General features: G+C 69.9%; 44 protein-coding genes and 1 pseudogene (1 of these 45 running past the window's edge). 20 read left to right on the plus strand and 25 right to left on the minus strand.

The window, feature by feature from the left end; genetic code table 11:
- Nucleotides 1-925 precede the first annotated feature (925 nt).
- Together ACPYN4_RS13435 and ACPYN4_RS13440 are read right to left on the minus strand one after the other, a co-directional pair.
- Nucleotides 926-7,318, minus strand: coding sequence for an RHS repeat-associated core domain-containing protein (locus ACPYN4_RS13435; protein ID WP_424446668.1), 6,393 nt, complete (start codon nt 7,316-7,318; stop codon nt 926-928).
- Nucleotides 7,318-10,086 (minus strand): LamG domain-containing protein, encoded by a 2,769-nt coding sequence (locus ACPYN4_RS13440; protein WP_239282366.1) that lies wholly within the window; start codon nt 10,084-10,086, stop codon nt 7,318-7,320. Before ACPYN4_RS13440 ends, ACPYN4_RS13435 begins: the two co-directional genes overlap by 1 nt.
- 188 nt (nt 10,087-10,274) lie before the next feature.
- Here ACPYN4_RS13440 and ACPYN4_RS13445 point away from each other — a divergent pair, with 188 nt between their 5' ends.
- The gene (locus ACPYN4_RS13445) at nt 10,275-10,949 is read left to right on the plus strand and encodes a helix-turn-helix transcriptional regulator (RefSeq protein ID WP_239282364.1); all 675 of its coding nucleotides are present in this window, start codon (nt 10,275-10,277) and stop codon (nt 10,947-10,949) included.
- Between the two features lie 37 nt (nt 10,950-10,986).
- Here the strand turns inward: ACPYN4_RS13445 and ACPYN4_RS13450 are convergent, their stop codons facing one another.
- Complete coding sequence (locus tag ACPYN4_RS13450) at nt 10,987-11,613, minus strand: TetR/AcrR family transcriptional regulator (protein WP_239282362.1); 627 nt, start codon at nt 11,611-11,613, stop codon at nt 10,987-10,989.
- Nucleotides 11,614-11,750: 137 nt separating this feature from the next.
- Between ACPYN4_RS13450 and ACPYN4_RS13455 the strand changes: the two genes are divergently transcribed.
- A complete protein-coding gene (locus ACPYN4_RS13455; protein ID WP_239282360.1) occupies nt 11,751-12,812 on the plus strand; it encodes an agmatine deiminase family protein in 1,062 nt (353 codons plus the stop codon).
- Between the two features lies 1 nt (nt 12,813).
- The gene (locus ACPYN4_RS13460) at nt 12,814-14,508 is read left to right on the plus strand and encodes an amidase (protein WP_239282358.1); all 1,695 of its coding nucleotides are present in this window, start codon (nt 12,814-12,816) and stop codon (nt 14,506-14,508) included.
- 99 nt (nt 14,509-14,607) lie between these two features.
- Here the strand turns inward: ACPYN4_RS13460 and ACPYN4_RS13465 are convergent, their stop codons facing one another.
- Complete coding sequence (locus tag ACPYN4_RS13465) at nt 14,608-15,105, minus strand: hypothetical protein (protein WP_239282356.1); 498 nt, start codon at nt 15,103-15,105, stop codon at nt 14,608-14,610.
- Nucleotides 15,106-15,264: 159 nt separating this feature from the next.
- On the opposite strand from ACPYN4_RS13465, the gene ACPYN4_RS13470 reads away from it, so the two are divergent.
- The 6 genes from ACPYN4_RS13470 to ACPYN4_RS13495 all read left to right on the plus strand — a co-directional run bounded on the left by ACPYN4_RS13470 (nt 15,265) and on the right by ACPYN4_RS13495 (nt 25,554).
- A complete protein-coding gene (locus tag ACPYN4_RS13470) occupies nt 15,265-15,645 on the plus strand; it encodes an ArsR/SmtB family transcription factor (protein ID WP_239282354.1) in 381 nt (126 codons plus the stop codon).
- Nucleotides 15,646-15,686: 41 nt separating this feature from the next.
- The gene (locus tag ACPYN4_RS13475) at nt 15,687-17,309 is read left to right on the plus strand and encodes a SulP family inorganic anion transporter (RefSeq protein WP_239282370.1); all 1,623 of its coding nucleotides are present in this window, start codon (nt 15,687-15,689) and stop codon (nt 17,307-17,309) included.
- Between the two features lie 50 nt (nt 17,310-17,359).
- Nucleotides 17,360-22,138, plus strand: coding sequence for an Lhr family ATP-dependent helicase (locus tag ACPYN4_RS13480; protein ID WP_239282352.1), 4,779 nt, complete (start codon nt 17,360-17,362; stop codon nt 22,136-22,138).
- 5 nt (nt 22,139-22,143) lie between these two features.
- The gene (locus tag ACPYN4_RS13485; protein WP_239282350.1) at nt 22,144-22,947 is read left to right on the plus strand and encodes a DNA-formamidopyrimidine glycosylase family protein; all 804 of its coding nucleotides are present in this window, start codon (nt 22,144-22,146) and stop codon (nt 22,945-22,947) included.
- Nucleotides 22,948-23,770: 823 nt separating this feature from the next.
- Nucleotides 23,771-25,201 carry an FAD-dependent oxidoreductase gene (locus ACPYN4_RS13490; RefSeq protein WP_315552998.1) on the plus strand — a complete coding sequence of 477 codons (1,431 nt, stop codon included), beginning with the start codon at nt 23,771-23,773 and terminating at the stop codon, nt 25,199-25,201.
- Nucleotides 25,198-25,554: a cupin domain-containing protein gene (locus ACPYN4_RS13495; RefSeq protein ID WP_239282746.1), complete on the plus strand. Its 357-nt coding sequence runs from the start codon at nt 25,198-25,200 to the stop codon at nt 25,552-25,554. The genes ACPYN4_RS13490 and ACPYN4_RS13495 overlap by 4 nt, the downstream gene beginning before the upstream one ends.
- Nucleotides 25,555-25,622: 68 nt before the next feature.
- Here ACPYN4_RS13495 and ACPYN4_RS13500 read toward each other — a convergent pair whose 3' ends face one another.
- Complete coding sequence (locus ACPYN4_RS13500; RefSeq protein WP_239282748.1) at nt 25,623-27,263, minus strand: PucR family transcriptional regulator; 1,641 nt, start codon at nt 27,261-27,263, stop codon at nt 25,623-25,625.
- 86 nt (nt 27,264-27,349) lie between these two features.
- On the opposite strand from ACPYN4_RS13500, the gene ACPYN4_RS13505 reads away from it, so the two are divergent.
- From ACPYN4_RS13505 to ACPYN4_RS13515, 3 genes are read left to right on the plus strand one after another with little or no spacing between them, the layout of a single operon-like run.
- The gene (locus ACPYN4_RS13505) at nt 27,350-28,864 is read left to right on the plus strand and encodes a CoA-acylating methylmalonate-semialdehyde dehydrogenase (RefSeq protein ID WP_239282750.1); all 1,515 of its coding nucleotides are present in this window, start codon (nt 27,350-27,352) and stop codon (nt 28,862-28,864) included.
- 11 nt (nt 28,865-28,875) lie between these two features.
- A complete protein-coding gene (locus ACPYN4_RS13510) occupies nt 28,876-30,282 on the plus strand; it encodes an aspartate aminotransferase family protein (RefSeq protein WP_239282753.1) in 1,407 nt (468 codons plus the stop codon).
- Nucleotides 30,283-30,293: 11 nt separating this feature from the next.
- On the plus strand, nt 30,294-30,809 hold the full coding sequence (locus ACPYN4_RS13515) for a transferase (RefSeq protein WP_239282755.1): 516 nt from the start codon (nt 30,294-30,296) through the stop codon (nt 30,807-30,809).
- Here ACPYN4_RS13515 and ACPYN4_RS13520 read toward each other — a convergent pair whose 3' ends face one another.
- Nucleotides 30,810-31,190: a DUF1304 domain-containing protein gene (locus ACPYN4_RS13520; protein WP_239282756.1), complete on the minus strand. Its 381-nt coding sequence runs from the start codon at nt 31,188-31,190 to the stop codon at nt 30,810-30,812. It abuts the gene before it with no gap.
- A 49-nt stretch (nt 31,191-31,239) separates the two neighbouring features.
- Here ACPYN4_RS13520 and ACPYN4_RS13525 point away from each other — a divergent pair, with 49 nt between their 5' ends.
- Entirely contained in the window at nt 31,240-31,977 is a 738-nt protein-coding gene (locus ACPYN4_RS13525) for a LysR family substrate-binding domain-containing protein (protein WP_239282758.1), read from the plus strand.
- A 472-nt stretch (nt 31,978-32,449) separates the two neighbouring features.
- Here the strand turns inward: ACPYN4_RS13525 and ACPYN4_RS13530 are convergent, their stop codons facing one another.
- Genes ACPYN4_RS13530 through ACPYN4_RS13550 form a run of 5 tightly spaced genes read right to left on the minus strand, consistent with a single transcriptional unit; the run spans nt 32,450 to nt 37,729 of the window.
- Nucleotides 32,450-34,360 carry a CHAT domain-containing protein gene (locus ACPYN4_RS13530; protein ID WP_424446673.1) on the minus strand — a complete coding sequence of 637 codons (1,911 nt, stop codon included), beginning with the start codon at nt 34,358-34,360 and terminating at the stop codon, nt 32,450-32,452.
- Nucleotides 34,267-34,902: a hypothetical protein gene (locus ACPYN4_RS13535; RefSeq protein ID WP_424446670.1), complete on the minus strand. Its 636-nt coding sequence runs from the start codon at nt 34,900-34,902 to the stop codon at nt 34,267-34,269. The genes ACPYN4_RS13530 and ACPYN4_RS13535 overlap by 94 nt, the downstream gene beginning before the upstream one ends.
- Nucleotides 34,903-34,950: 48 nt before the next feature.
- Nucleotides 34,951-36,576 carry a S8 family peptidase gene (locus ACPYN4_RS13540; protein ID WP_239282168.1) on the minus strand — a complete coding sequence of 542 codons (1,626 nt, stop codon included), beginning with the start codon at nt 36,574-36,576 and terminating at the stop codon, nt 34,951-34,953.
- A gap of 11 nt (nt 36,577-36,587) precedes the next feature.
- Nucleotides 36,588-37,076 carry a hypothetical protein gene (locus ACPYN4_RS13545; protein ID WP_239282169.1) on the minus strand — a complete coding sequence of 163 codons (489 nt, stop codon included), beginning with the start codon at nt 37,074-37,076 and terminating at the stop codon, nt 36,588-36,590.
- On the minus strand, nt 37,073-37,729 hold the full coding sequence (locus tag ACPYN4_RS13550) for an RNA polymerase sigma factor (RefSeq protein WP_239282170.1): 657 nt from the start codon (nt 37,727-37,729) through the stop codon (nt 37,073-37,075). Before ACPYN4_RS13550 ends, ACPYN4_RS13545 begins: the two co-directional genes overlap by 4 nt.
- A gap of 111 nt (nt 37,730-37,840) precedes the next feature.
- Here ACPYN4_RS13550 and ACPYN4_RS13555 point away from each other — a divergent pair, with 111 nt between their 5' ends.
- Nucleotides 37,841-38,563, plus strand: coding sequence for a glutamine amidotransferase-related protein (locus tag ACPYN4_RS13555; protein ID WP_239282171.1), 723 nt, complete (start codon nt 37,841-37,843; stop codon nt 38,561-38,563).
- A 27-nt stretch (nt 38,564-38,590) separates the two neighbouring features.
- On the opposite strand, the gene ACPYN4_RS13560 is transcribed toward ACPYN4_RS13555, so the two are convergent.
- The 10 genes and pseudogenes from ACPYN4_RS13560 to fabG form a co-directional block, all read right to left on the minus strand.
- On the minus strand, nt 38,591-38,887 hold the full coding sequence (locus tag ACPYN4_RS13560; protein ID WP_424446674.1) for a hypothetical protein: 297 nt from the start codon (nt 38,885-38,887) through the stop codon (nt 38,591-38,593).
- 160 nt (nt 38,888-39,047) lie between these two features.
- Nucleotides 39,048-39,251 (minus strand): annotated as a pseudogene (locus ACPYN4_RS13565) (TetR/AcrR family transcriptional regulator); the annotation flags it as partial.
- A gap of 167 nt (nt 39,252-39,418) precedes the next feature.
- The gene (locus tag ACPYN4_RS13570; RefSeq protein WP_239282173.1) at nt 39,419-40,510 is read right to left on the minus strand and encodes a Zn-dependent alcohol dehydrogenase; all 1,092 of its coding nucleotides are present in this window, start codon (nt 40,508-40,510) and stop codon (nt 39,419-39,421) included.
- A 103-nt stretch (nt 40,511-40,613) separates the two neighbouring features.
- Complete coding sequence (locus tag ACPYN4_RS13575; protein WP_239282174.1) at nt 40,614-40,757, minus strand: hypothetical protein; 144 nt, start codon at nt 40,755-40,757, stop codon at nt 40,614-40,616.
- 28 nt (nt 40,758-40,785) lie between these two features.
- On the minus strand, nt 40,786-42,024 hold the full coding sequence (locus ACPYN4_RS13580; RefSeq protein WP_239282175.1) for an NAD(P)/FAD-dependent oxidoreductase: 1,239 nt from the start codon (nt 42,022-42,024) through the stop codon (nt 40,786-40,788).
- 66 nt (nt 42,025-42,090) lie between these two features.
- Entirely contained in the window at nt 42,091-43,461 is a 1,371-nt protein-coding gene (locus ACPYN4_RS13585) for a cytochrome P450 (protein ID WP_239282176.1), read from the minus strand.
- Nucleotides 43,462-43,533: 72 nt separating this feature from the next.
- Nucleotides 43,534-43,848, minus strand: a complete 315-nt coding sequence (locus ACPYN4_RS13590; RefSeq protein WP_239282177.1) for a 2Fe-2S iron-sulfur cluster-binding protein — start codon at nt 43,846-43,848, stop codon at nt 43,534-43,536.
- Nucleotides 43,849-43,969: 121 nt separating this feature from the next.
- The gene (locus ACPYN4_RS13595; protein ID WP_239282178.1) at nt 43,970-46,117 is read right to left on the minus strand and encodes an acetate--CoA ligase family protein; all 2,148 of its coding nucleotides are present in this window, start codon (nt 46,115-46,117) and stop codon (nt 43,970-43,972) included.
- A 43-nt stretch (nt 46,118-46,160) separates the two neighbouring features.
- Nucleotides 46,161-47,333, minus strand: a complete 1,173-nt coding sequence (locus ACPYN4_RS13600) for an acyl-CoA dehydrogenase family protein (RefSeq protein ID WP_239282179.1) — start codon at nt 47,331-47,333, stop codon at nt 46,161-46,163.
- Between the two features lie 198 nt (nt 47,334-47,531).
- Nucleotides 47,532-48,293, minus strand: coding sequence for a 3-oxoacyl-ACP reductase FabG (gene fabG / locus ACPYN4_RS13605; RefSeq protein ID WP_396653483.1), 762 nt, complete (start codon nt 48,291-48,293; stop codon nt 47,532-47,534).
- Between the two features lie 278 nt (nt 48,294-48,571).
- On the opposite strand from fabG, the gene ACPYN4_RS13610 reads away from it, so the two are divergent.
- From ACPYN4_RS13610 to ACPYN4_RS13630, 5 genes are all read left to right on the plus strand, one after another.
- Nucleotides 48,572-49,480 (plus strand): MBL fold metallo-hydrolase, encoded by a 909-nt coding sequence (locus tag ACPYN4_RS13610; protein WP_239282180.1) that lies wholly within the window; start codon nt 48,572-48,574, stop codon nt 49,478-49,480.
- Nucleotides 49,481-49,549: 69 nt separating this feature from the next.
- On the plus strand, nt 49,550-49,960 hold the full coding sequence (locus ACPYN4_RS13615) for a Zn-ribbon domain-containing OB-fold protein (RefSeq protein ID WP_239282181.1): 411 nt from the start codon (nt 49,550-49,552) through the stop codon (nt 49,958-49,960).
- 1 nt (nt 49,961) lies between these two features.
- The gene (locus ACPYN4_RS13620) at nt 49,962-51,125 is read left to right on the plus strand and encodes a thiolase C-terminal domain-containing protein (RefSeq protein WP_239282182.1); all 1,164 of its coding nucleotides are present in this window, start codon (nt 49,962-49,964) and stop codon (nt 51,123-51,125) included.
- Nucleotides 51,126-51,153: 28 nt separating this feature from the next.
- A complete protein-coding gene (locus tag ACPYN4_RS13625) occupies nt 51,154-52,008 on the plus strand; it encodes a MaoC family dehydratase (protein WP_239282183.1) in 855 nt (284 codons plus the stop codon).
- A 38-nt stretch (nt 52,009-52,046) separates the two neighbouring features.
- On the plus strand, nt 52,047-53,444 hold the full coding sequence (locus tag ACPYN4_RS13630) for an aldehyde dehydrogenase family protein (RefSeq protein ID WP_239282184.1): 1,398 nt from the start codon (nt 52,047-52,049) through the stop codon (nt 53,442-53,444).
- A 147-nt stretch (nt 53,445-53,591) separates the two neighbouring features.
- Here the strand turns inward: ACPYN4_RS13630 and ACPYN4_RS13635 are convergent, their stop codons facing one another.
- From ACPYN4_RS13635 to ACPYN4_RS13650, 4 genes are all read right to left on the minus strand, one after another.
- Complete coding sequence (locus ACPYN4_RS13635; protein ID WP_242085773.1) at nt 53,592-54,965, minus strand: cytochrome b/b6 domain-containing protein; 1,374 nt, start codon at nt 54,963-54,965, stop codon at nt 53,592-53,594.
- Between the two features lie 4 nt (nt 54,966-54,969).
- Entirely contained in the window at nt 54,970-55,950 is a 981-nt protein-coding gene (locus ACPYN4_RS13640) for an electron transfer flavoprotein subunit alpha/FixB family protein (protein WP_239282186.1), read from the minus strand.
- 10 nt (nt 55,951-55,960) lie between these two features.
- Nucleotides 55,961-56,737, minus strand: coding sequence for an electron transfer flavoprotein subunit beta/FixA family protein (locus ACPYN4_RS13645; protein ID WP_239282187.1), 777 nt, complete (start codon nt 56,735-56,737; stop codon nt 55,961-55,963).
- Between the two features lie 258 nt (nt 56,738-56,995).
- Nucleotides 56,996-57,622 (minus strand): GntR family transcriptional regulator, encoded by a 627-nt coding sequence (locus ACPYN4_RS13650; protein ID WP_424446671.1) that lies wholly within the window; start codon nt 57,620-57,622, stop codon nt 56,996-56,998.
- 47 nt (nt 57,623-57,669) lie between these two features.
- Between ACPYN4_RS13650 and ACPYN4_RS13655 the strand changes: the two genes are divergently transcribed.
- Nucleotides 57,670-57,671, plus strand: partial view of a TetR/AcrR family transcriptional regulator gene (locus ACPYN4_RS13655; protein WP_239282189.1) — a 2-nt sliver only. Its footprint extends 574 nt past the window's final position; just 2 of its 576 coding nucleotides fall inside the window; the start codon is cut by the window's right edge — 2 of its three bases fall inside, at nt 57,670-57,671; its stop codon lies beyond the right edge, outside the window.

A 57,671-nucleotide genomic window follows, 5' to 3' on the forward strand; every position in this document is an offset into this window, starting at 1 on the left:
ACACCCGGAACCCCGGAAAATCAACGATCACAAGGCCCCGAACGACTCCCCAGACCAAAAGTGGCACGAGTCAGGCCAGGCTTCGCCCCAGCTCTTGGCGTCATCGTAGTACGAGTGCGTCGGGGAGATACTGTTGATCTTGTTCTCGAAGCCTGGATTCCCCGCCATCAGAGCTTGTTCGATCGACCGCGCTTGACCGCGGGTGGCCCAGATCAGTCTTCGTAGCCAAGTTGTTTGCGTCGATCTGCGAGCGAGATTGCATCCCCAGGCCTGACGGGAGCAGCGCTCGTGACAAGGATGCTGGGCCCACGGTAGAACTCAAGAGCGAATGCGTCCAAGCCCAATGCTCGGGCATACGACTCAAGCATGCTCCCCGTAAACCGGTCCAGCACGCGACGCCGCTTGTAGGCGTCAAGATCCTCACACGGCAGAGGCTCGCCGCTCAAGTCGAAGTGCCATCTGGAGCCGTCCTGTACGAGACCAATATGTCGGATGCTGCTGCGGGGCCCAGATCCGCCTGGACCGAAAACCTCGAGCTTCCGTGACCCCCAAGGTCGGGCGTCGTTGGTCGTGATCATCGGTCTCGCAGTCACCGCTAGTCCTCGAACGCCCGCCCTGCGCGACATCACTGCAACCGAACTGTACGGATCTGTGCCGCCGTATAGACAATCGAAGTATGCAGTCCACTCGGGGTTCGAAGTTTGCACCAGCAATTCCCGTGGACGGTTCCCCATCGTCAAGGGATCCAGCCTCGTGACATTGTCAACGAGACCACCGTCGAATACATCTGTAGTCGCACGACCGTAGAGCTCCCGACGCCACCCCCCGAGTACAGCGGCGGCGTCATGGAGGCCAAGGTTTAGGAAACCGATCGCGGAAGTAATTGGCGCGAACAGTTCGTCCGCGAGAGCAATGCTGTCATCGTTCATGGCACCGTGAAGAGGTTGACGATCCCATTCGGGTCGTTGGCGATGAGCCTCTCGGCGTGCGCCGGGCCCCGGTTCGATGATGGCACATCGAACTCCTCGTAGTACCTCTGATTGTTAAGTGTGTACTGCAGGTCGGGTCGGTTGATTCCCACCCGCTGACCTGCCTCGTTGACCTGCTGTTGATTCACTCGCATTCCGGTTGCGCCCATCTGGTCAAGCTGCTCGATGCGAGCCTGGACGAACGCATTCTGCTGAATGCTGCTGCTTACGGGGCGTTCCAGCCCTCGCACGTCAGGTGCGTTCGGGGACACTGCAGCATCCCGACTGAGCCGTGCTGGCACGCCACCCAGGGTCGACGCTGTGACGATATTGTCGGGCTCGACAAGAATCCCAGCGCCCACTGGGAGCGGCGCGAGATCTTCTCCCTCGCCGCCGCCGCCGCCGAGCCAAGTCGTCTCTGCTTCCTCACATGCAGTCATTGCGCAACTGAGTTCCCCGTTCAGCATGGATCGGCTGGCGCCGAGGAACGCCGACATCTGCCCTGCCATGTAGCCGAACTGGATTGCCCCCACGACTGCCTGCTGGTAGGTGGCGTGCATCTGACGGATGAGGGTTGGCGTTGCCCACGAGAAGGGCTTCGCGATGTAGTCGGCTCGAGACGTCATCGCCGCAGCGACAGCCGTGTGTTTGTTGACCGTGTCTGCGTCGGCTTTGTTGGCTCCGTGCCCGCCGGCGCAGTTGGCGTTCATCGTCATCACGCCGGTGGCGTAGTTCGCGCACAGGCCCGTCGCGTCCGTGTTCGTGATCGGGCTGTTGCCCGCGTACCCGTACCCGTTGACCTGCAACGGATCCGCCTTCTCCAGCAGCGGGTCGACACTGACGAATCGGCCGATCGCCGGATCGTAGAACCGCGCCCCGAGCGACGTCAGCCCGGTACCGGTCGAAGCAGGATGGTTGAGGAACCCATTGCCGTCTCCCCAGACCCCGGCACCGGCGAGCGGGTTGCCGAACGGATCCCGATACGAGTCCTTCGTCGTGCCCGCCGTCGCGTCGGTCTGCACGTCGACGCTGCCGTCGACATCGGTGAACAGCCACGTCATCGACACCGCCCCGCCGGTGACCGCGGACCGTTCCACAACCGGGGTTCCCGACTGGGTCGAGTAGGTGCGGACCGCGCCCACCGGGTCGGTGCCCTTCTGATGCAGGACCGTGTCTCCGAGGAACAGCGACGCTCCCTGCACCGGGTCGGTCTGCAGCAGCAGCGTCCCCGAGGCGGCATAGACGTTCATCAGCGTCCCACCCGACGCGGTGTCGGAGGCGAGGCGCCCCTGCTCGTCGAACGTGAGCGTCTGACCCGGCGCAGACGTCGTGTTACCCGCCGGGTCGTACCCGTACGAGCCCGCCCCCGGCGCACCCGCGCCCGTCACGGCGGTGACCGCGTGAGGCTGCGCCGCACCGGCATCCGGGTACGAGTACGTGGCGGTGGCATCCGTGCCGGACGTGGTCGTCGCGTGCACGGTCGCGCCGGTGCGGTCACCGGTCTTCGTGTCGTACGTGTACGAGTCCCACACCGGCGCCGGGCCGCCCAGCACCGATGTCGACGGGGTCGTCGCGCAGGTCGACCCGGTACCCGGGGTGAACACCTGGGTGAGCTCACCGTACCCGTCGTACGAGTAGCAGTTCACCTGCGTGACCGTCGAGGGATAGTTCGCGGTCGTCGTCGACTGGGTGATGTCGCCCACGTTGTCACGCGTATACGTGCGCTGCGCCACCCAATGCCCGGCACCGCTGAAGGTGGCGTTGTCCTGGATGCTCAAGAGCGCCCCGGTGCCCTGGTCGTATCCGTACGCGGAGTACGCCGTGTACTGCGGTGACTGGAACGGTGGCGGCGGCACCGATCGCGTGACCGTTCCGAGCTGCCGGATCGGGGTGTAGACAGCCGCGATCGACAGGCCCGTCGCCGTCGTCAACGACACCCGACCATCCGCGGTGTACGCGGTGCCGATCGTCTCGGCAGCGAGCCCTCCCACGGCCGGCTCCGACTGAGCCGTCACCGCCTCATCCGCACCGCGCGTGTAGCTCACCGTGTACGACGTGCCACCGAACGCAGGAGCACCAGCCGGGATGGAGATCGTGGTCGAAGTCGGCTGATCGGCGGCGTCATACCCACCGACCGTCGTCGTGTACGCAGCGCCCGGAGTCCCGGCGGTCGAGCCCGTGTAGCTGGACGACGAGGTCAAATCCCCCTTCGCCAGCGTGTCGTACGTCCACGAATCGAGCAGACTCCCGGACGCGGTGCCGGAGTATTCCGCGGTCTTGCGATTCAGCGCGTCGTACGTGTAGGTGAGCTGCTGGCCGCGGGCGTCCGTGGTGGACAGCAGGTTGCCGGCGTCATCGTACGTGGACGCGGTGGTGCCCGTGTCGGGGTCTTTCGCCGTGGTCTGGTGACCGAGCAGATCGAAGCCCCACGACCACGCGTTGCCGGCGGGGTCGGTCATCGTGGTCATCCGCCCAGCCGCGTCGTACCCGTACGCAGTCGCCTGACCAGTGCCGGTGATGCTGGAGCCCGCATACTGGACGAGCTTCGTCTTGCTTCCGGCGCTGTTCGTGAAAACGCTCGACGCGGTGCCCCCGGCCGGCGGGGTGGTGTCGACCTCGTCGCTGCCCTTGTAGGCGGTGTCGGTCTCGAAACGTTCCGTCCCGGTCGCCCAGGTCGCGACCGCGGTCGGGCGGCCTGCGCCGTCGAAGGTGGTGCGCTGCTGGGAGGGAATAGTGGTCTCACTGGTCGGGACGGCGAGCACCGCAGAGGGGTTCACCGAGGTGGTCCAGTACGCGTTGTCGTGCCAGTTCACCCGGCCGGCGGTGTCGTACCCGGTGGTGGCGACGATCGTGCCGCCCCCGTCCGCGACAGCCTGCGTCTGCGTGGGCTGCCCGAGGCCATCGAACAGCTGATAGCTGACGTCATTGCCGCCCGAGCCGAGCGTCGTCGTCGCGACCGCATTCGCCGCGGCCTGCGAGAGGGTGTACGCGTACGACATCGACGGGGAGGACGGGTTCGCGGCCTGGGTGTGCTGCGGCAGCCACACCTGCGTGCGCCTGCCGAGCCCGTCATACACGGCCGTGGTCACGTGACTGTTCTGGTCCGTGTAGGAGGTCTCCGCACCCCAGGCCGGGTTGAACGCGGTGGTGGTCTTCCAGCCGAGAGTGTTGGTCACCGATTCACTCGTCAACGGGCCCGACGAGTCGGCCGGCGTGTACGCGTTTGTGGTGGTGTGCCCGAGGACGTCCTTCGCGACCAGCACCCGGCCGAGGGCGTCATAGGTGCTTGTGGACGCGGTGACCCAGTTCGGGGTGGTGCCGGAGTACGAGTCGACCTCGCTGGTGCTGGTCACATCGCCCTTGGCCCCGACGGTGCCGAGGGCGGCGTTGTCGTAGTAGGTGCGGGTGTCGCCGAGGAGGTCCTTCGGGAACTGCGCGGACCCGGCGTCCGCACACGCGAGGCCGATGGTCTGCACTTCCTTCGGCAACCCGATGATCCACGCCGACGTGTTCGCGCCCGTGTACGACGTGGTCGCACACGTGTCGGGCGCGTCCGAATGGATCGTGGACACCGTCAGCGGGTATCCGTACGTGCCATCGAAGGTGGTCTGCGTCTCGCTCGTCCGGTTGCCTCCTGCGGCAACCGGCTCGGTGGTGATGGTGTCGGCCACGTTGGTCATACGGGCTGTGTTCGTGCCGTCATCCGACGTGACCGCGGACGCCCACGGGGTGTTGATCGTGTCGGACAGGGTCGCGCCGCCGACGCCGAGCAGAGTCTTCTCCTCGTACACCTGCCCCGCGAACCAGAGCGAGTCCGGGATGGACGTGCCTGTGACGTTGACGGTCTTGGCGCCGCCGGACGTGCCTACCCGGTCGCCGTTCATGCCCTGGTAGTAGGTGTCGACCGTGACCTGCTGCTTCGCCGGAGCACTGTGGTCTCCGACCCGGGTCTGCACGGTGTCGACGCCGGCGTATTGGTTCCAGGTGCGCTGCTTGGTCGGAGTCAACGGCGAGTTGTCGTATCGCCAGCGTGGCGTCCCGTAGACGTAGTCGGTCTCCTGGGTGGCGTCCAGCGCGCCTCCGGTCTTCGGGTTCGCGATCACCGACGTGACCACGTACTTGTGGAACAGGTCTTCCTGCGGGGTCTGCGCGCCCAGCACGTCCGGGGTCCACCAGGCGGGGAAGCACCAGTTCGTGTTCGACCACGGCGATGCCTCGATGGTCGGCGCCGTCGTGGCGGTGCATTGCTGCGCCGAGTAGTTCACGCTGATCACCCCGCCCAGCGAGGTCGTGATCGACGAGATCCGCCACTTGTCGAGCGGGGCGAGGCCGTTCTTCACCCACACCCGGTTCTGCATCGTCACACCGGAGAACTTCGTCGCCGGCTCACTGATTGCCGACAGTCCGGCAGTGCCCTTGTGCACTACCTGCGTCAGCCACAACGCCGCATTCGTGCTGTCACCCGGCGCGGGGAAGGAGTGGCTTACGGTCCACGTGTCGACCGTCTGATATGCACCTGCCACGAGGGCTTGGGTGGTGACGGTGTCGAGCATCCCGTCGGTGAAGAACGACGGCGACTTCTGCGTGCACGTGGTCCCTGTGCACAGCTGGTCGAACGGGACATCCGGGTAATACGTCGGATGCGCCGGGGCCGTGGCGGCAGCGGTGATGGCTTCGCTCGTGCAGTTGGTGTGCGCGCTGTCGCTGCACCGGCCGTACGCGTCGTACCCGAACACGACCTTGTCGTCCGCCGCGTTCGTCCCGTACACCGTCGCTGACGTCAGCCCGTAGTCGATGTGGGCCAGCTGACCGCCGCGCGTGTACGTGACCACGGTGGAGCCGCCGCGGGAGTACTTGTTCGTCTCGGCGTCGTAGTAGAGCGCTTCGGCGTTTCCGTGCACATCGACGACGTAGTCGAGGTTCCACCGCCATGCCTGCACGCAGGACGACGCTGCGAACGTGGACGCGTGACACGGCTCCCCCGCATCGTTACCGAACACCGGCACGGTCCATGCCGAGTTCGTGGCCGCCTTCCCTGTCGCCCACCCTGGCAGTTCGTTCATTCCGAAGTAGTACTTCGTGCCGTCTCGGGTGGTCATCCGCCAGCAGTCGTCGTCATAGGTGCCGTTCGCGGCGCCACATCCCGCGGCGGCACCGACGAGGTGCTCGAACTTCGACCCGTCATCGGACTGCAGCTTCCACCCGCCCGAAGTCTTGTCCTTCACCAGCAGCCCGGAGTGTCCCGCCACCGAGATGGTGGCGTTGTCGGACTTCCAGCACATGTCCCCCGAGGTGGTCACCGGGGTGTCGTCCAGCGAGCAGGAGACATAGTTGCGTTCGATGAAGCCGCCTGCGGACAGGTTCCAGCCCTCGCCGATCGCGGACGGCTGGTTGTTCGTCGACCCGGTCTCACCGTCCACCGACTGCGAGTCGTAGTTCAACGCCAGCGACGGCTCGGGGCCCGCAGCGGCCGGTGGGGTGCGCATCGCGTACTGCCACGAGAAGTCACCCGTCTGCGGCGTCACATCCCAGCTCGACGCCGTGCTCAGCGGCGTCGCCGCGAAATTCCCGGTGCCATTCGCCGCCACAGGGGCCGCGGCAGCCGCCAGCAGCACGGCCGTCCCAGCCACCATCGGGGTCACCACGACGCTGTCCGAAGAGACGTCCGTCGTCTGGGCCACCGGCGTCGCCGGCGCGCTTTGCCGTGCGTTGTCCGGCCCGGCCGCTACGGCGGGTGTCTGCACCCACTGCGCGCGCGACGCGTAGTCCGCCCCGAATGTGCCGTCCAGCACCGACGCCGGGATCTTCACCGCGACCGGTGCCGCGGTCTTCTTGCCGTCGGTGCGTGCGATCGACACGGCCGGCCCCGACAGGTGCGCGTTCGCCCGCTCGGCCGTGCTCAACACCGTGACCAGCACACTGCCCGCCGGCGACTTCCCCGGCGCGGATGCGGCGGCCACCTCGAGGGCAGACCTGCCGGCCTTCTGCCAGGCGCCGTCCACACTCGCCGAGGCCGCTCCGCGGACTGCTTTCGTCGACAGATGACTGTGCGCGCCGCCGCTCGGAGTCGTCACCGACGAGGCGCCCGCGACCCAGTCGGTCGCGACAGCGGGCTCGGTGGTCGACGACGCCGCCGCCGCGGCTGCCGCCTTCGTCGCATGATGGGTCGTCACCGGTCTGCCGAACTTCGGTGCTGGTGTCGCGGACGCCGCCACAACCGACGCGAAGACGGGAGTCGACGGCATCGACATACCCACGACCAGGGCAGCCGTCGCTGTCACAGTCATGACAGCCTTCACCGCGCGGGCGGCGAACAGGGAACGCGTACGACGCGGCTCTCGAGTGCTCATCAGAATGCTCCGTACAACGTGTTCAGGGTCCCCATGTCCGAGACCTCCTGGATCGCGAATGGGTCGACGATCTCGCCATTCCAGGGATTCGCCAGTGCTGAGCTGACAAGCGCCGATCCGACGGTCAACGCGCCCGTTGCCGACGCGTCATTCGACGGCGGCACATGCGGTGCGACCACCTCCTGTCCATCGACGATGAGGCGCATCTCTTGGTTCACCGCGTCCCAGATGCCGGTCACCATCGTCCAGGTGCCGATCGGCGACACGCTCCCCCGCGTCACACAGTCCGTCGACGAGCCCGTCTGAGGCTGCATGCAGAATGTCATCTTGCCGGCGACATCTTCGAGGACGAATCCGGGGCGCGACGAACCCGACTCCGCAAGAATCGTCATCGTGCCCGTCGGTGATGCGGGCTTCACCCAGGCCGAGACCGTGAAGCTCGCCAGAGTGTCAATCGCCTGGCTCGTGGTGGCCACCGTGGTCGCCGCCGAAACAGTTCCATCGAACTCGAGCACGGGGATCGACCTCCCCGACTTCGCCGAGTCCGCGCCGATCATGCTCGCGCCGGCGTTCAAGCCCTTCCCTCCTGAGGTCCCTGTGACAGTCGACGTGTTCGCATCGGGAATCGAGGACGGCAACGGCGCGGTCATCGAACTGATCGGCCAATTGTGGAACGCCCAAATCTCGCCCGGAGCCGAATGCGCCAACACCGCAGGAGACCCGTCGTTGTTGTAGAGCGCCACCGCTGTGGGAGGCGACATGTTGCCCGCAGCGTCATACGACGCGACCCACAGAACCGACTCGTCGTCGATCGCAGCCGCAGAGATCGACGTCGTCGACACGCACACGAAGGTCGCACGGCCCTGGCGGCTGTTGCATGCGGGCAGCGCATCGGCTGGCGCCAGTGACACCGGCACCGATGCGGCCGTGTCTGTACCGCCCCGCTGGATCCAGTACTCGTGCCCCGCCACATCCGCAGATCCCGCAGTGAGCGGCACAGTGAGCGGCAGACCGATCTTCACGCCGGTGTATCCCAATTCGGGGCCCGCTGAAGGTGCGGCGGGCGCGTTGTTGTCCACCCGGAAGTAGCACCACGACGTCGACACCCCCGTGTACTTGTAGTCGGAGCCTTGCGCCTTCCACGCGTACATATGCGTGTTGGTCAACGCAGGGCCGTCGTACGTCCAGGAAATCGCACCCTGAGCTTGCAAGGCGGTCGTGTGCTTGATCATCTGCGTACCGAGCGTCACGTCGTTCACGTAGAAGTCGTCTGCGACGTTCCCCGGATCGGGGTCGGTCTGGTTCACACGGAACGTCAACTTCGCGCTCGAATTCAGAAAAGCCGCCGTCGCCACAGTCGTGCCGCACGATCGCACCGGGCTGACGAAGGTCGGACTCGACGGCTTGTTCGGCGGGGTGTCGTAGCTCACCGTGAGCTTCGCGGCGCGGCTGAAGTGGCGACGCGACTGTGCTGAGGACGCCGACTTCAACCCGAACTGGATGTCGGACTGCCCCGCCCGTGACGCCACAGCCGAGGTCACATCCCAGCCCACCGCCACGCTTGAACTCGGGCTGGAGCAGCTGCCCGGCGTCTTCGAACCGAGCGATCCGTGCCAGACCCCGGATTCACCGTTCCAGGTGAAGCCGGCGGTCTGCGGCCCATACATCTCGAGCACGATCGCGTTCGTCGGGCAGGCATCCAGCGACAGTTGGGTCATGTCCAGTGAGGCATCCAGCACCTCTTTGCCCGCCAGCGCCGTCATCGGAAACTGGAAGAACATGTGCGACTCGTACTGCGCGTAGATGCCCACACGCAAGACGTCCGACTCGGCCGCCGTCAGATACGACTGGGAGGGGTACGCCTTGTCCGTGTACCACGACGAAGTGATCCCCGACGACCAATCCGGGTCGACGAACACGGGATAGGTGGGGCTCGCGGCTGCGACGGTGTCCCCCACGTTCAACGTCATGCCCGTGGAGTCCGTGGTGTGCACGACCGGCCGGTCCGGCTCATTGCCGCCCGGCCCCTGACGGTCCCCGCCCTCGGACGAATCCCACCACAGCGGAGAACCCGCGGTCAGCGTCGAGCCGTCGCCGGTCGTCGCCACCATCGTGTCGGACGCCGCCGGCTGCACTGTGGCACCGTGCTCGCTCAGACGGAACGACGCAAGCCGCGGATCCGCCGCCGCATCCGGCGTCTTGACCACCAGCAGACTCGACATGCCCGCCGCGGTCGCGGTCAACTGCACATCGACACCCGGCAGAGCATCCTTGTAGGTCACCGTGTCGCCGGACACACTCGGGGTCGGCAGGTTGCCGAACGGCCACGTCTCCGAAATCCAGGCACCGTTCGGCGTCTGCACCTGGTCCAGCACATTCGAGCCACCAGCCGAGAACCGAACGGGAACCGATGCCACACGGGGCGCGAGCATGCCGCTGGCATCCGCGGCAAGAGTCTCGTCGAGGTCGACCCACGCGCCGTTGCGCCGGGTGCGCACCGGCAGAGCATCAGCCTCGTATTGCAGCGTGCCATCGGGCTCCGCCGAGACACTCGTGGACGACGTCGTCTCGGCATCCACACGGACTGCATGCCCCTCAGACTGTGCCAACGCAGCAGCGGTCGACTCATCCGGCGCCGACAGCGTCGCTGGGGCGGTCGCGGAGGCGTCCGCCTGCGCGGCACTGGAAGCCAGCGGCACGACCCCCAAGGTCACAGCGAGTGCGCAAGCCGCGGCGAAGGGGGCGAGAGTACGTCTGGGCAGAACCATGCGATGAGCATAAATTCCTCCCAGACTCGAGCGCATGAGAGAAAAACTCCCAACTTTCGGAGGAACCGCAGCAAGCGAGTTCCCCATCACGACCCGGCATTTTGTAAACGAGCGGCCGTCACGTACTCTTACCGCGCCGACTGCGGGAATTGAGGTCAGTGATGGAACACTCATCGGACAGTCTCGGCGTGGAAGTCGGCAACAGCTACGTGGCTGTGCTTGAGTGTCGCGGACACCCGCTCGCGGCGACCGACGACGCCCGTGCCGAGCGCCGTCGCAGCGCGGAGCTGATCGTGCACGATGTCGTCGCTGAACTCAACGGACGCCCCGTGTCCGCGCCCGAACCCAGCGACCTCCGCGCCGCGATCGTGCGATTCCTCAACTCGGGAACCGGGACCACCGCAGCGCTGGAAGCCAACCGGCTCCTGTTCGACTGCGCACTCCCCATCCTCGTCGAGCGGCTCGAATTCGACCCCGTCACCGTCGCCACATCGCTTCACCGACGGCTGGGCCGTGACATCCAGTCCGCAATGGATGAAGCACGGACCTCAGGCATGCTGCGGCCAACGACGATCCAGGCGCTGGATCACAGCAGGCTCCCCTCCAGCTTCACCAAACGCGAACTGCAGATCATCGCCGCCCTAGCGACGGGCGCCAGCCGCGCGGAGATCAGCACCCGCCTGTACATCTCGCCGAAGACTCTGCAAAACCACATCAGTCGCATCAGCGACAAGATCGATGGCCGTGGAGAACGCGGTATCCTTTCCCGCGCCCGCGCCGCCGGAGCTCTCATGGCGATCCCCGCCATGTTCATCAGCGTCACGCTCGGCGACGGCATCACCGCGCTGCAAGACGTCATGTGATCGCCACAACTCACCCGCGGCGAGCCTCCACGTCGGCCTAGCGCAACGACCCCGGCGCGAGTCCGAGTTCGTGCTCCATCGCGTGACGCACGAGACGGCCGCGTTCGGTTGCGGCGCCGTAGCCCACCAGGGCGTGCGAGTTGATCCCGTCGATCATGCCGATGTACTGCCACGCGACCGTGGGCACGTCGTCGGTGCGGAACTCCCCCGCCCGGATGCCGCGCTCGATGAGGGCGACCACGAACGCCTGCCACTGGTCCATGAGGTCGCGCACAGCGTCTTCGAGGGCCGGGCTGCGCCGGCCCAGCACGAAGGCCTCGGACCAGAGCGACGAGACCTCGTCGCGGCCGGTCTCGAGCAGCGTGTGCGTGAGCACGCGCAGCGCGTCGGTCGCCGTCGGCCGGGCATCCGTCAGTGCGCGCATCTCGACGAGCTCGTCTTCGGCGATCGCGCGGAAGGTGGCCGCGACCAGGGCTTCCATGTTCGGCTCGTAGTGCACGACGAGGGTGCGGGCGACCCCGACCCGCTCGGCCACCGAGCGCAGCGTGACCGCGACCAGGCCGTCGCGCCGGGCGATGTCCCGGGCGGCGGCGCGCACCTCGTCGGCGCGCTCGGCCGGCGATTTGCGGCCGGCGCGCGGGCGGGCGGGCGGCGATGCGGTCACGCATCCACCGTAGACGGCCGCCACCCGCACCTGTTATATTGACCTCTAAGTCAATATCTCGACCGGGCATGGTCGGGATCACCCGAAACGGATACGCTGACGGCACGCCCGTCTGTCTCGAAGAAGAGGAGCCGCTCATGGCTTGGAGGATGCCGCACGAAGGCGCCCCACACGATCGCACCTGGATGGCATTCCCCAATGTGGGGCAGACCACCGGAGAGGATGCCGCAGAGCAAGAGCGCTACTTCGAGGCCTGGAGCGCCGTCGCCAACGCGATCATCGACTTCGAGCCGGTAACCATGCTCGTCGACCCCGAGCAGGCATCCCGCGCGCGCGCCCTGCTCAGCTCCGAGATCGAGATCCTCGAGGCCCCCGTCGACGAGTTCTGGTTCCGCGACCACGGCCCGACGTTCGTCGTCGACGACGAGCGCCCCGGCGTCCTGGGCGCGGTCGACTGGACCTTCAACGGCTGGGGCGATCGCGGCTGGTCCGACTTCGCCAAATCGGCCGAGCATGCCCGTCTCGTGTCGGGCATCGTCGGCTCCGAGCTCGTCAGCTCACTGCTGGTCAACGAGGGCGGCGGCATCCACGTCGACGGCGAGGGCACGATCCTGCTCACCGAGACGGTGCAGCTCGACAAGCGCCGCAACCCCTACGCAGACAAGGCCCGCGTCGAGGCCGAGCTCGCCCGCACCCTCGGCATCACGAAGGCGATCTGGCTGCCCCGCGGCCTCACCCGCGACTACGACGACTTCGGCACCAACGGCCACGTCGACATCGTCGCCGCGTTCGGACGCCCCGGCACCGTCATGCTGCACAAGCAGAACAACCCCGAGCACCCCGACTTCGAGGTGTCGCGCGACCTGCGCGCGATCCTGGCCGGGCAGACGGATGCCATGGGTCGCGAACTCGAGATCATCGACCTGCCCGCGCCCGCCACGATCCGCGACGACGAGGGCTTCGTCGACTACTCGTACGTGAACCACCTCGTCGTCAACGGCGGCATCATCGCGTGCGGCTTCGGCGACGAGCAGGGCGACGCCCAGGCGCGCGAGATCCTCGAGGCCGCCTACCCGGGCAACCGCCGCGCGGTCACGGTGGATGCCCGTCAGATCTTCGCCGGCGGCGGCGGCATCCACTGCATCACTCAGCAGCAGCCGTCGCTCACGACCGCGCAGACCGACGAATCGGGAGCCTGACATGTTCGACGTCGTCGAAGCGTCCATCGCCGACCTGCGCGCAGCGCTCGAGTCGGGCGCGGTCACGAGCGTGCAGCTCGTCGAGGCCTACCAGGCCCGCATCGCCGCCTATGACGGTCCCGACACCGAGACGAGGCTCAACGCCGTCGTGGTGCCGAATCCGTCCGCGCTCGACGAAGCCGCCGCATCCGACGCCCGGCGCGCCGCCGGGCAGCTGCTCGGCCCGCTGGACGGCATCCCGTACACCGCGAAAGACAGCTACCTGCACAAGGGGCTGACCGCGGCATCCGGCTCTCCCGCCTTCAAAGACCTCGTGGCGCAGCGCGACGCGTTCACCATCGAGCGGCTGCGCGCCGGCGGCGCGATCTGCCTCGGGCTCACCAACATGCCGCCGATGGCCAACGGCGGGATGCAGCGCGGCGTGTACGGCCGTGCCGAGAGCCCGTACAACGCGGACTGGCTGACCTCTGCCTTCGGGTCCGGCTCGTCGAACGGGTCGGGAACCGCGACGGCGGCATCCTACGCGGCCTTCGGTCTCGGTGAGGAGACCTGGTCGAGCGGCCGCGCGCCGGCATCCCACAACGCGCTCGTCGCCTACTGCCCGAGCCGCGGCGTCATCTCGGTGCGCGGCAATTGGCCGCTCGTGCCGACCCAGGACGTCGTCGTGCCGCACGCGCGCACCGTGGCCGACCTGCTCGAGATCCTCGACGTCGTCGTCGCCGACGACACGAACACGCGCGGCGACTTCTGGCGCATGCAGCCGTGGGTCGCACTGCCCAAGGCGTCCGAGGTGCGGCCTTCGTCATACGTCGGGCTGGCCCCCGCCGACCTGCGCGGCAAGCGGTTCGGCATCCCGAGGATGTACATCAACGCGGACCCGGATGCCGGCACCGGCACCGGAATCGGCGGGCCCACCGGGCGCAAGGTCGAGACGCGCGAGTCCGTCATGGACCTGTGGCGCCAGGCCCGCGCCGACCTCGAAGCCGCCGGCGCCGAGGTCGTCGAGGTGGACTTTCCCGCCGTCACCAACTACGAGGGCGACCGCGCCGGTGCGCCGACCATCGCGACGCGCGGAATCGTTCCGGCGCAGTTCCTGCGCAGCGAGGTCATCGAACTGTGCGGCTGGAGCTGGAACGACTTCCTCGCCGCGAATGGCGACCCGGCGCTGAATTCGCTGACCCAGGTCGACGGAGCCGAGATCTTCCCCGCTCCCCCGGGCGCCCTGCCCGACCGCTACACCGGGTTCGACGACGACATCAACGAGCTGCCCGACCTGTTCCGCGCGAACCCGGTCACCGACCTCACGACCATCCCGCACATGGAGGCGGGTGTGCGCGGCCTCGAAGAGACCCGCCGGGTCGACCTCGAGCAGTGGATGGACTCCCTCGGACTCGACGCGGTGCTCTACCCGGCCATGGCCGACGTGGGCCCCGCCGACATGGACGTGAACGAGGCATCCGCCGACCAGGGCTGGCGCAACGGCGTCTGGGTGGCGAACGGCAACATCGTGCCGCGCCACCTCGGCATCCCGTCCGTGACCGTGCCGATGGGCACGATGGCCGACATCGGGATGCCGGTGGGCCTCACGATCTCGGGCCGCGCCTACGACGACACCGCGCTGCTGCAGCTCGCCGCCGCCTTCGAGGCGATCCACCCCCGCCGCACGGAGCCCGGCCGCACCCCGCGACTGGGCTGAGCCCCGGGCGGCCCGGCCCGCTCGTTCGTCACGATCGGCGTCGGCCTGCGCCCATCATGACGGGCGAATGGCCGACCCGTCCGCGCGGGGCTCGCAGCCTCACGGATTCGGGCTGGGACTCTTGCCCGGGTTCTTCGTGTGCCCCGGCGCCGACCCGCTCTTGCCCGGCGCCGTGGGCGACGGGGAGGCCGCGACCGTCGGAGCCGACGTGGCCGCAGGTGCGGACGACGATGCCCCGGCGGGGTTCTGCGGAGGGGCCGTCGTCGTGGCCACCGGCGCCTGCGTGCCTGCGCCGGGCGTCGGGGTCGCACTCGCACCGGTCGACCCGGACGGCGAGGGAGCCGGGGTCCAGATCGGCGACGACGCCGGCGCAGACGAAGACGACGACGTGGAGCCGTACGTCTGCGGCGGCTTCGCGAAAAGCATCGTGAGGACGGTGGGGACCCCCGACAGCGAGACCACGATCAGCACCACGGAGGCGGCGACGACCCCGACAGTGGCGAGCAGACCGATACGCGCGCGACGGCTGCGGCGTCGACGGCGGTCGACGACGTCGGACGGGACGCCGCGCGAGCGGTTGCGGAGATTCTGCGTCATAGGCGGGGATTCGTCGGGTCCGGGACCCGCGGGGACTCTCGGACCCGATGCTAGAGCACCACCCTGGATCCGGCTGGCCGACAACCGCTCCGTCACGGCATCCGTGCCGTCCCCGCACGATATGATGAATCCATCAATTCGCAATACCGGGGAGGTTTCGTGTTCTCCGATCCCAACCGTCCGCTGTACGAGGTGAAGGCGGGGCTCTTCAAAGGCCTCGCGCATCCGATCCGCATCCGCATCCTCGAGGTGCTCTCCACCGCGCCCGAGGTCGCGGTGTCGGATCTCATCGAAGCCACTTCACTCGAGGCATCCCACCTCTCGCAGCACCTCGCCGTGCTCCGACGCAACCGGCTCGTCGAGGCCGACCGCCGCGGCAGCCAGGTGTTCTACCGGCTCGCCTACCCGCAGGTCGCGGATCTGCTGCGGGTGGCCCGCACCCTGCTCGGCGAGATCCTCGCGACCACCCAGCAGCAGCTCATCGAACAAAGCGGCCTGCCGGCGATCCCCGACCACACCCCGTCGAGCGTGACGGCGTGACCTCGCCCACGACAGAGGCCGCCGCCAGGCGCGGCGCACGCATGCGTCGCCTGCTGCCCGCGGCGTCCGACTACCGCGACCTGCGTCGCACATGGCGGGGCGACCTGCTCGCGGGGCTCACGGTTGGCATCGTCGCCCTGCCCCTCGCTCTCGCCTTCGGGGTGAGCTCGGGCGCCGGCGCCGAGAGCGGGCTGATCACCGCGATCATCGCCGGAGTCGTCGCAGCGGTGTTCGGCGGCTCGAACGTGCAGGTCTCCGGCCCGACCGGTGCGATGGTCGTCGTCCTCGGGCCGATCATCGCCGCGCACGGGGTCGGCGTGCTCGCCGTCGTGTGCCTCCTTGCCGGGCTCATCGTGCTCGCTGCGGGGGTGCTGCGGCTCGGACGTGCGGTCACCTACATCCCCTGGCCGGTCATCGAGGGGTTCACCCTCGGGATCGCGGTCATCATCTTCCTGCAGCAGGTGCCCGCCGCGCTCGGCTCGAAACCGGGGCCGAGCTCGAACGCGTTCGTCGCGGCACTCGAGTCGCTCGGCGGCATCAGCTGGCCGCAGGTCGCCCTGACTCTGGGGATCGTCGCGGCGGTCGCACTGATCATGGTGCTGACCCCGCGCCTGCACCCGCAGTTCCCCGGGTCGATCGTCGCCATCGCGGTCGTCTCCCTGATCTGCTGGATGCTCCAGCTGCCGGTCGCGACGATCGGCGCACTGCCCGCGGGGCTTCCCGCGCCCGTGCTGCCGGGCACCGACTGGGCGACCCTGACCGGGCTCATCGGACCGGCCGTCGCCGTCGCGGCCCTCGCCGCGATCGAGTCCCTGCTGTCGGTGCGGGTGGCGGCATCCATCTCGGACACCGGCCCGTACGACGCCGATCGCGAGCTCGTCGGCCAGGGCCTCGCATCGATCGCCGCCGGCCTGTTCGGCGGGATGCCCGCCACCGGTGCGATCGCCCGCACCGCGGTGAACGTGCGCTCCGGTGGGCGCACCAGGCTCGCCGCCATCGTGCACGCGCTCGCGCTGCTGCTCATCGTGTCGGTCGGCGCGGCAGTCGTCGGGACGATCCCGCTCGCGGCCCTCGCGGGAGTGCTCATGGTGACCGCCTGCCGCATGATCTCGATCGCGACCGTGCGCAGCGTCCTCGGCTCCACGCGCACGGATGCCGTCGTGTTCGTCGTCACCGCGATCGTCACCGTCAGCGTCGACCTCATCTATGCGGTGCTCATCGGCATCGCCGTGGCCGGATTCTTCGCCCTGCGGGCCCTCGCGCGCTCCGCCGGCGTGCACCGCGAGGAGCTGCCCGGCCCGGCCCACCCCGGCGACGAGCGGATCGCGCTGTTCCGACTGGACGGAGCCCTGTTCTTCGGCGCCGCCGAACGGGTGCTGGACCGCGTCGCCGAGATCGGCGACGCCGAAGTCGTGATCCTGCGGATGTCTCAGCTGCAGGTGCTGGATGCCACCGGCGCCCAGGTGGTCGGCTCCCTGGTGACCACGCTGGAACGCCGCGGCGTGACGGTGCTGATCAAGGGCATCCAGACCCGGCACATGCGCCTGGCGGAGCGCGTCGGCGTGATCGCCGCGCTGCGGCACGAGAACCACCTCTTCGACGACCTCCCCGCCGCCGTGGAGCACGCCCGCAGCCACGTGCGCCGTGCCGCCCCGGGCGCGTAGGCGCCGAGGCATCCCGCCCCGATGTCGGCGGCCCTCGGCATGATGGTGGGGTGGGTGATGTGCTCGACATGTTCGGCCCCGCGACCAGGGAGTGGTTCCGGGGGGCGTTCACCGCGCCCACCGACGCCCAGCGCGGCGCGTGGACGGCGATCGCGGCCGGCAAGCACGCGCTCGTGGTCGCCCCGACCGGATCGGGCAAGACGCTGTCGGCGTTCCTCTGGGCGATCGACCGGGTCTTCCACGAGAAGGCCGCGAAAGAGCCGGTTCCGGATGCTGCGTCCGCGACCCGACGCGGGGCGCCGAAGGGCACCACGAGCATCCTCTACGTCTCTCCGCTGAAAGCCCTCGGCGTCGACGTCGAGCGCAACCTGCGCTCGCCCCTCGTGGGCATCGGGCAGCAGGCGCGGCGGCTCGGCATCCACCTGCCCGAGCTGAGCGTGGGCGTGCGCTCCGGCGACACGACGTCATCCGATCGCCGCAAGCTCGTCACCGCTCCGCCCGACATCCTGATCACGACGCCCGAATCGCTGTACCTGATGCTGACGAGCCGCGCGGGCGAGACGCTGCGCGACGTGCACACGGTGATCGTCGACGAGGTGCACGCCGTCGCGGCCACCAAGCGCGGGGCGCACCTCGCGGTGACCCTCGAACGGCTCGACGCGCTGCGGCGGTCGCTGGTTCCGGATGCCCCGCCCGCACAGCGAATCGGACTGTCGGCGACGGTGCGGCCGATCGACGAGGTGGCGTCGTTCCTCGGCGGATCCGCGCCGGTCGAGATCGTGGCCCCGCGGGCGACCAAGACGTTCGATCTGCGGGTCGTGGTGCCCATCGACGACCTGTCGAACCCGCCGCCGGCCCCGTCGGCGTACCGGTCGCCGCCGCCCGAATCGGCATCCGACGACGAGCAGGGCGAGGCGGACTGGTTCGATCAGCCCGAGACCACCGAGATGACGGGCTCGGTGTGGCCGCACGTCGAAGAGGCCATCGTCGACCGCGTGCTGCAGAACAGCTCGACGATCGTGTTCGCCAACTCTCGGCGGCTCGCCGAGCGGCTCACCGGCCGGCTCAACGAGATCTACGCCGAACGGCTCGGGATCGAACTTGCCGAGCAGACCGTGCCGGCCGAGATGATGGCACAGGCCGGCTCGACCGCGGGAGCGCCGCCGGTCCTCGCGAAGGCGCACCACGGCTCCGTCTCGAAAGAGCAGCGCGCCCAGGTCGAAGAAGAGCTGAAGTCCGGCATCCTGCGCTGCGTGGTGGCGACGTCCAGTCTCGAGCTCGGCATCGACATGGGCGCCGTCGACCTCGTCATCCAGGTCGAGGCTCCGCCGTCCGCAGCATCCGGCCTGCAGCGCATCGGCCGCGCGGGTCACCAGGTCGGCGAGATCAGCCGCGCCGCGCTGTTCCCGAAGCACCGCTCCGACGTGCTGCACACGGCCGTGGTCACCGAGCGGATGCTCGCCGGTCAGATCGAGGCGATCCGGGTGCCGCAGAACCCGCTCGACATCCTCGCGCAGCAGACCGTCGCGGCCGCGGCCATCGGTCCGGTCGACGTCGAAGGCTGGTTCGAGACGGTCAGGCGATCGGCGCCGTTCCGGTCGCTGCCGCGCTCGGCGTTCGAGGCGACACTCGACCTCATCGCGGGGCGATTCCCGTCCGACGAGTTCGCCGAGCTTCGTCCGCGCGTGGTGTGGGACAGAGATGCCGGCATCATCACCGGGCGTCCCGGCGCGCAGCGCATCGCCGTCACGAGCGGAGGCACCATCCCCGATCGCGGCCTCTTCGGTGTCTTCGCCGTGGGCGAAGGCCCGGGTGCGCGCGTCGGCGAGCTCGATGAGGAGATGGTCTACGAGTCGCGCGTCAACGACGTGTTCACCCTCGGCACGACGAGCTGGCGCATCGTCGAGATCACCCACGACCGCGTCAACGTGGTGCCCGCGTTCGGCCAGCCGGGCAAGGTGCCGTTCTGGCACGGCGACGGCATCGGACGGCCCGCCGAACTCGGCGAGGCGCTCGGAAGGTTCAGCCGGGAGGTGGCATCCGCCGACCCGCCGAAGGCGCGCGACCGCCTGGCCGCAGACGGACTCGACGAGTACGCCACAGGCAATCTGCTGGCGTATCTCGCCGAGCAGAAGGATGCCACCGGCACGCTCCCCACCGACCGCAGCCTCACCGTCGAACGAGGCCGCGACGAGGTCGGCGACTGGCGCGTCATCCTGCATTCGCCCTACGGCATGCCGGTGCACGCGCCGTGGGCCCTCGCTGTGAACGCGCGCATCCGCGAGCGGCTGGGTGTCGAAGGTTCCGCGGTGGCCAGCGACGACGGGATCATCGCCCGGATTCCGGATGCCGAGGCCGAGCCCCCCGGTGCGGAGCTGTTCGTCTTCGACGCCGACGAGCTCGAGCAGATCGTCACCGACGAAGTGGGCGGGTCGGCGCTGTTCGCCTCGAGGTTCCGGGAGTGCGCGGCTCGGGCGCTGCTGATGCCCCGGCTCAATCCGGGGCGCCGCTCGCCGCTGTGGCAGCAGCGGCAGCGCGCGGCGCAGCTGCTCGAGGTGGCTCGCAACCATCCGACGTTCCCGATCATCCTCGAGACCCTGCGCGAGGTGCTTCAAGACGTGTACGACGTTCCGGCCCTGCTGCGAATCACCCGGCAGATCGCCGACCGCCGCATCCGGCTCGTCGAGACGACGCCCGCGCAGCCGTCGCCATACGCCCGCGACCTGCTGTTCGGATACGTCGGCGCGTTCATGTACGAGGGCGATTCCCCGCTCGCCGAGCGGCGGGCGGCGGCCCTGTCGGTCGACCCGGCGCTGCTGTCGGAGCTGCTCGGCAAGGTCGAGATGCGCGAGCTCCTCGACCCCGACATCATCGCCCAGTTCGAAGCCGAAGCGCAGCGCCTGGCCCCCGATCGTGGTGCCCGCGGAATCGAGGGGGTCGCCGACCTGCTGCGGATGCTCGGCCCGCTGGATGCCGCCGAGATCGCCGACCGCCTCGAGCCCCCCGACGCCCGTCGTCGTGAGCGCGACTCCCTACGGTCCGAGCCCGACCGGCTGCGTTCGGAGCCCGACTCCGGTCGCCGTGAGCCCGACTCCGGTCGCCGTGAGCCCGATGAAGGGCAGGACCCCCCGCTGTCCGAGGCCGTCGCGCTGGCGGAGTCCCTCGTGGCATCCCGCCGCGCCATCACCGTCACGGTCGCCGGCATCCCGCGGTTCGCCGCGATCGAGGATGCCGCACGCCTGCGCGACGCGCTCGGAGTGGCGCTCCCGGTGGGTCTGCCGACGGCGTTCCTCGAGCCGGTGGCGGACCCGCTCGCCGATCTGTTCGCCCGGTATGCGCGCACGCACGGACCGTTCCGCGCGCGGGATGCCGCCTCCCGTTTCGGCGTAGGCGTGTCGGTCGCCCGGCTGACCCTGCAGCGGCTGGAGCAGCAGGGGCGTGTCACGAGCGGGTTCTTCCTGCCTGTCGAGGCGCCCACGGCCGACGAGCGCGAGTGGTGCGACACCGCCGCGCTCCGCCGCATCCGGCTGCGCTCGCTCGCCGCGATCCGCGGCAGCGTGGAGCCGGTCGAGCCGGCCGCGTTCGCCCGGTTCCTGCCGAGCTGGCAGCACCTGACGCGCCCGCTCGAGGGGATCGACGGGGTGGTGTCGGTCATCGAGCAGCTCGCCGGCGTCCCACTGCCCGCCAGCGCCTGGGAGTCGCTCATCCTCCCGAGTCGGGTCAAGAACTATGCGCCCACCATGCTCGACGAGCTGACGGCGACGGGCGAGGTGGTCTGGTCGGGCCACGGGTCGCTTCCCGGGCGCGACGGCTGGATCGCACTGCAGCCCGCGGATGCCGCCCCCCTCACGGTGCCGGCGCCCGAGGACGAACTCACGGCCGGCTCGCTGGAGGCGACCATCGTGCACCACCTTTCCGGCGGCGGCGCGTACTTCGCGAGCCAGCTGCAGCAGCTCACGGGCGCGGGCAGCGAACAAGACGTCATCGACGCGCTCTGGGCGCTGACCTGGGCCGGCCGGGTCACCAACGACACGCTGGCGCCGATCCGGACCCTGCTGGCCGGCGGATCGCAGGCGCACCGCACCGCGCGGCGCACCCCGCGCGCTCGGCTCTACCGCGGTGCCGCGCCGAGCCCCACCCGCAGCACTCCCCCGCGACCGCCCAGCCTGGGGGGTCGCTGGGCGCTGCTGCCCGACCCCGAACCCGACGTCGCGGTGCGGGCCACCGCCGCCGCCGGCATGCTGCTCGACCGATACGGCGTCGTGACGCGCGGCTCGGTGCAGGCCGAGGGGATGCCGGGCGGCTTCGCGCAGGCGTACCGCATCCTCGGCGGGTTCGAAGAGGCCGGGCACTGCCGGCGCGGGTACGTGATCGAGAAGCTGGGCGCGGCGCAGTTCGCGGCATCCAGCACGGTCGATCGCCTGCGCACGTACGCGAACCTCCCCGACCCGCCCCCGCACGAGGCGATCACCCTCGCCGCGACCGATCCCGCCAATCCGTACGGTGCCGCGCTGCCTTGGCCTGCGCAGGAGGGCGGGCACCGACCGGGCCGCAAGGCCGGCGGCTTGGTGACTCTCGTCGACGGCGCCCTGGTGCTGTACCTGGAGCGCGGTGGCAAGACGGCGCTCACCTTCACCGGTGACGAGCAGCTGCAGGCGGCGGCCGCGCACAGCCTGGCCGCAACCGCTCGCGCCCGGCGCCTCGAGACGATCACGATCGAGCAGGTCAGCGGCGAGCCGGTGTTCGGCACGGCGCTCGGGCGCGCGCTGCGGGATGCCGGATTCGTCGAATCCCCGCGCGGGTTCACGCTGCGCCGCGCGATGGGCTGAGGCCGATGCCCGAGGGAGACACCGTCTGGCGCGCCGCGCACCGGCTCGACCGTGCCCTGCGCGGCGGGGTGATCACCCGGTTCGAGCTGCGCGTGCCGCAGGCCGCGACCGCCGACCTCACCGGTGAGACCGTGCTGTCGTCGACCGCGCGCGGCAAGCATCTGCTGCTGCGCACGAGCGGGGGCAGCATCCTGCACACGCACCTCAAGATGGAGGGCGAGTGGCTGGTGCTGCACCCGGGCGCCCGCTGGCCGAAGCCGGCCTTCCGCGCACGGGCGGTCATCGCCACGGCGCGGGCCGAGGCGATCGGATTCGACCTGGGTCTCGTGGAGCTGCTGCCGGGAACCCCGGAGCATCCGGCCGACGACGTCGCCGCCGTGGGGTACCTCGGGCCGGATCCCCTGAACGACGACCCGTTCGACGCGGACGCGGCTGCCGAGGCCCTGCAGCGCGATCCGCGCGCGGTGCACGTCGCGATCCAGGACCAGCGCACCGTGGCGGGATTCGGCAACGAGTACGCCAACGAGCTGCTGTTCCTGCGGGGGCTGCATCCCGAGACCCCGGCAACCGAGGTGGATGCCGCGAAGCTCATCGCGCTGGGGGCGCGCACCATCCGCGCCAACCGCGACCGGCCGATCCGCTCGTTCACCGGCGACACCCGCCGCGGCCGGTCGGACTGGGTGTACGGCCGCGGCCGCCAGCCCTGCCGCCGCTGCGGCACCCTCATCGAGACCGGGATGCTGGGCGCCGACCCCACCCGGGAGCGCACGGTGTTCTGGTGCCCGCGCTGCCAGCCCGCACCCCGCTGACGCGCACCCCGCCCCGCCGGCCGAGCGCGGCCTCCCGCACTGCCCGCCATCGGGCCGCGCCCGCCCCAATCCCTCCGCCCCCGCGCACTCGGCCACGGAATCCCTCAACCACCCGCACACAGCTGCGGAGATGTACACGACAGCGGACCGCATCCCACACCTCCATCCGCAGATGTGCACAACTCCGCTGTCGTGTACGCCCCCGGCCCGAAGCTCCCCAGCTCGCCGCTCCGTTCGACACACCCAACCCCGCGAACACCTGTGCGGAGATGTGCACAACGGCGGATCAGATCCTCTTCATCCACCCGCAGGTGTGCACATCTCCGCTGTCGTGCACGGCCACACCCCCCGGTCCGAAACCGACCCCGCTCGCCGTTCCGTTCGACATACCCCCTCAACCACCCGCGCACAGCTGCGGAGATGTACACAACAGCGGACCAGATCCCCCACATCCGCCCGCAGATATGCACAACTCCGCTGCCGTGCACGCACACTCCCCCAGCCCGAGGCGGACCCAGCTCGCGCGCCCCTTCGGCATCCCCCAACCACCCGCACACAGCCGCGGAGATGTACACACCAGCGGACCGCATCCCCCATGTCCATCCGCAGGCGTGCACAACTCCGCTGTCGTGCACATCCGCTCCGCACACCACGCCGATCCCGACACCGGCCTGCGAACATCCCCGACACATCGCCGCATAACTGTACCGGCCGGACTCCTTGTCCGGCGGGGGTGCCGATCCGGGACACCGACCCCCTTCCGGCGACACCCGCCGGCACGCGAGGATGGAGGCACCCCAACCTGCATCGGAGCTGATTCCCCGTGGGCACCACCGTCTTCGAACGACGTCAACCTGCCGCATCCGTCATCGACCAGTCGCTGGCGACCACAGCGCACTCGGTCTTCTGGATCGACGACCTCCCCGCCGCCCTGCGTCCCGACCGCCCGTCGCTGGTGGGCGCGCACCGCGCCGACCTCGTCGTCATCGGCGCCGGCTACACCGGCCTGTGGACAGCGCTGCTGGAGAAGCAGCGCAATCCCGACGCGAAGGTCGTCGTCGTCGAGGCGCAGCGTGTCGGCTGGGCGGCATCCGGCCGCAACGGCGGATTCTGCGAGGCGAGCCTCACGCACGGCCACGAGAACGGCATGGCACGCTGGCCCAAGGAGATGGATCTGCTGACCCGCCTCGGGCAGCAGAACCTCGACGAGATCCAGGCGTCCGAGGCCGAGTTCGGCATGGACTTCCAGTTCGAGCGCACCGGCCAGCTGGCCCCCGCGGTCGAGGAGCACCAGGTCGAGTGGCTGAAGGAATGGGCCGCCGAGGGTGAAGAGGGTGTCGTGTACCTGGATCAGGATGCCGTTCAGGCATCCGTCCACTCGCCGACCTACCTCGCCGGCGTCTGGGAGAAGGACGCCTGCGGCATGGTGCACCCGGCCCGCCTGGCCGCCGAGCTCGCCCGCGTCATCGAGGAGCAGGGCGTCGAGATCTTCGAGCGCTCCCACGTGACCGGGCTGGACACGTCGGGCACCGGCGTGATCGTGCAGACGGATGCCGGAACCGTCGCCGCCGACCGTGCGGTGCTGGCCACGAACGTGTTCCCGTCGCTCATCAAGCGCAACCGGCTCATGACGGTGCCGGTGTACGACTACGTGCTGATGACGGAGCCGCTGACCGACGAGCAGCTGGCATCCATCGGCTGGGCCGACCGTCAGGGCATCGGCGACATGGCCAACCAGTTCCACTACTACCGGATCACCAAGGACAACCGCATCCTCTTCGGCGGGTACGACGCGATCTACCACTACGGCCGCAAGGTGAAGTCCGAGTACGAGAACCGCCCGGAGACGTGGCGCAAGCTCGCGAGCCACTTCTTCACGACGTTCCCGCAGCTCGAGGGCTTGAAGTTCACGCATCAGTGGGCGGGCGCGATCGATTCGTCCACGCAGTTCACGGCGTTCTTCGGCACGGCCCGCGACAACCGCATTGCCTACACGGCCGGCTTCACCGGTCTCGGCGTGGGCTCGACCCGCTTCGCCGGCAACGTGATGCTCGACCTGCTCGACGGAGTCGAGAACGAGCGCACCACCCTCGAGATGGTCCGCAAGCGTCCGATCCCGTTCCCGCCGGAGCCGGCCGCGGCCGCCGCGGTCAACGTGGTGCGGTGGTCGCTGGATCGCGCCGACCACAACGAGGGCAAGCGCAACGTCCTGCTGCGCACGCTGGATGCCCTCGGCCTGGGGTTCGACTCGTGAACGGCGCGCAGCTGGTCGCAGCCCTCGAGCTCGAGCTCGAGTACGAGCCGGTCCCGCCCGAGCAGATCGTCGCCGGGACGCCGTCCACGGGCTACGCCGCGATCGACCAGTCGGTGCCGCTCATCGGCCCGATGTCCGAGATCGGCGTCTGGGAGATGACCGTCGGCGCGATGCGCGACACCGAGGTCAGCGAGGTGTTCGTCGTGATCGCCGGTTCCGCGACCGTCGACTTCGTCGACCCCGTGCGGCCCTCGATCGAACTCGCCCCGGGTTCGGTCGTGAAGCTGGATGCCGGCATGCAGACCGTCTGGACGGTCCGCGAACCGCTGCGAAAGATCTTCATCGAGCGCTGACCCGCCAACGCCCCGGCTCCATCCCGGCATCGTCCCGGCGTCGTCGCAGACCCGGCGGATCGCGCCGCCTACCGCCCGGCAGAGCGGCGCACCAGCAGTGCGAGGTGCAGCGCCGTCTGGGTCTCGCCGTCGTCGAGGTCGACGCCGAGCAGGTCCTCGATGAGCGCGATGCGCTGGTAGAACACCGAGCGCGACAGGTGCGAGGCGGATGCCGCCGCGGTGCGGTTGGCCGGGTGCGCGAGCATGGCGCCGAGCACGTCGAGCAGGTCGCCTGAGCGCGTCAGGTCGTGCTCGATGAGGGGGGCCAGCATCCGCTCCCCGTGCTCGAGCAGCCGGTGGTCGTCGCGCATGGTGGTGACGAGGCGGATGAGCGGGCGGTCTTCGGCGCGGCGCAGCACCGGCCCGCGATCGCCGGCGCCGGCACGCCCGCGGGCGAGGTCGGTGGCCTCCTGCAGCGAGGAGAGGGCTTCGTCGATTCCGGATGCCGCAGACCCGACCGATACGACGGCGCGTTCGGCGGGGGCTGCCGCCGCGCGCACGAATGCGAGCGCGGTCTGGTCGTCGAACACGGCATGGGCGGGCAGGGAGAGCAGCAGCGCGGCCGCGGGTCCGGCGACGCCGCCGGGGGCCGAGCCGACGAGCACGCGGCCACCGGCGTGGTCGCGGCCTGCGGCATCCCGGCGTCCGATCTCCTTCGCGGCGGCCGACGCCTGCTCGGGCAGCACCTGGGCACGCGAGATCACCACGCCGTAGAGCTGACGCCCCTCGACGGGGAGTCCCGCGGCGGAGAGGCGCGCGGCCGCGCCGGCGGGCGTCGAGAAGCGTCCGGCCAGCAGTGCGTCCACGAGCCGTCGGCGCCCGATCCGCGACCACTCGTCGGCCGGGGCGGACAGGCGGCCGAACGCGAGGGCGATCGCGCCCTGCTCGAGCACGGCGAGGCGCCCCGCAGGATGCTCGGGTCCGGGCAGGGCGATGACGCTCCCCCACCGGATGCCGCGCGCCTCGACGGGCACGATGAGCCAGTCCCCGTCGGTTCCGCGGCGGTGCGCGGAGCGGGAGCGCAGCTCCCAGTCGGTGAAGAGGTCGACCTCCATGGCGGGGGGCACCTCGCCGGCGACGACCTCGTGGGCGAGGCTCTCGAGCACGACGGGCGCGCCGAGGGTCTGGGCGAGCTGGCGCACGATGTAGTCGGCGGGCGAGCCGCGCAGAGCGAGGCCCGTGAAGCGTTCGCGCACCTCGTCGCGGGCGCGCAGGGCGGCGGTCTGCCGGGCGATGATCTGCCGGTGCACGACCTCGGTCAGCTCGACGAACTTCACCTCGTGGCCGAGGGTCACCAGTGCCAGCCCGTGTTCGCGCGCAGTGTCGACGACGACGCGCGGCGCCCACCGGTAGTGGGTTCCGAGTTCGAGCACGAGCCCGGCCACCCCGGCGTCGACGAGGCCCACGATGAACTCGCGCAGCAGCTCGGGGTCTCCGGGCCAGCCGGATCCGGTCGACAGCAGCAGCTCGCCACCGGTCAGCAGACGCGCCACCCCGGCGCTGTCGGAGACGTGCACCCAGCGCACCGGGGCATCCAGGGCGCTGTCGCCGACGAGCACGTCGGGGTGCACCGAGGCGAGCTCGGGGAGGCGCAGGATGTTGCCGACCGTCAGCGGACCGCCACTCGGACGATCCGTCCGGTTGAGGTCATCTTCGTGACGATCGGCCATGCTCCGGTTCCTTCCAGCGGTGCAAAACTTATGAAAACCAGCCTAGATCATCACCACACGATCTGTCCGATCAGAGGAGGACGCCCATGAGCGAAGACACCACCCGGGTCATCCCGCATTGGATCGACGGCGCCGAGCGCGCGTCAACGAGCGGCCGCACCGCTCCCGTCTACAACCCGGCGACCGGTGCCGTCCAGGCCGAGGTCGCCCTCGCCGACGACACCGAGATCGCCGAGGCCATCGCCTCCGCCGAGCGCGGCTTCAAGCTGTGGTCGGGCTACTCGATCGCCAAGCGCCAGGCCGTCATCTTCAACTTCCGCGAGCTGCTCGTGGCCCGCAAGGGCGAGCTGGCCGCGATCGTCTCGTCCGAGCACGGCAAGGTGCTCTCCGATGCGATGGGCGAGATCGCCCGCGGCCAGGAGGTCGTCGAGCTCGCGTGCGGGTTCCCGAACCTCGTCAAGGGCGAGCACTCCGAGAACGTCTCGACCGGCATCGACGTGTACACGCTGAAGCAGCCGCTCGGCGTCGTGGGCATCATCAGCCCCTTCAACTTCCCGGTCATGGTGCCGATGTGGTTCTTCCCGATCGCGATCGCGGCGGGCAACGCCGTGGTGCTGAAGCCGTCCGAGAAGGACCCGTCGGCATCCCTGTGGATCGCGAAGCTGTGGAAGGAAGCCGGCCTCCCGGACGGCGTATTCACCGTGCTGCAGGGCGACAAGCAGGCCGTCGACGGCCTGCTGAACTCACCGGCTGTGCAGTCGATCTCGTTCGTCGGCTCCACCCCGATCGCGCAGTACATCTACGAGACCGCCGCCCGCAACGGCAAGCGCGTGCAGGCCCTCGGCGGTGCGAAGAACCACATGCTGGTGCTTCCGGATGCCGACCTCGACCTCGCCGCCGACATGGCCGTGAACGCCGGGTACGGCGCCGCAGGCGAACGCTGCATGGCGATCTCCGTCGTGCTGGCCGTCGAGCCGGTCGCCGACGAGCTGATCGAGAAGGTCAAGGAGCGCATCGCGAAGCTGCGCGTGGGCAACGGCCAGTCCACGCCCGAGCCCGACATGGGCCCGCTGATCACCGGCGTGCACCGCGACAAGGTGTCGGGCTATGTCGACATCGCCGAGAAGGACGGCGCCGAGATCGTCGTCGACGGCCGTGGGTTCACGGTCGACGGCGCCGAGGACGGCTTCTTCTTCGGCCCGACCCTGCTCGACAAGGTGCCGACCACGTCGGCCGCGTACCAGGAGGAGATCTTCGGCCCGGTGCTGTCGGTCGTCCGCGTCGACAGCTACGACGAGGGCCTCGCGCTGATCAACTCGGGTCAGTTCGGCAACGGCACCGCGATCTTCACCAACGACGGCGGCGCCGCACGCCGGTTCCAGAACGAGGTCGAGGTCGGCATGATCGGCATCAACGTGCCGATCCCGGTGCCGGTCGCGTACCACTCGTTCGGCGGCTGGAAGAAGTCCATGTTCGGCGACGCGAAGGCGTACGGCGTGCACGGCTTCGACTTCTTCACCCGCGAGAAGGCCATCACCAGCCGCTGGCTCGACCCGGCCAAGCACGGCGGCATCAACCTCGGCTTCCCCCAGAACCACTGAGGACACACATCATGACTGACACTCTCAACGCCACGGCGGTCTACACCGACCGTCACGGCCAGGTCCACACCCTGCCCGACGCCGAGGCCGAAGCGACCGTCCGCGCAGACGACCGCGGCCACGTCTTCCACTCGTGGAGCGCGCAGGCGCTCATCGACCCGATCCCGGTCGCTGCCGGCAAGGGCTCGACGTTCTGGGACTACCAGGGCAACGAGTTCCTCGACTTCTCGTCGCAACTGGTCTACCTGAACCTCGGGCACCAGCATCCGGATCTCGTCTCGGCCATCCAGACGCAGGCCGGTCGCCTCGCGACCATCCAGCCGTCCATGGCCAGCGACGTGCGCGGCGAGCTCGCCCGCCGCATCGCCGAGGTGGCCCCGGGCGACCTCGACAAGGTGTTCTTCACCAACGGCGGGGCGGATGCCAACGAGAACGCGATCCGCATGGCGCGCGCCTACACCGGCAAGCGCAAGGTGCTCGCGGCGTACCGCAGCTACCACGGCAACACGACCACCGCGATCACCGCGACCGGTGACCCGCGCCGCTGGACCAACGAGCCCGGCGACGGCTCGGTGCAGCACTTCTTCGGGCCGTACGCGTACCGTTCGCCGTTCCACTCCTCCAACCCGGTCGAAGAGGCCCAGCGTGCGCTGGAGCACCTCGAGCAGACCATCGTGCTCGAGGGCGCGTCGACGATCGCGGCGATCCTGCTCGAGACGATCGTCGGCACCAACGGCGTGCTCGTCCCGCCGCCCGGCTACCTGCAGGGCGTCCGCGACCTGTGCGACAAGTACGGCATCGTCTACATCGCCGACGAGGTCATGGTCGGCTTCGGCCGCATCGGCGAGTGGTTCGCGGTCAACCGCTTCGGCGTCACCCCCGACCTGATCACGTTCGCGAAGGGCGTGAACTCGGGCTACGTGCCGCTGGGCGGTGTCGTGATCTCGCAGAAGATCGCGTCGCACTTCGACACCGTGGCGTTCCAGGGCGGCCTGACCTACTCGGGTCACCCGCTCGCCTGCGCCGCCGGTGTGGCGACCTTCGAGGTGTACGAGCGCGACGGCATCCTGCAGCGCGTCCGCGACCTGGGCGAGCGCGTCGTCGCCCCCCGCATGAAGGAGCTCGCCGACAAGCACCCGTCGGTGGGCGATGTGCGCGGCGTCGGCCTGTTCTGGGCCCTGGAGCTCGTGCGCAACCGCGAGACCAAGGAGCAGCTGGTTCCGTTCAACGCGTCGGGTGCGGATGCCGCCCCCATGAACGCGGTGATCGCGGAGTGCAAGCGCAACGGGGTCTACCCGTTCACGCACTTCAACCGCCTGCAGTTCGCCCCGCCGCTGGTCGTCACCGAAGAGGAGCTGCACCGCGGCCTCGACGCGTACGACAAGGCGCTGGACGTCGCCGACACGTACGTGCGCTGACCATCCGGTCGATGACGGATGCCCCCGCCCACCCGGGCGGGGGCATCCGTATTTTCCACACCGAAGTCCGGGGAATAACCCCACCACGCCTCACGTTGTATCCCGTTACGGAGGAGATCGTGGGCAAGAACTACGTGGACATCGAGAACGACCAGGGCGAGGCGCTGCGGTACCGCAAGCACGTCAACGGCCGGGGTCTCGTCGCGCACGGAGCCAAGGTGCACGCAACCGCCCGCGTCGAGACCGGCGCCTACGTGGAGCCGGGAGCGCATGTGGGACCGGGTGCGCACATCGGCACCGGCGCATGGATCGAGGCGGATGCCGTGATCGGCCCGGAGGCCGACATCCAGGCGCATGCGCACATCGGCACGGGTGCCGCTGTGGGCGCCAAGGCGAAGATCGGGGTGCGCACGCACGTCGGCGAGCACGCGATCGTGCAGGCGGGGTCGCTGATCGGCGACGACGTCACGATCGCCGACGGCGAGCATGTCGCCACCGACCGCCGCGGCCTGTGGCTGGCCGCCTAGCTACACGAGAAGCAGCAGCACCAGCGCGATGAGCGGCAGGATGCCCTGCGTGATCGCCGCGCGCCGGTACTTGGCGCCGCGCGTGATCAGCACGACGGATGCCGCCAGCATCGACGCGAGGCCGAAGTAGACCAGCGCGCGTCCGGCCGCCGGGGCGGATGCCACCAGGACGATCCCGAAGCCCACCTCGATCGCGAGGAACAGGTTGTAGAACCCCTGGTTGAACGCCATCGGCTGCACGGCGTCGGCGGCATCCTGATCCTTCACGCCGAATCGCCTCCAGGTCTCCGGCTGGCGCCAGGTGATGCTCTCCATCACCCAGATGTAGACGTGCAGCAGGGCGGCGAGGGCCGCGACGATGAGGGCTGAGACCACGAGCATGGCGCCAGGCTAGCGGGTGCCGGCGCGACCCGGCGGATACCCTGTACGCATGGCTGGTGCGAAGCGGGGTCCGGGTCCGGGCAGGCGCTCACCCGGAGGTCCGGCGAAGGGCCGCAAACCCGCGGCCGGAAAGCCCGGCAAACCGGGCAGCGGCAAGCCGCGCCCGACGACGCCGAAGCCGGCACCGGTCGCGCCGCCCCCGGCCGAGACCTTCACGCTCGGCGCAGTGCCCGGCGCGACACCCGGCAAGTGGATCGACATCTGGAACGTGCGGATGCCGCACACCCGACTGGTGCTCGAGCCGATCGCGGTGGCCGACCAGCGCTCCGCGCTCGAGCGGGTGGATGCCGCCCTGGTGCGCCTGCCGATCGAGACGGCGGGCCTGCACGTCATCCGGCTGTACGACGAGGTGCCGGTCGTCGTGACCGCCGCCGATTCCCACCTGACCGCGGCCGACGAACTGGATGTCGCCGACCTCGCCGGCGAAGTGCTCATCGTTCCGCGCGACGACGTGCTGCGGCTGGACGTGCCGGGCACGGTGGCCCCGGTGTTCGACCCGCCGGACACCACCGAAGACGCGATCGCGACCGTGGCATCCGGAGTCGGGATCGTGATCGTGCCGATGTCGCTCGCGCGGCTGCACCATCGCAAGGATGCCGACTACCGTCCGCTGCGCGACGCCCACGTCTCGACGGTGGCACTCGCGTGGGATGCCGATCGCACCACCCCCGAGGTCGAGACGTTCGTCGGCATCGTCCGCGGCCGCACCTCGAACTCGAGCCGCTGACTCCCGTCCGTCGCCGCTCACCGCCGTCCGTCGCCGCTCACCGCCGTCCGTCGCCGCTCACCGCCGTCCGTCGCCGCGCTCACCGCCGTCGTTCGCCGCGGTCCCCCCGCGTGAGCCCCGCGGTCATCCCTGTTCCACTGCCAAAGGTTGCGCCCCGACGTCGAGATCTTTGGCAGTCGAAGCACCATACGGGACGGGACGGGACGGGACGCGACGGGACGGGCGGGCGGGACGCGACGGGACGGGACGGGACGGGACGCGGCGGGACGGGCGGGCGGGACGCGACGGGCGGGACGCGACGCGACGGGACGCGGCGCAGCGGGACGCGGAAGCACGGCAGAGACCGGGAACGGGATAGAGCCCTCGGACCGCGGCTCCCCAAGCCTCCCCCGGTCCGAGGGCTCCGGCGCTCCCCCAGAAGCGCTTCCCCCACTGACTCAGAGCAGGATCCCCGCGCCCTGATACAAACTCGTCAGAATCCGGATCCGTACACCTGGAACGGCGCCAGGATTCCCGTCTCGGTGCTCGCGCGCGCCAGCGCCTCCGACACTCCGAGCCCGGCGGCGAGTCCTGCGTGCATGGCGCCGAGCAGGTCGCATGCGGCGTCGTCGGCGACGATCACGGGGGCCGCGACCACGGCGCGCGTGCCGGCGTGCATCCACACCCGGGTCATCCCGACGGCCTCTTCACCCCAGCGCACCGACGACCGCCCCGCCTCGCACGAAGACAGCACGACGACCTCGGGAACCTCGGGCACCCGGTCGAGGTCGTAGCCGAACAGGGCACCGTCGGCCATCTCGAACCCGGAGAACAGCGGGTTGTCGACCGCGTGCCGCCCGTGTGCGGCGACGTGCAGGAGGTCGACGCGGCCGGCGAGCGCGGTGACGGCATCCACCGTCGCATCCGTCCCGCGCAGCTGCTCGGGGCTGTGCCCGGCCCACGCCGCGGCGACGGCATCCGCCTCCTCCTCTCCGCGCGCCACGCGGGGCCCGACGGCGATGCCGACGCGTCCGCCGACGGACACGTCCCGGTCGAACGCGGACCATCTCGTCGCCGACACGGCGACGGTGAAGGTGCGCCCGCGCAGCGCGGGGAGCATCGCCCAGGGGGTGCCTTCGAGGATGCCGGGCACCGTCAGCACGAATCGCTCCGCCCCCGGCACCCGCACCGCCTTGTCGAGCAGCGCCGACGACAGGGATGCCAGCCGGTCATCGAGCGAGCGGCGCACCACGTCGGCCATGGGTCCGGTGCGGATGGATGCCGCCATGTCCAGATCGGCGCGCAGGCCCGGCAGCAGCTTGGCCGCCGCCGCCCATCCCGGCAGCGGGACCACGCGGGCGCGCGCCCCGGTGACGACGATCACCGCGAGTTCGGTGCCGGTGTAAACGAACGAGAGCAGCGCGGTGCCGTCATCGAGGCGTGCCTGCACCTCGCGCAGGGTGGCACGCCGACGGATGCCGCCGCCCCGCGTCGCCGACCACTGGCGTTCGCGGGCGCGCTCCTCGAGCTCGGCGAAGTGCGGGTCGAGCCGCCACCGCCCCGTCTGATCGCCGCTCATCCGCTGGCGCAGCTCCGCGAGGTCGGCAGCCAGCTGCGGGTCTTCGGGGGGACGCACGGGCACCACCTGGTGGCTCAGGTGCCGGCCCCGCTCGGACCACTCGAACAGCACGTCGGCGCGACCCGACCGGGCGGCGGCGGTGAGGCCCGCGACCATGAGCCCGCCGGCGTGCATGCGCACCGACGTCTGCAGGTCGAGGCTGCCGAACGCCTGCTGCCACGCGGTCAGCTGATCCAGCCCGCTCGCGGACTGGCGGCGGGCCACCGCATCCCGGCCCGCGGCGGCCGCGCGCGCGGCCCGCGCCTCGTAGCCGAGCAGGCGCACGTCGATCGATGCGGTCGGCGGCACGCGCGTGACCGGCGCCGGATGCGGCATCCCCCGTCCCGACCGCCAGATGTCCAGCGACAGCCGCAGGGCGGTGGACTCGTTCGCGAAGCCGGAGTCTGCGAGGGCGGATGCCACTCGCTCGACTTCGGCCTGGTCCGCCGACCGGGGCGACCGACGCGAGAGGCGCGCGCGCAGACGGATGCCGTCGGCCCGGATCGCCCAGGTCTCCGCCCCGAGGGCGCGGAACCTCCGCGAAGCGGTCGCCGCCGTGCGCGCGGCCGTCACCGGGTCGTGCGTGAGCTGCGACCGCGCCAGCTGGAACTCCACCTCGGCGCGGGACTGCGGCATCCGGTGCCGTCCGAAGACCGGGGCGACGGATGCCAGCAGCCGCTCCGCCTCGCGCGTCATCCCCGCATCCCGCAGCGCCTCGGCGCGGTCGGTGTCGCAGACGGCGAGTGCGATCGGCGTCGTCCCGGCGAGGGGGCGGGCTTCGTACATCTCCTGCAGCGCTTCGGCGATGTTCCCGCGCAGGAGGTTGATGTATCCCAGGTTGTGCTGCGCCATCGCGGCTTCGGACGGCGCATCGTCGGCGAGGTAGATCTCATGCGCATCTGCGGGGCATCCGAAGCGGCATCGTCGAGACGCAGCCGCTGCATGTTCACGAGGGATCGGTTCATCAGGAGCCGCGCGCGCTCCACCGTGCTGCTGTCGAACGCGTCGATGCCCTTCTCCAGCCAGGCGGCGGCCTGCTCGAGGTCTCCGCGGCGCTGCGCGAACGCACCGAGCTGACCGGCGAGGACGCCCACGGTCGCCCCGCTGATCTCCGGCCGCTCCAGCTCGGCGCGGCACATCGCCTCGGCCACGTCGATCTGCCCGGTCTGGGCGAGCACGTAGGCGAGGGTTCCTTGGATCCGTGCCTGCGTGTCCGCATCCGGTCGGCGCGCAGCCGCGGTCGCCAGCGCCTGCCGGGCACGCACGTAGTCGCCGCGATTGACCATCGCGACGGCGCGCGCATGCATTCGCGCAGCAGACTGCACCATGCCTTCATCATCGCGCAGCGCGATGGCGATGTGGGCGAACGGCGCCGCTCAGCGGGCGGTCAGGGGTCCCGTCTTGGCCAGGCGGGCACTCACCTCGCTCTCCGCCTCGTGCAGCAGGTCGATCCGCTCCTCGAGCGACAACGTCCCTCCCATGATCCTGGGGGCGATGTGGGCGAGGATCTCCCCGGCGACGTACGGAGCCGCGAACGAGGTGCCGCTCCACAGCGCAAAGCCCCCGGCGTAGTCATCGGGGTCGATCGTCTCGCGTCGCGCTCCCCCGAGATCGTCGCGGACCGCGGGCTGGCTCCCGCCGCGGAACGGGGGCGAGCAGCTGAGCACCCCGGCCCCGGGCGCGAATGTCTTCACCCAGGTGCCGAGATTGCTGAACAGTGCCATCGTGCGGTTCGGGTTCAACGCCCCCACGGACACGTGGGGAGCCGCATCGTCCGGGTCGGCGACCGTCAGCGCCGAGCCGCCCCACATCCACAGCGCCGCCGGGAAGGACGGCCTGTTGGTCGCATCGTTGCCCGCGGAGCACACCACGGCGCAGCCATGGCGCCGAGCGGCCACGAGAAGGCTCTCGAGGGCGTCGTCGTAGAGTTCATCCTCGGGCGTCTCGTGGTAGTAGCCGAGAGAAAGATTCATGACGTCGATGTGCTCGCCGGCCTCGCACATCCACTTCACCAGCGCGCGCACCGCCAGCATGAACTCCGCCTCGAGCATCTGCCCCTGGCTGTCGCAGACGCGCACCGAGATGATGTCGGCTTCCGGGGCCCGCTGACGCACGACCCCTGAGACGAACGTTCCGTGCCCGGCGGCGGGGTCGAGGGCCCCGTCCAGCGGACCGGCGATGTCGCCCGTCACCTCGGGATCCGTCGCGTGATCGGCCATTCCGATGACCTTGCCGTCGTACTCCGGATAGGTTGTGACGACCTCCGGCGGAAGCCAGGGGTGGATGCCGCATCCCGTGTCCAGCACCGCGATGACCGGTCGGCGGCCGCCTTCTGCGGGTTCGCGGTGCCGCTCCGGCGCTCTGCCCACGAAGTTCACGACCTGGCGCCCGCCGCTGCCCGGCACCGCATACGAGATGGTGCCCGGTGCGTTCGAGACGCCGAACGGGTTCGAGACGCCGAACGGGTTGGAAACCCCGAACGGGTTGGAGACGCCGAACGGATTCGACACGCCGAACGGATTCGAGACTCCGAAGGGCCCGGCCGTCAGCACGTGGTCCAGCGCCACCCCGCGCAGATCCTTGCCGCGCAGCATCCGGGCCCGCTGCAGCAGCCGCCAGGCATCCACGGGCGGGTCGGGTGTCGCGGCGCCGTCGCGGTTCGGCACGGACGTGATCTTCACCCGGTGGATGGTGGGCACGTCGAACGCTTCGCGGTTGCGCGCCTCGCGGGCGACGGCATCCGGGATCTCGAGCGGCGAGCCGTCGATGTTCTGCAGCTCGATGCGCCAGGCGAACTGTGTGGCGGCCTCCTCCAGCACGCCGAACAGCTCATCGAGGTCGTCCGCGCGGGTGATCAGCAGGTGGTCGGGTGCGTACGAGGTCGGGTAGGCGGTGACGCCGGGAACCTCCTCGCTCCTCGGATCCAGCGGAACGCCGAGCGCGCGCACCGCGTCGTAGCGGGCGCGCCAATCGGGCAGGCCGTCGCCGGGGTATTCAGCCATCGGGGGTCTCCTCAGAGTTCGAACTGCGGGGTCTGCATGTCATGGAGCGCGCCCTGGTCGTCGCGCACGGTGAGGCGCAGGCGCACGAGCCCGGCGCCGATGCCGTCGATCTCGAACCGGCCGTGCTCGCCGAGGGAGGCATCCCGCACCTTTCCCTCGTCCGCGCCGTGCACGATCGCGACCGACACGGGCGGGGCATCCACCCAGCCGTCGATGCGGTGCGTGGACTGCTCGGTGCGGGTGATGTGCAGCAGCACGGTCACCGTGCCGTCGCTGAACTGCAGCGTGAGCACATCCCCGTCGCCGCGCACGGCGGCGAGGTCGGTCTCGACGAGGGTCAGCAGGGCGTATTCGCGGCTGAGGTCGTCGACCGCGATCGCGGCGACCATCCGGTCGATGAGGTCGGCCGGCATGGGATCCACCTGCGCCCACATGGCCCGCATCCGTGCGAACAGCACGGCATCCTGCGCGAACTCCGCGCTCGTGTCGTCGGCGCTCATGCCAGTTCCCTCTCGTATCCGTCGTCCTCGAGCAGCGCGCGCAGCTTCACCAGGCACCGCTGCCGGGTGGGTCCGATGGATCCCACCGGCATCGCCAGGTCCTGCGCGATGCGCGCGTAGTCGGGGCGCTCATCGAACGCGATCACCCGCAGCAGCCGCTGGCACCGCTCGTTCAGTCGCGCCACCGCGAGCCACAGGATCCGCTGCTCGTCGCCGAGCACGGCGGTCTGCTCCGCCGCCTGGGCGGTGGGCAGCTGCGGCTCCAGCTGCTCGGTCTCGGTCGGGTCGGCCCGGCGCTGCGCCTTGCTCACCCGCCACGCCTCGCGACGGGCGCACATCGTGAGCCAGCCCGACACGGCCCGCGGGTCGGCGATGGTCTCGTGCCGGCGCACCAGGGTCAGCCACGTCGTCTGCACGACGTCCTCGGCGAGCGCGCTCTCCAGGCCATAGGCCCGCACCACGTGCCACAGCACCGGCGTCATGAGCCGCACGAGGGCATCCATCGCCCTCGTCTCGCCGTCCTGCCAGCGCACGAACAGGCTCGAGGCCTGCTCCCACAGCGACATCTCCCCGGATTCGCCGGATCCGGATCCTCCCCCACCGGATGCCGCTGCCGCATCCGCGCCCTGATCCGACCGCTCAGCGTCGGTCATAGTGCCCATTGTGTCCACACTCATCAGAGCGCGAAAGGGGGCCGCTGATACATGTTTCCTCCGGCGACCCCGAACCGGCGCCGAAAGGTCGCCCGCCGTAGACTCGGAGGCATGACGGTGCTGTACATCTCGGCGCGCCCGCAGACAGTGGCCGCCGATGCCGAGTTCGAATCGTTCCGCACCGCAGCCCGCCTCGACGACGGCGACATCCGCCGGCACGACCTCGTCACCGATCCGCTCATGATCGAGCCCGACGTCACCGCGGTCATCATCGGCGGCAGCCCGTACAACGTCACGGACCCCGAGTCGAGCAAGACCGACGAGCAGCGTCGCGGCGAAGAGCACCTGGCCCGCCTCGCGGTCGCGTGCGCCGACGGCGTCGGCCCCGCCGTGCTGTTCACCTGCTACGGCATCGGTGTGGCCTCACGGGCGCTCGGCGGCGAGGTCACGCGCGCGTTCCCCGAAGACACCGGCACAGCGGTCGTCGAGCTGACGGATGCCGGCCAGGCCGACCCCGTCTTCGGCTCACTGGCATCCCGCTTCTCCGTGCTCACCACCCACAAGGAGGGGTGCGTCGCCCCGCCGCCGGGCGGCGTGCTGCTCGCGACGAACGCGGCCTGCCCGGTGCAGGCGTACCGCGTCGGCGAGCGCCTGTACGCGACGCAGTTCCACCCGGAGCCGACGGCGAAGGCGTTCGCCGAGCGCATGGACGTCTACCGCAACGACGGCTACTTCGACGCCGCCGACTACGACGCCCTCGCCGCCGAGGTGGTGCGGACGTCGGTGACCGAGCCGCTGCGCATCATCCGGGAGTTCGTCCGCCTGTTCGGGTGAGCCCGCGCCCTCAGTGCGCAGGATGCCTCAGGACGCGGATGCCTCGGCCGGCGTGTCCGCGACGGCGTCGCCGGTGTCACTCGCCCCGACCCGCTCGATCATCAGCAGGGTCGCATCCATGATCTCGTCCGCGTCGGCACGGCTGCCGCTCGTGACGACCTCCTGCGCTCCCTCGGCCACGATCGCCATCATGACCGACACCGTCAGCCGCCCGAGCGGATCGTCGGACGCATGCGTGAGGACGGTGACCTGCCGCAGCCACTCGTGGCGACCGTTGCGCAGCCGCAGCTCGAATCCGGGAGGACCGTCCTGAGCGAAGAACACCGACCCGCGCGACCGGTGGTTCCAGCATCCTTCGAGGTAGGCGCGCGCCCACCATGAACAGCGGAACGGTGCCGGCCTCACCACGGCTCTGCAGGTCTTCGATGGCCGTCGAGACGAGGTTCTCCTGGTCTTTGACCCACTCCTGCCAGAGCGCGAGGTAGAGCCCCGCCTTGTTGCCGAAGTGGTGGTAGAGGCTGCCGATGCTGAGATTCGAGCGCTGGACGATGTCCTCCACGCTCGTTCCGGCGTACCCGTTCTCGATGAACAGCTCGAGCGCGGCATCCAGAAGCGTCCTCTGGGTCTGGTTGGTGCGCTTCCAGTTCCAGCGCGAACGCTCCGCCGCGGGAACGACCGGATCCGACATTGCCTCCCCTTCCCGAGATCAGGCGACGACGCGCCCGACTCCCCCACCCCATGATAGGTAGTCGCCATCCGACTGCCCCTTCGGCGACCGCATGCGCGTCGCCGGAAGCACCCGGCCCGCCGACGGTCGTACCGTCGGCGGGCCGGGCATGCGTCGCGTCTCCCGGATCAGAAGACCACGACGCTGCGAGCGACGCCGCCCTCTTTCAGCTCCGCGTAGCCCTCGTTGATCCGCTCGATCGGGATCGTCTGGGAGAGCAGGTCGTCGAGGTTCAGCCGGCCCTGCAGGTAGTAGTCGGCGAACATCGGGATGTCCTGCTTGAAGTTCGTCGAGCCCATGTAGACGCCCTGCACGCTGCGCTGGGCCACGAGCAGGTCGCGCATCACGTCGATCTCGAGCACGCTGCCGGGCTTGTGCAGCCCGATGAGGTACGCGGATCCGCCGGTGTCGAGCATCCGGATCGCCTGCGCCGACGTCTGCGGGAGACCGATCACCTCGAACGACTTGTCGACGCCGCGTCCGCCGGTGAGCTCCTTCACCTGCTCGATCACGTCGCCGTCGGCGGGATTGACGACATCCGTCGCCCCGAAGCGCTTGGCGAGCTCCAGCTTGGCGGGCACCAGGTCGACGGCGATGATGCGCCGGGCCCCGGCGAGCGCCGCGCCCTGGATGGCGGACAGCCCGACGCCGCCGCAGCCGATGACCGCGACCGTGTCGCCGACACGCGTCTTCGCCGTGTTGATCACGGCGCCCGCGCCGGTGACGACGCCGCAGCCGAGCAGCGCCGCCTTCTCGAACGGGATCGACGGGTCGACCTTCACGATGTTGTTCTCGTGCACCAGCATCTGCGCGGCGAAGGCCCCGAGGTTCCAGAACTGGATCGCCGGGGCGCCCTCGACCGACAGCCGCGCACCCTCACCCGGCTGCCGCATCGTCTCGGCGGCGTTGCGGCACTGGTACGGGCGGCCGGTCGTGCAGCGCTCGCAGCGACCGCAGTGGCTGACGAGGCATCCCACCACGTGGTCGCCCACCTCGAACTCGGTCACGTCCGGACCCACCGCGACCACGACGCCGGATGCCTCGTGCCCGAGGACGGCCGCCGCCGGGAACCCGGCCGGGTTCTCGATCATGTGCAGGTCGCTGTGGCACAGGCCGGACGCCTTGATGTCGACGAGGACCTCGCGACCGATCGGTTCGGCGATGTCGATGTCGCGGACGACGAGTCCGGCACCGGGGCCTTCGAGCACTGCAGCTTTCATCGTGTTCTCTCCATTCCTCTCGTCACGGGTCGTCGTCGACCCGTGACCGCCCGCCCGCGCTCTGCGGTCGGGCATTGCGCCGCCTGCGTCGGCACCGCCGCGATCACTCGTCGGCGAAGAACAGGATCTGGTCCCGCGTGTACGCGCGACCGGGGTGTGCGGCCGTCAGGTGGGCCCGGGCCGCGTCGACGAGTTCGTCCTCGCCGGCGCCGGTGATCAGCTCTCCGCACGGGCAGTTCATCTGCATCGGGTGCTCCTCGGTCTGGTCGATCGGATCAGCGGGCGCCGACGGCGACGCGGCTGTCGGCCCACGCCCGGAAGTCGAAGTCCTCGGCTGCGGCCTCCTCGGGCGACAGCTCCGGCCGCTCGGCCAGCAGGCGGCGCGCGATCATGTGGTCGGCGGGTCCGTTGACGGTCTCGACCGCCACCAGCACGCCGTCCTTGATGCACAGCACCGTCTTCTGTCCGGCTTCCGCCGGGAGCTCGACGGTGTGGTCGTAGCCGTGCGCCACGCCGGCGATCTGCAGCTTCAGGTGGCCCTGGTCCGACCAGAACCACGGCAGCGTGCGGTAGTCGCCGCCGTCGCCGGTGAGGCGCGCGGCGACTGCCCGCGCCTGGTCCGACGCGTTCTGCACCGACTCGAGGCGCGTCATCGCACCGCCGAGCTGGGCGCACGGGAAGCTGACGACGTCGCCGACCGCCGAGATGTCCGGGTCGCTGGTGACCAGCCGCTCGTCGACCTCGATGCCGTTGGAGACGGCGAGACCGGCGGCCTCGGCGATCTCGGTGTTCGGGATGACGCCGATGCCGTACACGACGACGTCGGCGGGAAGCGTGCGGCCGTCGTCGGTCGTGACGCCCACGACGCGGCCGTCCTTGCCGTCGATGCTCGCGAGGCCGTGGTTGAAGTCGAACTCGACGCCCCACTCCTCGTGCGTCGCCCGGAAGAACTCGGCCGTCGTCGCCGACACGGCCCGCGCCATCGGGCGGTCCCCCAGCTCGAACACGTGCACGTCCGCGCCGCGCGCGGCGGCGACGGAGGCGAACTCGAGGCCGATGAACCCGGCCCCGACGACGATCGCCTTCGTGCCCTCGCGCAGGCGCGACGACAGGTCGTCGGCATCCGCCTTCACGCGCATCCCGGTCACGCCCTCGAGGTCGCTGCCCGGCACCGGCAGGGCGCGGTTGCGTGCGCCCGTCGCGATCACCAGGTGGTCGTACGGGATGCGCGCACCGCTCGCGAGTTCGACGGTGTGCCCCGCGCGGTCGATGGCGACCGCCGGGTCGTGGACGAGCCGGACGTCCTGGTCGGCGTACCACTTCTCCTGCCGGTGCAGGAGGCGACGCTCGTCGGACTCCCCCAGCAGATACGCCTTCGACAGCGGCGGCCGCTGGTACGGCAGGCCGTGCTCATCGGTGATGAGCGTGATCGACCCCGTGAAACGGTACTGCCGCAGCGACGCCGCGGTGAGGTAGCCTCCCTGGCCACCGCCGATGATGACTACAGCTGACATGATCACTCCCTGCTCGTACGGCCGACGGATGCCGACCGGTCCTGCTCGTCCACGTTCCGTCGCCGCTCAGTTGCGACGCGGGATGATGACCTGCATCGACTCGTAGCCCTTGACGAAGTTGCTGTAGCTGAAGACGGGCTCGCCGACGACCGTGATCTCCGGGAAGCGCTTGAGCATCTCCTCCCAGATGATCCGCAGCTGCAGCTCCGCGAGGCGGTTGCCGAGGCAGCGGTGGATGCCGAACCCGAACGACAGGTGCTGTCGGGGGTTGCGGCGGTCGATGATGTACTCGTTCGGATTCTCGACCTTGGCGTCGTCGCGGTTGCCCGACACGAACCACAGCACCACGCGGTCGCCCTCGTGGATCGTCTTGCCGCCGAGCTCGACATCCTTCGTCGCGACGCGCATCATGTGCGTGAGCGGCGTCTGCCAGCGCACAGTCTCGGACACCATCGACGGGATGAGCGCCGGGTTCTCGCGCAGCTTGTCGAACTGCTCGGGCCACTTGTTGAGCGCGTACACCGACCCGGTGATCGTGTTGCGGGTGGTGTCGTTGCCGCCGACGAGCAGCACGATGCCGTCGCCGATGAGCTCGCCGAGGGTGAACTCCCCCGCATGCGGGCTGTGCGCCAGCAGCGAGATGAAGTCGCCCTTGGGCTCCTTCGAGACGCGGTCCTGGAACAGGCTCACCAGCGTGTCGCGGAACTCGGCCATGATCTCGTCCTTCTCCTCGAAGGACTTCACCGGCTGGTCGGGACCGGGGATCATCGTCACGACATCCGACCACCAGGTCAGCTGCCGGCGCTTCTCCTGCGGGTAGTCGAAGAGGGTCGCGAGCGTCATCGCGGTGAGCTCCTTGGACACGAGGTCCACCCAGTCGAACTGCTCCCCGATCGGCAGGCCGTCGAGGATCGCCCCGGCGCGTTCGCGGATGATCGGCTCGAGCTCGCGCAGCGTCGACGGCGACACCCCGTCGGCGACGGCGCCGCGGTGGATGTCGTGGTCGGGCGGGTCCATGCTCAGCAGCGACGTGATCTCCGGCGCCGGTCCCCGGGGGGCGTCCTCGACGGCTGTGGCATCCGCCGTCACGGCCCGGCTGTTGAAGTTCGCACGCGCCACGGCCCGCGCCATCGCGCGCTGGTCGGGCAGGGCGATGCCGGCGTTCGCCGAGAAGGTGTCGTGGTCGGTGTCGGCCGCGACGATGTCCTCCCACTTGGTGAGCGACCAGTAGTTTCCGTGGTCGCTGTACTCCTCGGAGGTGAAGTGGACGGGGTCCTGCTCGCGCAGGCGCTCGAACTTCCACCACATCTCCTGCGTCTCGAACGAGCCCGGGTCACCCGGGTTGAGCTCGTCCAGTGGCATGTCGTAGATCTTCTGCCGGGCCGCCGCCTGCTCTTCCGTGAGGCCCCGGCTCGGGACGGGAGTTGAAATGGTCATGGTCTGATCCGTTCTCCTGCGGTTGTTCGGTGCCGGCGGGTGCGGCGACCATGCCGCACCCGCCTGTGGCGCCTAGTTGTCGACGACCTCGACCGAGAGGCCGTTGAGTTCTTCGGACACGATGATCTGGCACGCCAGTCGGCTGCAGTCCTTCACGTCGTAGGCGGCCTTGAGCATCGCCTCCTCGGCGGGGGTGCGCTCGCCGGTCGCCGCACGCCAGTCGGGACGCACGTGCACGTGGCAGGTCGCGCACTGGGCCTCGCCGCCGCAGTCGCCGTAGATTCCCGGGATGGACTCGTTGACGGCGACCTCCATGAGCTTCCAGCCCACCTCGGCCTCGACCGTGCGCTCCGTGCCGTCATGGAAGCCGAAAGTCACATCGACCATTTCTGCTCCCCTCCTTCTGTTTCGTCTGCGGCGGTCTCCATGCGAGATCCGCCTCGGGTGTGGATCGGGCCGTGCAGGGCGGCTGCGCCCCGGCCCGCGGAATGCGGGATGCCGGACACGGTCATGTCCAGGTGATGAGCGCGTCGAGTGCTTCGACGTGCGAGCCGCGCACCGACAGCGGGTTGACCTCGAGCGATTCGAGCCGGTCGCCGAGACGCTCGGCGAGCTGCGCGATGCGGGTGACGACGTCGGCGACGGCATCCAGGTCGGCGGGCTCGGTGCCGCGCGCGCCGGCGAAGATCTTCGCCGCACGCAGCGACAGCAGGCCCTGCTTGATGCGGTCGTGCGAGACGGGGAGCACATGGAGGGTGCTGTCCTTGAGCACCTCGACCCAGATCCCGCCGAGGCCGACCGCGAGCACCGGACCCCACTGCGGGTCGCGCACGACGCCGACGATGAGCTCGGTGCCGGGCGGGCGCATCGGCTGTACGAGGGCGGTCACGTCGGTGGCGCCCGCGGCGCGGCCGGCCGCGACGACGGCCTCGAACGCGTCTCGCACGGCGTCGGCATCCTGAAGCCCGAGCCTCACACCGCCGATGTCGCTCTTGTGCTCGATGGCATCCGACGCGAGCTTCACCACCACCGGGTAGCCGACCCGGTCGGCCGCGGCCGCCGCCTCGTCCGCGGTGGTCGTCTCGACGCTCGGCACCACCGGGATGCCGTGCTCGGCCAGCAGAGCCGCCGAGCGGCGCTCGCCGAACACCTCGCCCGGAGCGACCGCGAGCTCGATCGGCTCGAGGGTCTGCGGCTCATCGAAGACCTGCTCGTCCTGTGCGGCCCAGTACGCCTCCGACCAGTCCGCGGCGCGTCCGAGCGCCGTGAGGCCGTGGTGGATGCCGCCGATCGAACCCGGGAATCCGGTGTCCTCCATGATGCCGCGGCTGTAGTCGGTGATGTCTGTCATCGCCGTCGCGAGCGGGATCACGGGCTTGGAGATGCGGGCGAACAGCTCCGCCTGCGTGCGGAAGCGCTCCAGGTGGATGCTGCGGTCGACGCCGTTCGGCTCGGCCGGAGGCTCGGTCATGACGACGATCTGGTCGATGCTCGGGTCGTCTTCGACGGCGACGAGCGCGTTCATGAGCAGCTGGCCGTCGACGAGGATGTACCCGGTGACATCGAGCGGGTTGTGCACGCTCGCGAAGTCGGGCATCACCGCGCGCAGGCGGGCCTCGGTCTCGGGCGCGAACGCCGGGATGTCGATGCCCTCGTCCTCGGCGCGGTCCGCGATGACCTCGCAGGCGCCGCCCGACGGGGTGACGAACGCGAAGCGGCGACCGCGGAGCGGGCCGGTGCGGGCGAGCAGCTCGCCGGTGACGATGAGGTCCTCGAGGGAGTCGACGCGGATGACGGCGCTCTGACGGAAGACCGCGTCGATGACGCCGTCGTCGCCCACGAGCGAGCCGGTGTGCGCCTTCGCGACCTGGGCGCTGCCTTCGCTGCGTCCGACCTTGAGCGCCACTATCGGCTTGCCGGCCGCGAGTGCCCGTCGCGCGACCTCGCGGAAGCGCTCCGGGTCGCGGATCGACTCGACGAACAGCAGCACGACCTTGGTGTCCTCGTCGTCGACGAGGTAGTCGATCACGTCGGTCATCGACAGCATCGACTCGTTGCCCATGGCGACGAGCAGGCTGAGGCCCGCGTTGCGCACCCGCGCCTGGCGCAGCACCGAGCTCGCGAGCGCCCCGCTCTGCAGCACGATGCCGATCGACCCCTGGGGGATCTGATCCGACAGCGGCAGACCGTACGGGGTGATTCCGGCGGCGACGTTGACGAAGCCGTTGCCGTTCGGGCCGAGCACGGTGATGCCGCGCTCGCGGGCGAGGGCGCGCAGCTGCTCCTCGAGCCGCGCACCCTCCTCGCCGACCTCGCCGAACCCGGCCGTGAGCACCACGGCCGAGCGGATGCCGGCATCCGCGATCTCGCCCATGACGTCGAGCACCGCACCGGTGGGCACCATCACGATCGCGAGGTCGGCCGGTTCGGGCAGGTCGGCGACGGAGCGGTACGACTGCTGGTCGTGCACGATTCCACCGCGCGGGTTGACGAGGTGGACGGCGCCCGCGAACCCGCTCTGCACGAGGTTCGCGTAGAACGCGCGGGACCAGCTGGACTTGTCCGTCGCGCCCACGAGCACGATGGATGCCGGGTTGAAGAGCTGTCTCACGCTCTCGACGGTGAGGGTGGGCGGGAACGTCGTCGTTGCCGTCATGGGTGACTCCTTGGTTCTGTGCGTGTCGGGTCGGCGAGGCGTGTCAGCCGCCGATCACGCCGACCTTCGTGTGGCCCTTGATGAGGTTGCGGGCGATGGTGCGGCGCTGGATCTCGTCGGTGCCCTCGAAGATGCGCAGCAGGCGGAACGAGCGGTACCAGCGCTCGATGGGGAGCTCCTTCGTGTAGCCCATGCCGCCGTGGATCTGCAGCACGCGGTCCACGACCCGGTTGGCCATGGTGGTGCCGGCGAGCTTGGCGACCGAGGCCGAGTTGCGGTTGTCCTGCCCGTTCTCGAGCTGCCACGCGGCGAACAGGGTCAGCCACTTGGCCTGCTCGATCTCGACGTACGAGTCGGCGATCTGCCACTGGATCGCCTGGTAGTCGGCGATCGCGTGGCCCATCGAGACGCGGTTCTTGGAGTGCTCGATGGCCATGTCGAGCAGGCGCTCGGCGCCGCCGATCGCGCCCGAGGGGATGAGGTAGCGGCCGTTGCCGATCCACTGCATGGCGAGCTTGAAGCCCCAGCCGACTTCGCCGAGCACGTTCTCGTTGGGGACGCGGACGTTGTCGAACAGCAGGGATGCCGGTCCCCATTCGCCCATGGTGGCGATCGGCGAGGACGTCCAGCCCATGTCGCGGTCGACGAGGAAGCACGTGATGCCGCCCTCGGAGCCCTTCTCGGGGTCGGTCACGGCGAACACCATCACGAAGTCGGCCTCGTTGCCGCCGGTGATGAAGATCTTCTCGCCGTTGATGATCCAGTCGTCGCCGTCGCGCACCGCACGGGTCTTGATGTTGCGCGCGTCGGAGCCGGCGCCCGGCTCGGTGATCGCGAAGCAGCTGTGACGTTCGCCGTTGATCGTCGGGATCAGGTACTTCTGCTTCTGCTCCTCGTTGGCGCCGTACAGGATGTTGTCGGCGGTGCCGCCGAGCTTGAACGGAACGAACGAGCGGCCGGTCTCCATGGCGATGATGGAGCGCATCACGGGGCCGAGGTCGACCCCGCCGTACTCCTCGGGGGTTCCAATGCCCCAGAATCCGGCGGCCTTGGCCTTCTGCTGGAGATCCTGGGCCTGCTCGGGCGAGAGGCCGGGGCGGTGCTCGCGCTCGTTGCGCAGCACCTGCGGCTCGAGCGGGATGACTTCCTTCTCCATGAAGGCGCGGACGGTGTCGCGCATCATCTGCTCTTCGTCGGAAAGAGAGAAATCGATCATTTGTGATGCCTCCGATGTCTTCTGCGGCTGTGCCGCGTCTGACCGGTCTCCCGACGGATCGCTTCCACTTCGGCGGACGATTCGTCGTTGAATCCCGGTTCCTAGAACTTTATTCTAGAAGTCTGTTCTAAATGCTAGAAGGGGACCCCATCGGCGTCAAGCGTCTTCTCTCGAAACGCCGACGGGATCCGGGGCGGATCAGCCCTTGGGGCCGCCGGCCACGTAGATGGTCTGCCCCGAGACGTACGAGGCGTCCTCGCTGACGAGGAACGACACCACGTTCGCGATGTCCTCGGGGCGCCCGACACGGCGGACCGGGATGCGCTCGGCCGCGGCCTTCTGCATCTGCTCGAAGTCGTTGCCGGTGCGCTCGGCGGTCGCCCGGGTCATGTCGGTCGCGATGAACCCGGGGGCGACCGCGTTGACGTTGATGCCGAACGGGCCGAGCTCGATGGCGAGGGACTTGGTGAACCCCTGCATGCCGGCCTTGGCCGCGGAGTAGTTCGCCTGCCCGCGATTGCCGAGCGCCGAAGTGCTCGAGAGGTTGACGATCTTGCCCCACTTCTCGGGCACCATCTGCGCCTGGGCGGCGCGCGACCACAGGAAGGCGCCGCGCAGGTGCACGCCCATGACGGTGTCCCAGTCGCTCGAGCTCATCTTGAACAGCAGGTTGTCGCGCAGGACGCCGGCGTTGTTCACGAGGACGCCGATCGATCCGAGTTCGGACTGCACGCGCTCGGCGGCGGCGAGCACGGACTGCTCGTCGCTGACGTCGCAGCCGACGCCGATCGCGCGACCGCCGGCCTCCTCGATCTCGGCCACGACATCCTTCGTGGCGTCCTCGGCGATGTCGATGACGGCCACGGCCGCCCCGTCCGCTGCCAGCCGCACGGCCGTGCGGCCTCCGATGCCTCGTCCCGCACCGGTGACGACGGCGACCTTGTTCTCCAGGTGAGCCACGCTGCCCCTTCCTTCCGCGTTCGCGGCCGGCTCCTCCGATGGAGCCGAACCGTATTCTAGAACTTGACTCGAGAGTCTGGCACGGCGGAATCCGGCCGTCAACCCCCAGTCGATGAGTGGAATCCGAGCCTGCGGAAACCCTTGCGCACCCTCATCCCCGTGGTTAGAATCCGTTTCTAGAATCACGCTTCGGATGTTCGATGCGCCGCTCACGGAGAGCGCCCGCGCATCGCGGACGCCACGACCGGCCCCGCGCATCCGACGCCGAAAGGTCGAAGATGACAATCAAGGTGACTCAGCCATGGCCGCCGGCCGACAGCACGGCGGGCGCGCCCGCGCCGCACGTCGAGCATCTCCTGGCGCCCAACCCGAGCTCGTGGACGTACGAGGGCACCAACTCGTACGTCATCGGGCACGGCGGGTCATCCCTCATCGTCGATCCCGGCGTGCCCGACGACGACCACCTGCAGACGCTGATGCGGATGAGCCTTGCCGGCGACCGCACGCCGATGGCGGTGCTGCTCACCCACGACCACCCCGACCACAGCGACGGCGCCCGCGAGGTCGCCGGCGTGCTGGGTGTGCCCGTGCTGTGCCTCTCGCCGCGGTTCGCGGACGAGCTCCCCGCCGACGGCGCGGTGCTCGACGTCGACGGCCTCGACGTGCACGTGCTGCACACCCCCGGCCACAGCGACGATTCGCTGTGCTTCTGGATGCCGTCCACCGGCGCCCTGCTGACCGGCGACACGCTCCTCGGGGCCCGCTCCGCCGGCGTCATGGGGCGTCTCGGCGAGCTGCTGCGCTCGGTCGAGATGCTGCGGGCGCTCACTGCGGACCGCGACGCCATCGGCCTGCCCGGACACGGTCCCGCATTCACCGACGTGGCCGCCTCGGCGACGCGCGTGATCGGCGTGCGCACGCGCCGCATCGACCAGGTGCGCGGGTATCTCGCCGACGGCGACGCGTCACTGGCATCCCTCTCCGCGCGGGTCTACCCCGACGTCACCGGGACCCGGGCCAAGTTCGGCGAGTCCACCGTGGTGTCCACGCTCGAGTACCTCGCGGAGATCGACGGGGGCATCCCGGATCCGCTGCGCGAGCAGGTCTCCGCCGAGATCGCCGAGTACTACGTGGAACGCAGCCGGCGCCACCGCGAAGAGGCCGCCGCCCGCGCCGCTTCGCACTGACGGCGCGCGGATCACCCATCCGCCGGGAGCGCGGCTCCCGGCGGGAAGACAACGACGAAAGGGGCGCACGTGTCCGCAGGACCCGTTCCCATTCCCACGCCGGAGACGCAGACGTTCTGGGAGGGCACCGCGATCGGCGAGCTGCGCATCCAGCGCTGCAACTCCTGCGAGGAGTACTACTTCTATCCGCGTCCGTACTGCCCGGGCTGCCAGTCCGACGACGTCGAATGGCGCGTGGTGTCGGGCAAGGGCACTCTCGCCTCGTACAACATCAACTACCGGCCGTTCCCGATCTTCGAGTCGAAGGACCCGCAGGTGATCGCGCTGGTCGAGCTCGACGAGGGCGTCCGGATGATGTCGAACATCGTCGACGTCGAGCCGCTGCCCGAGAACCTCGAGCTGGGCATGCGCCTGGCCGTCCGCTTCGAGCCGCGCGGGGATCAGTTCCTGCCGGTGTTCACCCCCGAGACGAGGAGCTGACATGGCGACGACCGGCATGCACCAGGGAAGCATCGCGATCGTCGGCGCCGCCGAGACCGAGCGGATCGGCGTCGTTCCCGACGTCTCGATGATCCACCTGCACACGAACGCGGCCCGCCGCGCCATCGCCGATGCGGGCATCGAGATGTCCGAGATCGACGGCGTCGCCACCGCGGGTCCGTCCGCCATCGAGCTGGCCGACATGCTCGGCATCCGTCCCCGCTGGGCCGACGGCACGATGATCGGCGGCTGCAGCTTCATGGCGCTCGTGCGGCATGCGTGCGCCGCGATCGCGTCGGGCGCGGCGAACGTGGTGCTCGTCACGCACGGCGAATCGGGTCGCTCCGGAGTGGGCCGGGCCAACAACGTGCGTCCGGCGACGTCGATGGGCGGCCAGTTCGAGGCCCCGTACGGGGCGCTGGCGCCGTACGCATCCTTCACGACCCCGGTGCTCGCGTTCATGAAGTCGCGCGGGTTCACCCGGGAGGATCTCGCCGAGGTCGTCGTCTCGCAGCGCCTGTGGGCGATGCCGAACGAGCGGGCGCAGCGGCGCGACCCGATCGACGTCGAGGGCGTGCTCAGCGCCCGGCCGATCGCGTACCCGTTCACGCGCGACATGTGCTGCGTCGTCACGGACGCCGGCGGCGCGCTCGTGCTGATGAGCGCGGAGCGCGCCCGCGACCTGCCCGGCGGCGACCGGGCCGTATACATCCTCGGCTCGGGCGAGGGCACCGAGAGCGTGATCGTGTCACAGATGGACGACCTGGAGAGCTTCGGGCCGTTCCGCCGTGGCGCGAAGGAGGCGTTCGAGACGGCCGGCGTCACGCATGACGACATCGACCACGTGATGTTCTACGACGCGTTCGCCCACCTGCCGCTCTACATGCTCGAGGACACCGGCTTCGTCGGCAAGGGAGAGTCCGCGGCCTTCTACAAGGAGGGGCACACGCGCCCCGGCGGCAAGCTCCCCATCAACACGCAGGGCGGCGGCCTCTCGTACACCCACAGCGGCATGTACGGCATGTTCGCCATCCAGGAGGCGGTGCGCCAGCTGCGCGGCGAGGCCGTCGTGCAGGTGCCGGATGTGCGCACCAGCTTCGTGCAGGGCGTCGGGATGATGTTCGGCGCCGGCGGCAGCCTCGTGCTCGGCAACCAGCGGCCGTGATGACGGCCTGAGAGAAGGAGACAATCGGATGCCATTCACCAAGGAAGATGTCGAGGCATCGGTCGGTTCGCGCACCGAGATCGCCGTGGGGTCCTGGACCTCGAAGGACGCGCTGCTGTATGCGCTGTCTGTCGGGGCGGGTCAGGATGCCCCGTTCGACGAGCTCGAATTCACCACCGAGAACGGCCCGCTGCCGCAGAAGGTGCTGCCGTCGTTCGTGTGCGTCGCGGCGCCCCGCACCGGCCGGGCCGGCAACCTGTCGTGGGACATGCGCCGGCTGCTGCACGGCGCGCAGAGCTTCGAGCTTTTCAAGACGCCCCAGCCGGAGGCCCGTGTGGCCGCGTTCAGCACGATGGACAGCGTCTACGACAAGGGGTCGGCGGCGGTCGTGAACACGAGCAACGAGATCATGGATGCCGACACCGGCGAGCTGATCGCGAAGACCTCCAGCAGCCTGTTCATCCGCGGCGAGGGCGGCTGGGGCGGCGAGCGCGGCGAGGATGCCCCGTGGGCGCGCCCCGACCGCGAGCCCGACGCGCAGATCGTGTACCCGACGCGCCTCGACCAGGCGCTGCTGTACCGGCTCACCGGCGACCGCAACCCGCTGCATTCCAACCCCGAGTTCGCCCGCCAGGCCGGGTTCGAGCGGCCGATCCTGCACGGCATGTGCACGTACGGGTTCACCGCGCGAGCTCTGCTGCACGCGGTCGCGGATTCGGACCCCGACCACTTCGGCGGCTTCTCCGCCCGCTTCTCGAAGACCGTCGACCCCGGCGACACGCTGACGGTCTCGATCTGGCGGACCGAGGACGGAGCCCTGTTCCAGACCGCGAAGCAGACCGGCGACATCGTCGTCGACCGCGGAGTCATGACCCTGCGCTGACCCGCCCGGCACCTTCGGAAACAAGAGAGGAATCACACATGAGCACGACGATCGATGCACCGCCGCGCAGCAGCTACTGGACGGTCAATCCGTCGACCGACGAGGTCGTCCACCGACGGGATGCCTGGACGGACGAGCAGGCGGATGCCGCCCTCGACCGCGCCGCGACCGCCTTCGAGACGTGGCGGCGGACATCCGTCGACGAGCGCGTGGCCCTGTTCCGCCGCATGGTGGACGTCATCGGGTCGCACGCGCAGGAGTACGGGCACCGCAACGCCGAGGAGATGGGCAAGCCCCTGAAGCAGGCGGTCGGCGAGGTGGCGCTCCCCCAGCGGATGTTCTCCTACTTCGCCGACAACGGTCCGCGTCTGCTCGCCCCGCGCGAGGCGCAGATGGCCGGTGCGAGCCGGGCCTACACGAAGCTCGAGGCGACCGGCGTCACGCTGGCCGTCGAGCCGTGGAACGTGCCGGCGTACCAGGCGATGCGCGCCGCCGCGCCGACACTGATGCTCGGCAACACCATCCTGCTGAAGCCCGCGGGTCTCACGGTGAACTCGTCGCTGCTGTTCGATGAGTGGTTCCGCGAAGCCGGGTTCCCGGAGGGCGTCTATCAGACGGCGCTCATCACGAGCGATCAGATCTCGCGGTTCATCGCGGACCGTCGCGTGCGCTCGGTGACCTTCACCGGGTCGGATCGCGTCGGCTCGATCATCGGCCGCCAGGCCGGCGAGCACATCAAGCCGGTGGTGCTGGAGCTCGGTGGCTCCGACCCGTTCATCGTGCTGGACTCGGCCGACGTGCAGCGCGCCGCCGGACTCGCCGCCCAGATCCGCCTCGGCAACGCCGGCCAGATCTGCGTGTCGCCCAAGCGCGTCATCGTCACCGACAAGGTCGCCGACGAGTTCATCGCGACGTACGCGGCGGTCTTCGCCGGCGCGAAGGTCGGCGACCCGTTCGACCCCGAGACGACCGTGGGTCCGCTCTCGAGCATCGCCGCGGCGGACGAGCTGCAGGGGCTGTATCAGGATGCCGTCGACAAGGGCGCGACGGTCGTGGTGCCCGGCGGTCGTGTGGACGGTCCCGGCGCGTTCTTCACGCCTGCGGTGCTGACCGACATCACCCCCGAGATGACGATCTACTCGGAGGAGGCGTTCGGCCCGCTCGGCATGATCTACCGTGTGCCGGATGCGGATGCCGCCATCGCCCTCGCGAACGACACCAAGTACGGGCTGACCGGCACGGTGTTCGGCGAGGACATCGAGGAGGCGACCCGCGTCGCGGAGGCTCTCGAGACCGGCGGCGTCGGCATCAACCGCTACTTCGGAGCCCCCATCGAGGTTCCGTTCGGCGGCACGAAGGCGTCCGGCGTAGGCCGTGAGCTCGGCGAGAGCGGGATGGATGCCTACGCCAACGTGAAGTCGTACATCGTCGGCTGATCCGCACGCGAAGGCCGCGTGCCGCGATCCCATCCGGGTCGCGGCACGCGGCCTTTCTGCTGCCCCTCGCCGGCGGGCGGTCCGCCCCCGGACATGCGATCGCCCGGATGCCCCGAGTGGTCTCGGGGCATCCGGGCGAGGGCTTTGTCAGCGACCGCTGACCTTGCCGAACAGGCGCGCGATCGGCGCCAGCACGAGGGGACGGGCGGCGATCCAAACGGCGGCGATCACGACGAGCGAGGCGACGAAGATCCAGAAGCCGGTCCAGTTGACCTGGTCCGAGCCCCCGTACATGTGGTTGAGGTTGCGCAGCGCCCCGGTCGCGAACACGAGGGCGACGTGCACGATGATGAACAGCACGAAGTAGAGCATCACCGGGAAGTGCACCGCCCGGGCCACCTCCACCGGGTACGCCTGCGAGAGTCGCTTCGCGTTCTTCGGCCAGATGCCCGACATGCGCACACCGGTGAGCGCAGCCAGCGGTGCGGCCACGAACACGGTGGTGAAGTACGCGAGCTGCTGCAGGCTGTTGTAGTTCACCCAGCCGTCTTCGGTGGGCCAGTCCAGCGACAGGTACTTCAGCGCCGCGGTGATCGCGTTCGGGAAGACCTCCCACGACGTGGGGACGATGCGCATCCACTGCCCGGTCGCGAACAGCAGTACGACGAACACGACGCCGTTGACGAGCCACAGGATGTCCAGCGACTGGTGGAACCACAGCGTCAGGCTGATCTTGCGCGCCGGGTTCGACCTGGGTGACCAGAACACGGTCGGTCGCTTCTCGCGGCGCACCGTGAGGCCGGTGCGGATGATCAGCACCATCAGGAACACGTTGAAGAAGTGCTGCCAGCCGAGCCAGGCCGGGAACCCCACGGGGGCCCCTTCGGGAAGGTGGTACTCCCCCGGATACGTCGTGGTGAAGTCCTGCATGAGCGGCAGACTGAGCAGCCAGCGCACGAACAGCACGACCATCCCCGCCGCGAACAGCAGCCCGGCACCGCCGATGACGACGACCCCGGCCCACTGGCCCTTCGTGAACGGACCGATCCGGGCCGGTTCGGGCGCCTCGACCGGGACGGTGCGGGTGCGTCGCTCCGCGTTCCAGCGGATCGCCTCGGCCCCGGGGAACGCCGTCGGCTCGAACGGCAGCGGCGTGGAGACGTCGTGGACGGGGGCCGCGGGAGGGTCTGCGACGGCGATGACGGATGCCGGAGCATCGGCGACGGATGCCGCCGCCGCGGCGACGGCGGCGAACCCGGCCGGCGGCCAGGGCTCCCCGCCCTTCACCCGCGGCAGCCCCCGGCGCACAGGGCCGGCGGGAGCCGCGGCAACCGGCGCAACCGGCGCAGCCGCAACAGCTGCCGCAGCAGGTGCCGAGACGGGCGCCGCGACCGGAGCCACAGCCACGGGCTCCTCGACTGCAGACGCCACCGCGACCGGCGCGTCGCCTCCGGCGGGCCAGGGCAGCCCACCACGGGTGCGCGGCAGCCCGCGCCGGACAGTGCTCCCGTACGTCGCCATCGGGTTACGCCTTCCGCGCCTCGAGTGCGGTGATCAGCTGCGGCACCACGGTGAACAGGTCGCCGACCACGCCGAAGTCGGCGATGTCGAAGATGGGGGCGTCGGCATCCTTGTTGATCGCGACGATGGTCTTCGCGGTCTGCATCCCGGCCTTGTGCTGGATCGCACCCGAGATGCCGAGGGCGATGTACAGCTGCGGCGACACCGACACACCGGTCTGCCCGACCTGGGCCGACTGCGGGATGTAGCCGGCGTCCACCGCGGCACGCGAGGCGCCCACGGCGGCGCCGAGCACGTCGGCGAGCTGGTCGACGAGCACGAACTGCTGCTCGGACCCGAGGCCGCGGCCGCCGGAGACGACCTTCGCGGCTCCGCGCAGCTCGGGACGCGCCGAGGTCGCCGGGGCGGCCTCGAATCCGTCGACGGAGGCGACAGGACGGTCGGATGCCGCCACCGCGAGAACCTCGACCTCAGGAGTGCGGGCCTCCGCGCGGGCGTCGATGGAGCCCTGACGCACCGTGATCACGGGAGCGCCGAAGGTGACGGCCGAGTCGACGTTGTACGCCCCGCCGTAGACGGAGTGGTGGGCGACGACGCCTTCGGCATCCCGCGAGACGCCGATCGCGTCGACCGCGACCCCGAGTCCGACGCGCGCCGCGAACCCGCCGGCGGCATCGCGCCCGTCGACCGAGTTCGACAGCAGCACGGCATCGGGGGCCACGAGCCGGTGGGCGGCTTCGAGGGCGTCGACGAACGGCACGGTGAGCGCCGACGGGTCATCGAGCGGCGCGGTCAGCACGGCGGCGGCGCCGAGGGCACCGGCATCCGCCGCGAGCGCCGCCTGCGCGTCCGCCGGCGCGACGATCAGCGCGACCGGGGTGCCGACGGCGGCCGCCGCGGCGAGCAAGCCGGCGGAGCTCTTCTCGAGCCCGCCCGTCGCGGCCGTCTCGAGCATCACCAGGATGGAATCATGTGCGAAGTTCATCGTCGTCCCCTTACACCAGCTGGTTCTGCACCAGGAAGGCCGCCAACTGCTCGCCGGCGTCGCCCTCGTCCGTGATCTTCGTGCCGGCTTCGCGCGCCGGGCGCTCGGCGATCGCCGTCATGATGGAGCGCGGTGCATCCGCGCGCTCGGGGTCGATGCCGAGGTCGCCGAGGGAGATCGTCTCGAACGGCTTCTTCTTGGCCGCCATGATCCCCTTGAAGTTCGGGAAGCGCGCATCCGGCAGTGCCTCGGTGATCGAGATGACCGCGGGCAGGCTCGCCGAGACCGTGGCGATGCCCGACTCGGTGCGGCGCTGGCCGCGCACGGCGTCGTCGGTGAGGTCGACCGAGACGAGGGCGGTCAGCTGCGCGACGCGCAGACGCTCGGCGATCATGGCGGGCAGGATGCCGCCCGATCCGTCGGTGGACTGGTTGCCGGTGATCACCAGGTCGAAGCCGGCACGGGCCACCGCGGCGGCGAGCACCTCCGCGGTGAGCCCCAGGTCGGCGCCGGCCAGCCGCTCGTCGACGACCTGCACCGCGGATGCCGCGCCCATCGCGAGCCCCTTGCGCAGCGACGTCACGGCCGACTCGGGCGACATCGACAGCAGCACGACCTCGGTGCCGGCGTGGGCATCCGCGTGGCTCAGCGCCACTTCGAGCGCGCGTTCGCCGATCTCGTCGAGCACCGCCTCGCTCGCACCGCGATCGGCGAGGCCGGTCTCGAGGTCGAGCTTGCGGTCGCCGTACGTGTCGGGGACCTCTTTGACCAGCACCACGATCCTCATGAGCGCGGCTCCCCCGCGCTCTCGCTCAGCGGATGCCCGCCGACCGGCGCCGTCACGGCCCTGCCATCAAGAAAACCCACGGTGTCTCCTTCGTCACGCTGCGGGCGGACCTGAACGGATGACCCCGTCTCAGGCATCCTCGCCCTCAATGTATACATTTGCACGCGCGCAGGGATTTCGCAAACCGACAGATCCGCGCCTTTGCAGACGATCCCGGATCAGCGGATCCCGACCGTTGTATACGTCCTGCGTCAGGCGTCAGTCTTCGGGAAGCGACCGCAGAACCGTGGCGAGGCTGTTTCGCAGATGCACGGTCGTCGCACTGACCGAGAGCAGCTCGTCGCCGGCGAGGATCGCCTCCGCGATCACGATGTGCTCCTCCGCCGCCCGTGCCAGGCGCTCGCCGTCCGACCGCGAATAGTGGCGCACGCGCGCCATCTGTCCGCCGAGGTCGTCGAACGCGGAGCTGATGTAGCGGGATGCCGCCGCCTCCTCGATCGCCGCGTCGAGCTCGCTCGCGAGGAGGTACAGCCGGTTCGGATCGAGCTCCTCGAGACCCTCGAGGCTCGCGCGCAGCTCTCGGATGATCGCATCGAAGCGGACCGGGTCGCGCCGCTTCGCGGCCAGCCGCACGCTCGCGGTCTCGAGCGCCTCGCGCAGCTCGTAGTACTCGATGACGTGCTGGCGCGACAGCGGCGCGACGCGCACCGTGCGCCCGGAGGTGACCACGAGGCCCTCGGCGGCGAGCCGTGCGAAAGCCTCGCGCACCGGCGTGCGAGAGACGCCCACCCGCTCGGCGGTCTCGATCTCGCCCAGCGACGCACCGGGCTTCAGATCCCACTCGATGATCTCCGAACGGATCTGCTCGTAGACCACATCGCTCACCCGCACGCGCCGATCATAGCTGAGGGGGCCCACGATAGGATCGAGCTAT

Source organism: Microbacterium sp. CH-015 (assembly GCF_049707015.1).
In the GTDB taxonomy this organism is placed as follows: Bacteria; Actinomycetota; Actinomycetes; order Actinomycetales; family Microbacteriaceae; genus Microbacterium; species Microbacterium aurum.

What these genes read in the sequence shown, in the direction of transcription:
- ACPYN4_RS13525 (WP_239282758.1), top strand. Translation starts at nt 31,240, where the DNA reads ATGGCTGGTGCGAAGCGGGGTCCGGGTCCGGGCAGGCGCTCACCCGGA.
- ACPYN4_RS13640 (WP_239282186.1), bottom strand. Translation starts at nt 55,950, where the DNA reads ATGAACTTCGCACATGATTCCATCCTGGTGATGCTCGAGACGGCCGCG.
- ACPYN4_RS13460 (WP_239282358.1), top strand. Translation starts at nt 12,814, where the DNA reads ATGTTCGACGTCGTCGAAGCGTCCATCGCCGACCTGCGCGCAGCGCTC.
- ACPYN4_RS13465 (WP_239282356.1), bottom strand. Translation starts at nt 15,105, where the DNA reads ATGACGCAGAATCTCCGCAACCGCTCGCGCGGCGTCCCGTCCGACGTC.
- ACPYN4_RS13485 (WP_239282350.1), top strand. Translation starts at nt 22,144, where the DNA reads ATGCCCGAGGGAGACACCGTCTGGCGCGCCGCGCACCGGCTCGACCGT.
- ACPYN4_RS13515 (WP_239282755.1), top strand. Translation starts at nt 30,294, where the DNA reads ATGACGGATGCCCCCGCCCACCCGGGCGGGGGCATCCGTATTTTCCAC.
- ACPYN4_RS13590 (WP_239282177.1), bottom strand. Translation starts at nt 43,848, where the DNA reads ATGGTCGATGTGACTTTCGGCTTCCATGACGGCACGGAGCGCACGGTC.
- ACPYN4_RS13540 (WP_239282168.1), bottom strand. Translation starts at nt 36,576, where the DNA reads ATGGCTGAATACCCCGGCGACGGCCTGCCCGATTGGCGCGCCCGCTAC.
- ACPYN4_RS13595 (WP_239282178.1), bottom strand. Translation starts at nt 46,117, where the DNA reads ATGACGGCAACGACGACGTTCCCGCCCACCCTCACCGTCGAGAGCGTG.
- ACPYN4_RS13545 (WP_239282169.1), bottom strand. Translation starts at nt 37,076, where the DNA reads ATGAGCGCCGACGACACGAGCGCGGAGTTCGCGCAGGATGCCGTGCTG.
- ACPYN4_RS13610 (WP_239282180.1), top strand. Translation starts at nt 48,572, where the DNA reads ATGACAATCAAGGTGACTCAGCCATGGCCGCCGGCCGACAGCACGGCG.
- ACPYN4_RS13500 (WP_239282748.1), bottom strand. Translation starts at nt 27,263, where the DNA reads ATGGCCGATCGTCACGAAGATGACCTCAACCGGACGGATCGTCCGAGT.
- ACPYN4_RS13585 (WP_239282176.1), bottom strand. Translation starts at nt 43,461, where the DNA reads ATGACCATTTCAACTCCCGTCCCGAGCCGGGGCCTCACGGAAGAGCAG.
- ACPYN4_RS13435 (WP_424446668.1), bottom strand. Translation starts at nt 7,318, where the DNA reads ATGAGCACTCGAGAGCCGCGTCGTACGCGTTCCCTGTTCGCCGCCCGC.
- ACPYN4_RS13600 (WP_239282179.1), bottom strand. Translation starts at nt 47,333, where the DNA reads ATGATCGATTTCTCTCTTTCCGACGAAGAGCAGATGATGCGCGACACC.
- ACPYN4_RS13475 (WP_239282370.1), top strand. Translation starts at nt 15,687, where the DNA reads ATGCGTCGCCTGCTGCCCGCGGCGTCCGACTACCGCGACCTGCGTCGC.
- ACPYN4_RS13550 (WP_239282170.1), bottom strand. Translation starts at nt 37,729, where the DNA reads ATGACCGACGCTGAGCGGTCGGATCAGGGCGCGGATGCGGCAGCGGCA.
- ACPYN4_RS13555 (WP_239282171.1), top strand. Translation starts at nt 37,841, where the DNA reads ATGACGGTGCTGTACATCTCGGCGCGCCCGCAGACAGTGGCCGCCGAT.
- ACPYN4_RS13620 (WP_239282182.1), top strand. Translation starts at nt 49,962, where the DNA reads ATGGCGACGACCGGCATGCACCAGGGAAGCATCGCGATCGTCGGCGCC.
- ACPYN4_RS13580 (WP_239282175.1), bottom strand. Translation starts at nt 42,024, where the DNA reads ATGTCAGCTGTAGTCATCATCGGCGGTGGCCAGGGAGGCTACCTCACC.
- ACPYN4_RS13535 (WP_424446670.1), bottom strand. Translation starts at nt 34,902, where the DNA reads ATGGTGCAGTCTGCTGCGCGAATGCATGCGCGCGCCGTCGCGATGGTC.
- ACPYN4_RS13645 (WP_239282187.1), bottom strand. Translation starts at nt 56,737, where the DNA reads ATGAGGATCGTGGTGCTGGTCAAAGAGGTCCCCGACACGTACGGCGAC.
- ACPYN4_RS13625 (WP_239282183.1), top strand. Translation starts at nt 51,154, where the DNA reads ATGCCATTCACCAAGGAAGATGTCGAGGCATCGGTCGGTTCGCGCACC.
- ACPYN4_RS13440 (WP_239282366.1), bottom strand. Translation starts at nt 10,086, where the DNA reads ATGGTTCTGCCCAGACGTACTCTCGCCCCCTTCGCCGCGGCTTGCGCA.
- ACPYN4_RS13505 (WP_239282750.1), top strand. Translation starts at nt 27,350, where the DNA reads ATGAGCGAAGACACCACCCGGGTCATCCCGCATTGGATCGACGGCGCC.
- ACPYN4_RS13630 (WP_239282184.1), top strand. Translation starts at nt 52,047, where the DNA reads ATGAGCACGACGATCGATGCACCGCCGCGCAGCAGCTACTGGACGGTC.
- ACPYN4_RS13510 (WP_239282753.1), top strand. Translation starts at nt 28,876, where the DNA reads ATGACTGACACTCTCAACGCCACGGCGGTCTACACCGACCGTCACGGC.
- ACPYN4_RS13520 (WP_239282756.1), bottom strand. Translation starts at nt 31,190, where the DNA reads ATGCTCGTGGTCTCAGCCCTCATCGTCGCGGCCCTCGCCGCCCTGCTG.
- ACPYN4_RS13455 (WP_239282360.1), top strand. Translation starts at nt 11,751, where the DNA reads ATGGCTTGGAGGATGCCGCACGAAGGCGCCCCACACGATCGCACCTGG.
- ACPYN4_RS13575 (WP_239282174.1), bottom strand. Translation starts at nt 40,757, where the DNA reads ATGCAGATGAACTGCCCGTGCGGAGAGCTGATCACCGGCGCCGGCGAG.
- ACPYN4_RS13635 (WP_242085773.1), bottom strand. Translation starts at nt 54,965, where the DNA reads ATGGCGACGTACGGGAGCACTGTCCGGCGCGGGCTGCCGCGCACCCGT.
- ACPYN4_RS13570 (WP_239282173.1), bottom strand. Translation starts at nt 40,510, where the DNA reads ATGAAAGCTGCAGTGCTCGAAGGCCCCGGTGCCGGACTCGTCGTCCGC.
- ACPYN4_RS13530 (WP_424446673.1), bottom strand. Translation starts at nt 34,360, where the DNA reads ATGTACGAAGCCCGCCCCCTCGCCGGGACGACGCCGATCGCACTCGCC.